Raw genomic sequence first — 57,671 nt, 5'->3', positions numbered from 1 at the left:
AATTCTACCTTTTGGAATCCTGGCATAAATGCCCCTTTATAATTTTTACGCTCTACAAGCGTATGAATTGTATCACCATACGTACCAATAACTGCTTTTTTCAATGTACCGTCCTCATCTGTTAATTCCTGTGGTGGAGCAATTGCGACGGCACCACGTTTCACTGCTTCTGAGTATGCTTTATCAACATCATCAACAAGTAGTGCCACATCCTTCACGCCATCACCATGAGTCTTTACAAACTCTGCAATACGATTTTCACTACTTAAAGCTCCAGACACAACGAAACGCATATTTTTTTGCACAAGAACATAAGATACCTTTTCACGGTTTCCAGTTTCTAATCCAGAGTAAGCCACAATTTTGAATCCGAACGCTCTCGCAAGATAATAACTCGATTGCTTTGCATTCCCTACGTAAAATTCCAAATGATCTACATCACGTACTGGAAAAAAGTCCTCCATTTGTGCAGCTAGCGTATCCATAGATTTTTGTTTCATAATATCTTCATCCCCCTGTAAATAGATTAAATGGTCCATACTTAAAACCAACCGAAAACGCTTCCAACATTAATTAATAGAAATTAGTTAGCAAGCTAACAAATTCTGACCTTTAAAATTTTCTATCTTTTCTGTCAAATTCCTCTTTTTTTCTTACATATAAAATTCGACTTTTTTCTCTTTGAAATAAAGCGGGATTTTATTCAGTAGATTTTTGATTATTCGTTGAATCAAGTTTCAACCGCAGCGTTTAATTAGCATTGAATGCTGGATAATGAGGTAACTTTAATACTTGAGGGTATATAAGAAGAATATAAAAAAGACTCCAACATATTAACTACTTACTAATACGTTAGAGTCTTTATTTTTTTTGAATGATTGTATTTATATATCTCATACTAATACATTCGCAAGGAATAGAATAAATGATGTTAATATTACCGCTCCACCTAAGGATCCTAATAAATCTGTTTTTGTTACTTGAAACACTTGTTCACTGTTCATATCCCTCATTCTCCTTCCTTTTTTGTTTAATTTAAAACTTCTATTATACTAATACACTTGATAAAAATACGATTAATGCTGTTAATACTACCGCTCCACTTGCTGATCCTACGAAGTCACCTTTTGTTACTTGTAATACTTGCTCTTTCATATCATTTATCCTCCTTTTTTTCTTTTGTTACAAAGCTTCTATTATACTAATACGCTTGATAGAAATACGATTAACGCTGTTAATACTACCGCTCCACTTGCTGATCCTACGAAGTCACCTTTTGTTACTTGTAATACTTGCTCTTTCATATCTTTCATTCTCCTCTCTTTTTCTTTTATTACAAAACTTCTATTATACTAATACGCTTGATAAAAATACGATTAATGCTGTTAATACTACCGCTCCACTTGCTGATCCTACGAAGTCACCTTTTGTTACTTGTAATACTTGCTCTTTCATATCATTTATCCTCCCTTTTTATAAGTTATCTATATGTAATTTTTAAGAAATGTTTATTTCATAGTTTTTATGTTAACGTTACATTAAATTTGATAACGTAACGTTTGTAACATTAATGTAACATAACTATTATTACGTTGCAATATAATTACGTAAAATTTATTACACTTTTTTTACGTTTTTTTATAACAACCCTCAAAAACCTTTATTTAATGCGTTTTTCACTAAGTTCACGTTTGTAACACTCGTGTAACATTACAGTCATAAAGTGAAATGTAGTCATATTCCTCTCTATTTTTGTTACAAATTGTTTATTTAGTGCCACTAAACCTATCTAATCTTTACTTACTTTTAATATGAGATAAAATACCGTCTTTCCAAGATAAGTTTATATGTTTCCTCTATATAACTATGTATAATAAAAACAAAGAGGTGGTCATTTTGAAATTAATCGCATTAGATATGGATGGTACACTACTATCATCTAATCTTGAAATCTCCAAAGAAAACCTACAAGCAATCCAAACTGCACAAGAAGCCGGTCATATTGTAATGATCTGTTCTGGTCGTGCGAAAGAGGATGCTTTAAAGCTATTGGAAGAATATAAATTATCTCTTCCAGTCGGAGCAAGCAATGGGGCTATTGTTTATGTGGATGGAAAAGTAATTAACTCGCGTTGTATACAAAACGACAAAGTGTACAAACTTGCAAAATTACTAGAATCTGAAGGTTTCCCATATAAGCTATATACAAATAAAGGAGTTTATTCTCCATATACATGGCAAGATCAAGTGATGCAAGCATTCGAAGAAAATAAGCATGCGCTTGATGTTACATTAGAGGAACTTGAACGAATTACAGAAAAGCAAAAGAAATCGAACCTAATTACTGATTTCAAAAAAATAGAAGATGTTGTAAATAACCAAGAACTAGAAATATCTAAATTCTTCATTTTAACGTTTAATGCAGCGCATCGCGCACAGCTATTAAGTATATTACAAGAAGATGCTGATATTATGGTTACAGCATCGGCTCCTACTAACTTAGAAATTATGGATAAGAATGGACATAAAGGAAACGGGATACAGCAGATGGCAGCTCATTTTAATATCCCTATTGAAGATACAGTTGCTATTGGTGATAATTTTAATGATGTACCAATGTTAGAAGTAGCAGGCTTATCTGTTGCAATGGGCAACGCTGAAGAAGATGTAAAAAAGCTATGTGATGTTGTAACACTAACAAACAATGAACATGGTGTTGCTCACGCAATCGAGCAATTTGTATTGAAACAAACTTCATCTAGTAAATAAAAAAAGGACTCTTTCAATTTGAAAGAGTCCTTTTTTATACGTGATGACAAGCAACAAAATGCTCTACACCAACATTACGGAATTCTGGTACTGTTTTTTTACAAACATCCGTTGCAAATGGGCAACGTGTATGAAAACGACAGCCCGAAGGTGGATTTGCTGGACTTGGAATATCCCCTTCTAGTATAATTCGTTCTCGCTTCACTGTTGGATCTGGTATTGGAACAGCTGATAACAATGCTTTCGTATAAGGATGTAGCGGATTGGTAAATAACTTATCACGCGGTGCTGTCTCCACAATCGTACCTAAATACATAATTCCGATTTTCGTACATAAGTGTTCTACTACACTTAAATCATGCGAAATGAATAAATAAGATAATCCCTTTTTCTCCTGTAACTCACTAAATAAATTAATAATTTGTGCTTGGATAGATACATCTAGTGCCGCTACAGGTTCATCAGCTACAATGAATTCTGGATTTAATACCATAGCTCTTGCGATTACGATACGCTGACGTTGTCCACCAGAAAACTCATGGGGATACCGGTCAATATGATAAGGAGCTAATCCACATAACTCCAATACTTCAATTACCTTTTCACGCACATTTTCTTTCGTTGCTAATCCGTGGGCCAACATTGGCTCTCCAAGCGCTTCTCCAATTCTCATTCTCGGATTTAATGAGCTAAATGGATCTTGGAAAACGAGCTGCATATTAGGGCGATGTTTTCTTAATTCATCCTTGGATAAAGAATGAACATCTTTTCCTTTAAACTTCACTTCTCCCTCCGTTTTTTGAACGAGGCGTAAAATTGTTTTTCCTATTGTTGTTTTCCCGCTCCCTGATTCACCAACGAGACCAAACACTTCACCTTTATTAATAGTAAAACTTACTCCATCAACTGCTTTTACATGCCCAATTGTTCTACTAAATACGCCACCCTTAATTGGAAAATATGCCTTTAGGTTTTTCACCTCTAATAATGGTTCACTCATTGTTCCGCACGCTCCTCATATAACCAGCAAGCTACTTTATGATTTTCATCATTTACATTTAGATTTGGGGCTTCTTTTTCACATATTTCCATACAATGCTCACAACGCCCACTAAAGTAACAAAATTCACCTAAACCAACTAAATTCGGAACTTGCCCTGGAATAGAATATAGTTTATCTATTCGTTTTCCCATTACTGGTTTTGATTTCAATAATCCTTTCGTATAAGGATGTTTTGGATTTTGGAATATCTCTAGTACTGGGGCTTCTTCAATAACTTTCCCGCCATACATAACGACAACATAATCAGCCATTTCCGCTACGACACCTAAGTCATGTGTAATTAATAAAATCGACGTTTTAAATTCTTCTTTCACTTGTCTTAGTAGATCCAATATTTGAGCCTGAATGGTAACATCAAGAGCTGTTGTTGGTTCATCTGCAATTAATAACTTAGGATTACAACTAAGCGCAACAGCAATCATAATACGTTGTAACATCCCACCGCTCAGTTCATGCGGATAAGAATGGACGATTTCATCAGCGCGGGCTATGCCAACTTTACGAATTAACTCAATTGCCTTCTTATATGCTTCATTTTTACTAAGTAATTCATGCTCTCTTAACGTTTCTACAATTTGCTCCCCTACAGTGAAGACGGGGTTTAGCGATGTCATCGGTTCTTGGAAAATCATTGCAATATCATTGCCTCGTAAACTACGAAGTTCTTTCTCTTTCATTCCTAAGAGACTTTTTCCTTCATATAAAATGTCTCCACCCACTACACTACCAGATTCAGCAATAAGCCCCATAATAGATAAAGCTGTTACACTCTTTCCGCAACCTGATTCTCCTACTACACAAACTGTTTCCCCTTCTCGAACCGCAAAGCTAACATGGTTCACAGCCTTTACTGTCCCCTCGTCAGTTTGAAAATGTGTTTGTAAGTCTTTCAGCTCTACTACCGCTTTACTCATATCTTCTCACCTACCGTCTCATCTTTGGATCTAACGCATCACGAAGTGCATCACCAAGTAAATTAATTGATACAACTGTTATAAAGATTGCAAAACCGGGCGGAATCCATAACCATGGACGCTTTTGGAAATCGATTAATGAGTTAGCTGCGCTAATCATGTTCCCCCATGATGGTGTAGGTGGAACGACTCCGAGGCCTAAGTAACTTAGTGCGGACTCACTTAAAATAGATCCAGCCACACCCAAAGTTGCTACAACAATAAGTAACGGAAAAACGTTAGGAATTAGATGATGAATGATTTTTCGAGAATCTTTTAATCCTAATACATCTGCCGCTTGCATAAAGGCTTGCTCCCGCAATGTTAAAATTTGTCCTCTCACAAGACGGGCAAGTCCTGGCCATCCTACTAAACTTAAAATAATCATTACAACATATAAACGGTACTCCGATGGTAATTTCCATTCTGATAAAATTGCTCCCATTATAATAAGTAGTGGTAATCCTGGAATGGACATTAACACATCTGCAACACGCATAATTAAATGATCTACAACTCCTCGATAAAAACCAGCAATTGCTCCTAATAGAGCTCCTAGTATAACGGATAGTAGCATCGACGCTAAACCGATTGTTAATGAAATACGCCCTGCTTGCATAAGTCTAGTTAAAATATCCCGTCCCAACTGGTCTGTCCCAAGCCAATGTGACAGGCTGGGTGGTTTATTAATTTGTGTTACTTGTACTTTCCCATCAGCATACGGTGAAAAGATTGGACCGATAAAACTAAATAAAAACATAAATATTAAAACGTATAAGCCACACAGTGCCATCTTATTTTTCTTGATTTTTTTATACGCTTGGCGCCATGGTGATGATTCATTTCTTTTTTTCCGTTCTTTCTTTTTCTCTATTATGGGTGTAATAGTCTCCATATCTTTCCCCCCTTACTTCAATCGAATTCTTGGATCAACAAACGCATATACAATATCAGCTAAGAAATTAGCCATAATTGTTAAACAAGAAAGAAACATTGTAAAGGCCATTAATACCGTATAGTCACGGAAGTTTAATGCTTCTAATTGAATACTCCCAATCCCTGGCCAATTAAAAATCTGTTCAATAATAATAGCTCCTGAAAATAAACCCGGTAATTCAAAAGCAAGTAATGTAATTGCTGGCAAAATTGCATTTTTCAATGCATGTTTATAAATAACGGTCCTTTCTTTTAAACCTTTTGCACGAGCAGTACGAATATAATCTTGCCTAATAACATCCAACATGCCAGTTCTAAAATAGCGTGTTAACGATCCTACACCAAGAAGCGTTAAAATAAATACAGGTAGAATCATATGACGTAATACTTCTAATATGTATGCTATCCCTGTTGAGTTACTCCCAATATCAATCATGCCACCAATAGGTAATGACTTTAAATCAACTGCTAATAATTTAATTAAAAATAGTCCGATAAAAAATGATGGAAATGACATTGCTGCAAAGACACCGATTGTTACCAATCTATCAAACCAAGAGTGCTGCTTTGTTGCAGAAATAACCCCAATAATAAGAGCAATAATCCAAGTGAAAAATAAAGCTGCAGCAGCAACAATAAATGTATTCCAAATGAATTTATTAAGTAATGAAGTTACCGGTTCTTGATACTGTAAAGAAAATCCAAAATCACCATGCAAAGCATTCACTAACCAATGAAAATACCTTTCAATAATCGGTTTATTTAAACCGTACAACTCTCTTAATTCTTGAGCTCTCTCTGGTGTTAATTTTGGATTTGAATCGATATAATCACCCGGTAAGAGTGCAAATAAGAAAAAGATAATAATAGACGTACCAAACAATGTAGGAATCATTTGTAGAAACCTACGAATGATATATGTTTTCACCTTTTGTCTCCCCAATCCTATTTACTTAAAAATAGAAGAACATTTTTTCAAAACAGCTACCATTCCATTGCTGTGTGAAAAAACGTCTTCTATTATTTAGGTCAACCCTTATTGTTCAATAGATAACACTGGTAAGTTGGAACTGATGCTATCGTACTTTTCTGGATCAATTCCTTTTATACGTGCATTATGAGCATAAAGTAGTTTACGATAGTTTAATAAAATAACTGGTGGATCATCACTTAACTCTTTATACAGCTCTTTATAAATCGCTTTACGTTTTTCAATATCTGTCGTTCCTATACCTTTTACAATCAAATCATCTACTTTCGGATTATTATAACCCGTATCACTTTTTGGATTAGTTGATAAGTACTCACTTACAACTTCACTTGGATCACTAATTCCTGGTGTTGAAACTGCCGCTAAATCGTAGTCACCTTTTCCTACTTTTGAAAGCATCGTATTAAAGTCCATCAACTCTGGATTTAATTCAACACCAATTTCTTTGTAACTTTCTTTTGCAATCGGAATAAAGATATCATTTGTTTTACCTGTATTTGATGCGTAGTATGTTAATTTTAATTTTTGACCATCTTTTTCACGAACCCCGTCAGAACCTACTTTCCAACCAGCCTCATCCAATAATTTTTTAGCCTTTTCTACGTCATGCGGATATTTATTAATACCTTCTTCTGTATATGCCCATGAAACTGGAGCAATTGGTACGTTAGCGACAGAGCCATAGCCTTGTAAAGCTGTATCCACATACTTCTTACGGTCTAATCCATAAGTAAGTGCTTGGCGTACCTTTTTATCTTTCAAATACGACTTCTTATTATTTACATAGATATAAGCAATATCACTTGATGATTCAAGATTAATATTTGCAAACTCTAATCCTTTTAATTGGTCTATATTTTCAGGGTTCGCTCTAAACCCACTATAGTCCAGTTCACCTGTTTGGAATAATTGGAATCCAGTATCACCTGATGTGATTTTGTAAATAAAGTTTTTAATTTTTGGTTTACCTGCATAATAATTTTCGTTAGCAACAAAGCGGACTTCTTGACCTGGAACATATTTTTCAAATTTATATGGACCCGCTGCAATTGGTTGCCCATATAATGCTTTTAAATAGTCTAAACTTGTATTTTGTTTATAATCTTTTCCATAATAAGCTTTTGATAGCACTGGGCCACCTAAATTCGTTAGCGCCTGTGAATTAACTTTTTCAGTTGTAATTTTAATTGTCTGTGGATCAACAACTTGGATTCCTTCAATAGAAGTTGCTTTTCCTTCTTTATATTCTTTCCCACCTTTAACAGCATACTGAGCAATATCCAATCCACCTTCATACGCTTTATCATGAAGTAGTGTTAATGTAAATGCTACGTCATCCGCTGTTAGAGGCGACCCATCACTAAATTTTAAATTTTTACGTAAATGGAATGTATATGTTAACTGGTCAGCAGAAATATCCCATTTTTCCGCAAGATCCGGAATAGGTTTACTTTGTTTGTCTGTTGTTACTAATGAAGCAAAAATAACCGACGTTACATTTCCATCCCAACCATTATCTTGGAAATACGGAAGGAAAACTCCCCCTGGCTTAGAAATGGCTGTAATGAAAGTATCTTTTCGTTGATTTGCTTTCTCTGGACTTTTCTTTTTATCTGTAGCTGGAATTGATTCAATCTTAGAGTCTTTTAAATCCTGCTTTTTTACTGGTTCTGTAGAAGCCGTATCCTCCTGTCCCCCACAAGCAGATAACACAAGCGAACTACTCAGTAATACTGAAAATACACCAGCCCATTTTTTTGTCTTTTTCTTCATTGTCCCCACCCTAACTGTTTAATAGTTATACCCTTTGAACTTATTAGCTTATGTATGCCTCCCACAGCACATTTATAGCCAATCGGAAAAGTCGGTTTTAATCAGAAAAAAATAGATGTTTTTGAGGGGTAACAATCTTATTCCGACCTTTCCGGTAGACTTTATGGTTATTAGCTTATATCGTTCATTATGTTTTGTCAATTCTTTCTAAATAAATATTTTTAGAATTTTCCCAAAATTATTACTCTACATTTATACTTTAAGAAAACTCAGCTATAATTCGTATTAAAACTTAAAAATCTACTTCTATTCCTTCAGCATGAAACATAGAATACTAATAACCAATTACCAAAAAGGGGGCGAAAATATGGACAACCTATTCCAATACGTCCTGCACTACGTATTATTAACAATTATGATAGTCGGAGCGCTATTACTATTCCCGTTCTTCCCAAAGTTCGTCCTCTTTTTAGCTTTTTTTATCATGCTCGGGATTGCTATTATAATTTCAACGAGAGAAGATGCCACGCAAAAAGAGAGCAGAGTTCAGCGCATAAAGCTGTAACTTTGCTCTCTTTTTGTTTTCATTCACTAGTCTCTGTTACACATATTTATCCCGCTATTTGCCGTGCAGTAAGACCCCCACCTCAAAATTCAGCGAAAGCAAAAGAAGTTAGGTCAGGGTCGGGGTGCCCGTAAAAGCCCTCACTTTATCTCTCGGGAAATAATTAGCCTTTGTTTTTGTAATTACTCCTATCGAAAAACCACTAATGACATTTATTTTTCACCTTATCATTTTCATATGTTTCACAAACTATGCAAATTGAGGAAAATGGATTTATCTAAGTTACTGTTTCACGTGAAACACATCGCTTCATTTAACCTTTAAAGCAAAATATCATTATGAAAAAAGCCACTTCCTCCAGCAAAACTGAAAGGAAGTGGCTTTCTACTCATTACTCCACCATATTCTCTAATTCATTATATAAATCTGCTCGTAACAACTCTTTCTTCGTTTTTTCCTCATATAATTTTTCAAGTTTTTCAACATCAGCTACATATTCCATTTCACTTTCTAATGCATATATATCTTCTTCTATATGCATTAACTCGTTTTCAATCTCCGCAAAACTTCTAGAATCTTTCTTTTTTATAGAGATTGCTTCAACACTTTTTCTTCCATGGTGCTTATGCTTTATTACTTCCTCCTCAAGCTTTTCTTCCCACTTTTGACGAGCCCATGCATAGTTTCCTGCAAACTCAAATAATTTGCATCTATCAATCCAGTACGTCTTTTCAAATAACTTATTTAAAAAATATCGATCGTGTGAAACAGCTAAAATCGTCCCGTTATATTGCTCAAGGGCTTCCTCTAAAACTTCCCTTGATTCAATATCAAGATGGTTTGTCGGCTCATCTAAAATTAGAAAATTGATGTCTTGATACATAAGTTGCGCAAGTCTTAATCTCATTTTTTCTCCACCACTAAGTTGCGTTACTTTCTTAAATACTGCTGGACCATAAAACAAAAACTTAGCTAATATATGTCTTGCTTCTCCTTCTGTTACAGCCACATTCTCTCTGAATGCTTCCAATACATTACTCTTCATATTTTCATATACATGTTGTGATAAATAACCAATTTTGACACTACTACCAATTCGAATTTCACCAACGTCTGGATTTATTTCTTCTAATAGTAGTTTTAATAATGTAGTCTTCCCTGTACCATTACGACCAACGATAGCAGCACGCTCTTGAAAACGAACATGTAAATTCGCTTGTTCAAATAAAGATCGGCCAGCAAAACCTTTACTCACTTCTTTCATTACAACAACATCTTTTCCGCTTCTCTCTTGCCCTTCAAACTGAAGACCCATCTGTTTTCTTTCTAAAATTGGCCTCTTTAATTTCTCTATACGCTCTAACGCACGTTCCATATTCCTCGCTCTTTTATGCAATCCTTCATTCGGAGGATTCGCTTGATTTGCCCATTCACGTAGGCGCTTAATTGCTTCTTTCATTTTCTTTATTTTCTTTTGCTGCTCTTGATAAGCTTGAAACTCTTGAAGTAACCTTTCTTCCTTCTCCTCAACGAACTGAGAATAATTCGTATGGTACACGTGAATCTCTCCATCTTCCAAATCCAAAATTTTCGTTACAACTTCATCAAGGAAATAGCGATCGTGTGAAATAACCATAACTGTTCCAGTATATTCTTTTAAAAATTTCTCTAACCATTCAACTGCAAACAAATCTAAATGATTTGTTGGTTCATCTAATAGAAGTAAATCTGGTTTCTGCAATAGCATATATGCAAGGCTTATTTTCGTCTGTTCTCCTCCACTTAATTCCGTAAATACTCTTGGAAATAAGTTTGTGACTTGTAAGCCATTTGCTACCTTCATTATATTTGCCTCTATTTCATAACCACCGAGAAATGCAAATTTTTCTTGAATTACTCCGTACCTCTCCATTAGCTTTTGCAAAGCAGATTGTTCCTGCTCCTCCGCCATATTTTTTTCTAGAGCATGCATTTCTTTTTCTAATTCCTTTTCTACTTTAAAAGCGGAACTCAATACATCATATACAGTCATGGCCTCATCAAACTTCGGAATTTGTGCGACATGACCAATACGTGTACCTTTCTTCATATGAATGGCTCCTGCATCCAAACTCTCCATTCCCGTTAGAAGCCCAAAGATTGTTGTCTTCCCACTACCGTTACGACCAACTAATCCAACACGTTCACCATTCTTTATTTCAAGCGATATATTTTCAAATATGATGTTTCCACCAAAAGATTTCGTTACATTATTTACACTACAAATAGTCATTTTCCGTACTCCTTTCAATATAAAAAACCATGAGAAAGAAACATTCCCCATGGTTTTCGGCATAGAAAAAGGAAGCCAAATAGCTCCCTTTTCACACGTTTATTAAAAATGGGTGAAGAGATTTCTATCGTTCAATAGTCACTATGCAATTGTTAAAAAAGGGCATACGTATCCCGTTAACAACTACATCATGAAAAATCGCACGACAAAAATAGATAAAATCTAAAAATTTGGCACGCGCAGCTAAAGAACGTTTCATCTCATTCACCCCTTTCGTACGGAATTTAATACTTACTTCTTTATTATACTTTCCAATTTCATGTTTGAATAGTCATTTTTCTGAAAATAATGAAGATAGACTAAACATTTCAATAAGTGACATCAAATCTTACAAAACTGTTATGTTCACGTAATGGAAAGCGATAGTACGAAAAGATGCCTCCCTATACAATAAAGATGTAAAACAAGAGTGACAAACACAAGGAGGAAACAAACATGATGAAAGAAATCGTAAAAGCAATCTTTGAGGTATTAGTGAACGGACAAGCAGTTGTAAAAGAACTAAATGAACTATAAAAAGGAGTGAAGAAATATGATGAACATGGTGAAAATGATTTTACACGCTTTAGTCGATGCAAAAGCAGTTAGCCAAGAATTAAACCAACAATAAAAAGGGGTATATGAATATGAAGAAAGCCATTATTATAATTGCAAGCACAGCAATCACTTTATACACAATAAAAAATAGAAAAAAGAAAAATAATGAAAATGTTCTATATTATCCATACACACTATTAGAGAAAAAATAAAAGACAAGGTACCCTATCGTAATGAGGATATCTTGTCTTTTATTTTTTCCATATTGTCTTTAGAGGATTTCCTTCTCCTTTTCCCGAATGTATTAAGCGGGATTTTTACACATATTTTAAAGGGGCATATATACAAATGGATACACAACAACTATATTTTTTAAACGATATCGGTAAACAAAAACCAGAAAGTATTCGGAATAGAAGCGCTGCATGTCCATTTTGCGATAAAGAACATTTAACGGATATTTTAGCAACTGATGGTTCTATTATTTGGTTAAAAAATAAATTTCCTACATTACAAGATACATTTCAAACGGTGCTGATTGAAACGGATAATTGCGAAGATCATATCGCAACATATACAGAAGAACATATGCGAAAATTAATGCAATTTTCTATTCAACATTGGTTACACTTACAGAAGAACGAAGAATTTGCATCTGTAATTTTATACAAAAATCACGGTCCATTTTCAGGTGGAAGTTTGCATCATGCACACATGCAAATTATCGGAATGAAATATGTAAATTATCTTGAAAATATTGAAGAAGAAAATTTCCAAGGAGTAATTGTTCAAAAAAATGAACGCATTGAGCTTAATATTTCAGAGCATCCCATTATTGGCTTCACTGAATTCAATATAATCATTGATAATATTTCATATATAGATGAAATGGCAAATTACATTCAGCAAACTGTACGTTACATACTGATAGATTTCCATAAAGGATGCAGTAGTTATAACTTATTCTTCTATTACTTAAATGGAAAAATCATTTGTAAAGTTGTACCTAGATTTGTCGTTTCACCATTGTATGTAGGATATAAAATACCGCAAGTTTCTACAAAACTAGAAGAGGTGAAAATACAACTCACGCAGTATTTCACGAAAGAAAAGGATGAAATTATTCATAAAAAAACAGAGTAGGTATAGAAAACCTACTCTTTTACCCCGCATTAACGAGCAGTAAAACTTCCACCTCAAAATCCGGAAAACGCTAGAAGTTAGGCGGAAGATTAACTGCTCGTAAAAGCCCGATTGGTGAAGACTAATAATCAGCGGGGGATGAACAGACTCCCCCACTGATTAAAGTTTCACTTTATTACACCTTTATTTCGATAGTACACATCTTCTAATCCGATGTTATACTTCATGTTATTATCCGTCCACTCTGGCCCTAAATTCCCTGGCCATCCAGATGTATTCGCTATATATTTCAGTAATGCAAAATCAGTCAAACCTTTTTGCACCCCACGCTTATATCCTTTCATTAAATGCGGCATTGCAATTTGCGCATTTGTACGTGGATCTTTCAGCTCATCATCAGTTAAATGTTCTGGTGCAAGCCCGCCGCCGCGGTGTAGTTGAAACAATCCAAATGAAGTTCCATTATCTCCAACACTTCTTGGATTTAATCGACTTTCATGCTCGGCAATTGCAAGAGGTATCCATTCCGGAAGATTTACTTTCTTCGCTTCCTCTATAATGATTTGTTTCATCTGTTTTGCTTCTTCTGAATCAACATAGCTTGTTCCATTCACTAGCTTATCCATTCCTTCAGACTTTCCTTGGAAATATAAATATACTCCAAGAACAACTAAAAATCCTACAAAGAATTTCTTCACTACCTCTACCTCTTTCTCCGCTGAAATTTGTCCCCTTTCAGCCTTCCCTTTACAATTACCTACATTCTATTACTCTTTTATCATAGCAAATAACTATACGTATTATCATCATGCTTTAGACCGATTTTGTGAAAAAACAGCTGGTAAATACGTGCAAAAATGTAACTTTCATAGACTATAACGCATTTTTTGTATATAATTGTAAACTGAACTCTATATATAGAATAGGAGCGTACAAAATGAAAAAATGCCTAACACTCTTGTTCAGCATTTTACTACTCATCCCTACCTACACCTCTGCACAAACATCATCAAAACCAAAAGTACTTGTTTTGTATAGTACACAAGACGATAAAGTTTCAAATAATGTCCAAATCCTTAATACTCAATTAGGACATTTTACAAATGATATAACCGTAAAAAACTTAAAAGAAGCAACTTCAATTAATAACGTATCCTCCTATACACATATTGTTTATATCGGTGAAACAAAAGAAGCGTTTTCTGATGAAACGAAACAATTTCTAGAAAACTTCTCCGGCCCTGTATTAGTATTAGGACAAAATGTTGAACAATTATCTAAGCGTTTTTCTTTCATTACATTGAAGAGTGACGATATACGAGTTAATAAAATTGAATATCCAGAAAAGAAGCTAAAAAATACCTTAGAAGAGGAACGATTAATTCAATCATTTGATACGAATGGAACTGTGCTTGCTAACGCTTTAAGCTCAAATAACACTAACCCACTAATCGTTCAGCATGAAATATCTTATTATGTTGCAACACCTAACCTCTTTGACTGGATGTCTCATTACGTCGGTGAAATGTTATTTTCTTATTTCAGCCAAAAACCAACGAAAAATAAAGTTGAAGCTTATTTACGTCTTGAGGATGTTCACCCAGCAGCAGATATAAATCAATTGAAAGAAATTGCTGAATTACTAAAAGAGAAAAAGATGCCTTACATGATTACTGTTATTCCGGTATATAAAGATCCAGATACAGGAAAGATAATACATTTAAAAGATAAACCAGAACTAGTTGATCTTTTACGCTCTATGCAAGATGATGGTGCAGCAATTATTATGCATGGTTATACTCACCAATTTTATGACAGTGAAACAGGTGAGGGCTTTGAATTTTGGGATGTCAAAACAGATCAACCAATTCGCCAACCGAAGCATGAAAAACCGAAGACAAAAGATGACTTTCCAAATATAGAGGCATATAACCAATATGTAAAAAAAGGGGAAGAATTCGAGGAAAAATATACGAAAAATCATATTGAAAAAGGAATTCAAGAACTTGTAGATGCTAAACTATATCCTGTTGCCTTTGAAGCACCTCATTACACGATGTCTCAAAAAGGATATGAAATATTATCAAGGTACTTTTCAACTTATGTAGGACAACTACAGTTAAATGATACAACTTGGAAATCCATGCACTCACCATATTATACAAGTACTCCGTCATTTTTACATGGAATGAAACTATTGCCTGAAACAGTCGGATTTATTGAAGAAGATACGCCACAAACTATTGCTAAAATGAAAGAACGTGCTCTATCTGTTTCTAAATTATCCGATGGAATTATTGGTGCATTCTATCATCCTTACTTAGGTGTGAAACCATTAAAAGAAGTGTTAAAAGATCTAGAAAGTATTCCAAATATAGAATGGATTGATTTACAAAAGGAAAAGAATGAAGTAAAAATGAAAGATATTCATATTACGACGAATAAAGACGGCATTCACGTTGAAAAACCAACCAATGCGAATGACATAATTGATTATATAAAGCAATATGGCTTCTTCCTTATACTGGGGTTCGTTATCATTGTCTTTCTTTTATTATTAAAACGTGCGAGAAAATTAGAATCCTAATACAAAACCACCGAGCGGAACGCTTGGTGGTTTTTTGTCATATATCAAACCGTGGCATTTTATTAAATACATTCAATTTTCACTTTTTCCGTTATATGATTAAAACTATAATTCTCCTATCCTTTCAAATAAAATCGACTTGTATTTTCATATATTGTTTTTGCGACCTTATCAATGGATATGTTTTGTATAGAACTAATTTCCTTTAATACATCTCGAATCATTCTCGGGTGCGTCATAACATCGTCTTGAAATTCCCACGGTCCATCTGTTTCTACCATCATATATTCAAGCGGATAATACGAAACAATTTTTCTAATCTTCTCCTTATGTAAAACATCCGGTGTAATCGAAATATAATAACCATTCTTCATCATCCGTTTCATTGTTTCATCACTTCCTTTAAACCAATGGAAATGTGCACGTGAAACTTTATATTTCTCTAGCAAATCACATACAGTGTCAGCATCTTCATAAACTGCGTGTAATATAATCGGCAAATTATACTTACTAGCTAGTTCTATAAATTTTTTCAATACAGCTATGTATGGATCTACAGCAATGCTTTCATCTTCTTTCCTCAAATAATAGGGCAAACCTACTTCACCAATCGCAACAATTTCCTCTGCGTTCTGTTCAATAAGTTTATAAATCTGTTCACACTCTTCTTTATGAATCTGTTGCTCTGGATGAAACCCTATCGCTGGATATATAAAGGGATACTTCTTCGCTAAAGATAACGTTTCCTTACAAGATTGATAATTCATAGATACAGCAATAAGCCCCTTTATTTCATTACTATTTTCCACCTCTTTCAGTAATCTGTTCTTCTCTTCATCCTTATATTGATCAACATGTATATGACTATCAATCCATTTCATCTTTATGCCCCCATAAAAAAAACAAGAAAGGACTTCCTTTCTTGTTTTAGCATCTATATTATTTAACAATTAAGTTTGTTATGATATCAAATAATCCAATACACACTACGGCAACAGTAAAGTAGCTACAGAAATCTTTAATTGGTAACTTCACTACTTCTTCTTTACGCATCCCATTTTTCTCCCTTCTTACTAGATCCCTAATTATTTTTCTATCTGTATCTATTATGCAAAAAATATGACAAATTTACTATCGAATTAACTTACGTAAACCTTACAATGTTGTAAGGTTTAAAAAAGGATCCTCATCTTTATTCAGATGAGGATTATTAAAAATTAGTTGGTTTTTCATTCTTCATTACAAACAGAAAGTAATACATTAAGACTTTCTAGTTACACTATATGAAAATTACTATCTTTTAACTATCGAATTACATTACAGAAGACTTACATGTTTGTAAGTTATGTGTAATGTAATTCGATAGTTTCCCTTACTTATATTTCGTACAATAAAGTTAGAAAGTAAGCCAAATAAGAAGAACACTCAAATAACCAAATTGCATTGCTAGTAGCTACTCTTCTTATACCTTTCAACCATGCTACTACAATGTACCCCCTTCCCCTTTATATAATAAAAAAACCTTAGTCTATATGGACTAAGGCTTTTTTATTAACTCCTAAAATACCCTTACCTGGTATTTTTATTTTCGACAAAAAATAGCTGGGGGTATATTTTACTATCTCATCGTTAAAAGTTTACTCTTCGCATTTATAGGAATATTTGCAACCTCAATCTCTTCAATCGATTCACCGTAACGTCCTTTTGCAAAAACCTTTAATGCTTCATCTCTCTTTAACATATGCTTAACCGTTTTCTTTATTTTCTGCTCTCTACCACGTTCATCGAATGCAATAAATTCATATTCATACCACTCATCACCAATATGCTGACCAATTGTATTCACAACCGTATAGTATTCTTTCGTCTTATAAAATGGATTATATTTATCGATAACCGGTCCAAGTTTCGTAGGCAGTAACATTACTACTATCACTATCATCGCTATTATAGTAGTGATCATTTTTTTCTTCATAATAAACATTCCTCCTCTGCAGGATATATATACATCCATTTTAAAAAGGGGGAATAAAATCTACTATTGAATCTCATTACATTACACTTACATTTTTGTAAGAATTAAAAAAGGCGAACGAATTTACTCGTTCACCTTTTAGCTTGCTTTAAAGCCACCGCCAAGTACATCACGTACATCATGTATAACAACGAAAGCATCTTCATCTACCCGGCTAATAACTTGTTTTAACTTAACAAGCTCTTGTTTATTAATAACAACATATAAAACTTCTTTATTTTTACCAGTATATCCGCCGCGCCCTTCTAATACAGTAACACCGCGTGTCATATTTTTCGTAATAGCTTCACGAATTAAATCTGGTTGATTCGAAATAATCGTAACAGCCGTTTTTGTATCCATTCCTTCTACAATGAAATCAATCACCTTCGCTCCGATGAACACAGCTACAAGTGTATACATTGCCTTTTCTTGCCCTATTATAAATACAGAACCAGCAATTACAACAATATCAATAATTAGTACGCCTTTACCTACGCTCCAACCTAAATATTGATTTGCTAACCGAGCTAAGATTGCTGACCCTCCCGATGTACCTCCGGCTTTGAACATACAGCCTAATCCAATACCCACAAATAAACCAGCAAATAAAGCTGCTAATAATGTATCACTATTTACATGATACTCAATATGTTCTGTAACGTATAAAAACAAAGATGTTTCTACAATCCCTAAAATTGTATAAATCATTGTTTTCTTATCAAAAAATTTATAACCAATAGCTAGTAAAATTGCATTTATAGCAAAATTCACAATCCCTGGTGACCAATCAAATAAGTAGTACGTAACAACCGTTAAACCAATAATTCCACCTTCCGATAAACGGTTTGGAATTGCAAAGTAATTAATACCAATTGCGAATAATAATGAACCAATTGTAATTAGTGTTATTTCCTTTATACGTTGATTAACCATAGTTCATACCCTCCCCCCATTTGACATTGTATCACTATCTCCTAGAGGTTTAGAAGTGGTTTTTATTCCGCATTTTCCCTCTTAAAAATTGAAATATTATGTTTAAACAGAGGGTTGATTAATTATTCATATTTGCTCTAACTGCACGGACAAATTGCTCCACATTCCCTTTCTGAATATACTTAGCGCGAATGGTTTCATGATTACAAGTAAACTCAAAGTACGGATGAAAATCTATGCTATCTATATGCAAATATGAGTACTCTTTAAATGTTGAAGGATAGTAAGGAAATTTCCCGTAAAACAGGAGGCGTCTAGTAGTGGCAACAAAAATTCCATGTTGATAACATAACATGAAATTATCCTTCTCAAAGATCCCTACCACAAAAACCAAAATCTTTTCATCATCATCTACATACTTTTTCATACTCGATAAAAGTTCATTCATGCATATTCCTCCAAATTCTATTCACTGCTTTAACACTTGAAAAGAATCCATGGATATTACAGACCGGTTTAACTCCTTTATAAAGTATGAAACGCGTTTCCTGTCAAAGATATTTCAAAAAAATAATCCGTTATGCGATTATACACATAACGGATTAAGATTAAACTGTAGAGCGTTCCACAAGTTCGTATGGAATTTCCAGCTTTTCTTGTTTAGAACTCTCGTCATTCACTTTTCTATGCAACATTTCAAAAGCAGTTTTCCCTATCTCCTTTAAATTTTGATCAATAGTTGTCAATTGTAACACTTGCGAGATAGGTTGATTATCAAAGCCAATAATCGCTAAATCCTCAGGAACTTGAATCCCTAATTTTTCAACCTCTGTCATAACCCCAATCGCAACTTCATCACCTGCTACTATTAATGCTCCAGGAAGATCCTGCATCTCTTTTAACTTATGAGCCACTTTTACACCATCTTCTAGTGTAAAACATTCTGTAAAAATCCATTCTTCGTTAACCTCTTCATCTATAGATTGCAATTGCTGTTTATAAACATCAAAACGCTTTTGACTACTCGGCCCTAATTTTCTTCCCGTACAATAGCCAATTTTTTTATAACCTTTCTCAATCAAATAATCCATTCCTAATTGAAAGGCCGCTGAATGATTCGTATATACACTTGAGATGTTTGAAATATCATTGTCTTCACAAGCAATTATTGCGCCGTAAGAAGCATACGGTTCTATCGTTTCCCAATCATTTGCACGTGAACAAATAATAAGACCATCCAATTGTTTTGTTTTTAACATATGTAAACTTTTCATTTCTTCTTTTTTATTATAATTCGTTTGGCAAAGTAGCACCCTGTAATTATGCGCTAACGCAGTCTCCATCATTCCGCTCACCATCGCATCAAAACACGGATGATTAATATACGGTAAAATCACACCAACAATATTCGTTTTTCCTTTTGATAAATGAACAGCATTTGCATTTTGCGAGTAATTCAATTTCTCAACTATCTCTATAACCGCTTTCCTTTTTTCTTCACTTACATATGGGTGATCATTCAACACTCTCGAAACAGTCGTAACTGAAACTCCCGCCATCTTTGCAATATCTTTAATATTAGCCATACACTCACCTCTACCTTTAAGTTAATGAATCTCATGAACATATGTCAAATCTTCTTATCATTACACCTTCATTCGTTTCTCTTACAAAAGTGTAATTTTTCTGTAAGCTAATTCGATAGTGAATTTCCGCAACATTTCATACAATTAAGTCAGAGACAAGGTAACAACTATTCGAAAAGGAGCGGATTAATATGATGAACAAAATGAAAACGAACAATTTCTTACATACAATGGGCATGGTATTTTCCGCCCTTATCGACGCAAAAGCTGTTGCTTCTACATTAAACAAGTAAGGAGAATATATTATGAATAACATCACTTTTAACAAATTAGATTTTTTAGGACTAGCTAGTGGCTCGCTTCTTCTTACTGCTTTTATTTACACCGCTACGCTTGTATAACTTTGTGTCCCCTTTCCCCTTTATTATAAATAGTAATAGAAAAGACGACCGTCTATGCCCGGTCGTCTTTTCTTATTTTTGATTTGATTGCAAAGCTTCTTTTAACTCCTCAAACTTCTCATTTAATTGATCTGTCATCATTTTCATAGCGGTTTTTCGATCTATTTGTTCTCCACCCTCAATTTGAATTGGATCTCCAAAAATCAATTGTGCCTTTTTCCCCTTTATTAATTCTTTTACACTTGATGGACCAACATAAGCTGCTGGTACTAACGGAACATTAGAACGCATCGCAATTGTCACAGCACCCGCTTTTAATGAAACATCTTCCGCTGATCTCGTTCCACTTGGAAAAATCCCTACTACCTTTCCTTCTTTTAATAAACGTGATGGAATTTTAAGTGTACTCGGTCCCGGATTCGCGCGATCTACAGGGAATGCATTTACATTTTTAAAGAACCAATTTTTGAATTTCCCTTCAAATAATTCTTTTTTTGCCATGTAATGAATTTGAGTTGGGTACATCCCTGTAGCTAACATTAATACATCCATAAAACTTGTATGTGTACACGCAACAACATACGGACCACCTTCTGGTAGCTTTTCTCTTCCTTGCACTTCTACTTTCCCAGCTGTTTTAAATATATATTTCAACAAAAATGTAATTGGTTTATACATTTATTTCGTTCCTTTCTAAACATCCGAAGTATAATCATATTCTCACAACAATTATAACACTAAGTTTTAGGAGTTGGTAATAAAAATAAGTATGAATTGTTAAATTTCAATTCTTACAAAAGTGTAATTTTCTTTTAAGCTAATTCGATAGTTACTTCTCACTATATTTCATACAATTAAGTCAGAAACAGGGCAACAACTATTCGAAAAGGAGTCGATTGATATGATGAACAAAATGAAAACGAACAATTCCTTACATACAATGGGCATGGTATTATCGGCTCTTTTCGATGCAAAAGCTGTTGCTTCTGCATTAAACAAGTAAGGAGAATGTATTATGAATAACATTACTTTTAACAAATTAGATTTTTTAGGATTAGCTAGCGGCTCTCTTCTTCTTACTGCTTTCATTTACGCTGCTACGCTTGTATAACTTTGTGTCCCCTTTCCCCTTTATATAGAAAAAGACGACCGTCTATGCCCGGTCGTCTTTTTAATTTTTTCTTTCTTTCAATTCTTTTAAAAGCTGTATCAGCTCAGCTTGTTGTTTTATCTTTTTACGACCATTTCGATTAATTGCTGCAAGCTCACAAGCAACTCCGACGGCGAAGAAAAACAATAAACTTTCTAACATGTGAAATCCTCCATTTGCCTATTAAACAGCTTGACGTAATTGTTCTTCTTGTAAAACTCTCTTATTTATATTTTCTTCTTTTCTCTGGCAAACGTTATTGCGAATAAGCGCTGCAATAACAAGTACAGTCCCTATAATATCAAACATTGTGATCTGATACCCTTGCATCATCATAATAACTAAAGTCGTAATTGGTACAAAATTAATAAATAAAATCCCATTAATGGATGATAAAATTTTCACACCATAGTTCCAAGCAAGTAGCGCTACAATACCTGGCAATGTCATCATAAATAACAAATCATACTTCACAATAGAAATCGTTCCCATACTAGGAACTGAAACATATCCAAGCGACGTAATAATTACCGTTATAATTCCTGTAACAGTCGTACCGAATACACACGTCAACGTAGAATAACGTAATGTGGACCAATCACTACACGTTTGACCACCCATCGTATAAATAACCCAGCCTACAACACCAATAAATATAAATGCTAATGAGAACATATTATCTTTCAATGTTACAAAGAAACTCATGTCACCTTTTGTAATAACAAACACAGCTCCTACAAAAGCAATAACCATACTCGTTATCATATACTTCTTCGGTTTTATATGCTTATATCCCCATAAAATACAAATAGAAATCATCGGCATAAGTGATTCCATAATGGAAGCTACCATTACACCCGACTTACCCATCAACATTTGCCCTAAAAATATGAGGACATTATATACTGTAAATGCCATCGTTCCAAAAAAGACGAGTAACTTTCCTCTTCCCTCTAAACGAAATGCCTGTTTTCCTTCTTTCATTAACAACAATACAATCAGCATTATCGCCACTGCTCCATAGCGAATAAGCGAAAAATAAAATGGATCTATGTATTCTAGCGCATGATCAGCAACTGGAAACATCGCTCCCCATGACATACTCGCAATTAAACACGCTAAAGCCCCTATTATCATTTGACCTCTTCTCACCGCAATCCCCCGTTTCTTTCTATTTGCACAAAGAGAATTGTAAAAGAAAAAATATATCACGTAAAATGATTCAAAATGATGTTAACTATCATTTATAATGATAGTTAACATCAAGGGGGATTACAAAATGGAATTACGAGACTTACAAATCTTTAAAAGCGTTGCCGATCAGGGTAGTGTAAGTAGCGCAGCAAAGGAATTAAATTATGTACAATCAAATGTAACTGCACGTATTAAACAACTAGAAAACGAATTAAAAACCCCACTCTTTTACCGCCATAAACGAGGAATGACTTTAACAGCTGAAGGAAGAAAAATGCTCGTTTATGTTAGTAAAATTTTGCAAGATGTCGACGAACTAAAACAAGTATTTTTAGATAGCGAAACACCCTCCGGTATATTAAAAATCGGTACAGTCGAAACAGTAAGTACACTGCCTACCATTTTATCTTCTTACTATAAAAGCTATCCGAATGTCGATTTATCATTACAAGCGGGTCTAACAGAAGAATTAATTAGAGAAGTACTAGATCATCAATTGGATGGCGCCTTTATATCAGGTCCTATTAAACATCCACTAATCGAACAATACGATGTTAGTACAGAGAAATTAATGCTTATAACACAAAATAAAGCCTTTCATATAGAAGAATTTACAACAACTCCTCTACTCGTTTTTAACCAAGGATGTGGATACCGCTCCAAACTAGAACGTTGGCTTAAAGATGAAGGTTTGCTACCAAAAAGAATTATGGAATTCAATATATTAGAGACAATATTAAACAGCGTTGCACTCGGCCTCGGAATTACACTCGTACCACAGTCTGCTGTCCATCATCTTTCTAAAGCAGGTAAGGTACATTGTCATGCAATCCCTGAAAAATACGGCAGTATTTCAACGGTTTTCATACGCCGTAAAGATAGCTATATGACGAATTCAATGCGTAGTTTTTTAAAAACAATTGAAGACCATCATCATATCAATATGCTGTGAAAGACATTCTTACATGAATGTCTTTTTTTCTTACAAAAGTGTAAGTCTTTCGTAAGCTAATTCGATAGTTGCAAGTAGCCATATTTCCTATAATTAAGACATAAGCAGGGCAACAACAATTCGAAAAGGAGCGGATACGCATGATGAACAATATGAAATCAAATAAATTTTTAAATACAATGAGCATGGTGCTATCCGCACTTGTCGATGCAAAAGCTGTTGCAACTACATTAAACAAATAAGGAGAGTTTATAATGAACAACATTACTTTCAACAAATCAGACTTTATCGGACTTGCAAGTGGAGCTACTCTTCTTACGGCTTTCATTTATACACTTGCTCAAGGTCTTGTTTAACACTTTGTTTCCCCAACCCCCTTTATATATAGAAAAAGCTGCTCGTCTTATAGACAAGCAGCTTTTTAGTTTGTTTCACATACAATTTGACCTGTTTTCGTAATATCATATCCGCCAATCGCATTTAATTCATTATGAAATTCTTCCGATTGCAGAATGTCTTTTACAACTTCAATCAACTCTTCATTTTCTTTATTCTTCAAAATTACTAAATCATACTGTTCTTTCATGATTGGAATAAAGTCCACATTTACAATTTGCGAAAACTTTTCTGAACCTACTCCTACATCAGCTTTTCCATTTGCAACTTGCGTGGCAACACCAAGATGATTCGATTCTTCCCATTCATATCCACTAATACGTTCTTTATTTAACTTTTGAATGCGCAATTGTTCATCGACTAACACCCTAATACCAGAACCTTTTTCTCGATTTACAAATCGTATAGATGATTGAGATAAATCGGCCCATGTTTTTATATTTTTAGGATTTCCCTTTTGCACATAAAACCCAACGTTCCTTGCTAATAAATTAATCATAGTACATGGTTGTCCAACTAAAATACGTTTTACGTAAGGAACATTATATGTACCCGTTTCTCCATCAAACAAATGAAGACTAACGATACTTCCTTCTCCTTGATACATTTTTATTAAACTCGTTAAACTACCTTGATATGCCCTTAATATATTTGAACTTGGCAGGCGATTTTCTATACGTTTTGCCAACATATCTAACGTTAGTTCTTGTCCGCTAATAATACATGTATCCAAGCCTCTACTATCTTCGCTCTTTACAGGAGTACCTTGTATTTTCCCTGTTTTCATTTGCTTTATATATTGTTCTAAATCTGCTGCATCAATGCGCATCTGTCTACCAACTCTATAAGAAGGAAGTTCTCCTTTTTTAATTAAGTCGTATACAGTTAATTTTGATACTTTTAATCGCTTTGCTACTTCTTCCGTTGTGTAGGAATGATGATCCATAGACGATTCCTCACTTTCTCCTTTCATTGTAACAAAGAAAAGAATATTTCTCCTATTTTTTAAAAATAGATATATGTTCAAATTACATTCAATTATAACTAGTTATATTTAGATATAATTAGTTATAATTAGATATAATTAGTTATAATTAGATATAATTAGTTATAATTAGATGTATCAAAACGAAAGGGGATTTTTTTATGAATAAATTTACATTACGTTCCATCGGGGCACTTATACTTTCTTTCCTTCTTATATTTAGTGCTGCTTGTACAAGTGGGGAAAAGCATACAAAGTCAGCTGCTAAAGAGGATAAAACAGTTGAACTGACTATCTCAGCTGCTGCAAGCTTACAAGATGCATTAAAAGAAATCGAAAAACAATATAAAGAAAAAGAGCCAAATATCAAACTTTCTTTTAACTTCGGTGCTTCTGGAGCACTTCAACAACAAATTGAACAAGGTGCACCTGCTGATTTATTCTTCTCTGCAGCAGAAGATAAATTCCAAACCCTTGTAAAAAAAGGATTCATTAGTGAAAAAGAAGGGAAAAATCTTCTTGGAAATGAACTAGTTCTAGTCATCCCTAAAGATAGTTCACTTACAAAATTTCAAGATTTAAAAGATGAGAAAATCAAAAAAATTGCACTTGGTACACCTGAATCTGTACCTGCTGGCAAATATGCAAAGGCTTCTCTAACACACGAAAACCTTTGGAATGATGTTCAAAATAAAGTCGTATTTACAAAAGATGTTCGCCAAGTGTTAACATATGTAGAAACAGGGAATGTCGATGCTGGCATCGTATACAAAACAGATGCTCTCATTTCGGATAAAGTAAAGATTGGTGAGACAGCAGCAGCTACTTCTCATGAGCCAATCCACTATCCTTTAGGTGTTATAAAGGAATCTAAACATAAGAAAGAGGCGACTTCATTTTATGAGTATTTGCAGTCAAAAGATGCACAATCTATCTTTAAGAAATATGGATTTACAGTTCTGTCGTAATCACTATGAGCATTGATGCTATTTTATCGCCTGTCTTTCTATCTTTAAGAGTAGCTGCGTGCGCCACTATTCTCGTTACAATTTTAGGGACAATTGTCGGGCGAGCACTAGCTCGCTCCTCATGGCGATATAAAGTACTATTAGAAACCATATTTTTATTACCAATGGTACTTCCACCAACTGTTATCGGCTTCTTTCTCATTATCATCTTTGGAAACAACAGCCCGATCGGAAAGTGGGTTGAATCATTATTTCAGCAGTCTATTATGTTCACATCTACTGCTGCGATTATCGCTTCTACAGTTGTTGCATTTCCGCTTATGTACCAATCAGCGAAAACGGGATTTTCTATCGCAAATGTACAAATTGAAGAAAGTGCTCGTGACCTTGGCGCAAGTGAATATCAAGTTTTTCTGCACGTTACACTTCCACTCGCATTTCCTGCCTTACTAAGCGGGATGATTTTGAGCTTTGTCCGCGCGCTCGGTGAGTTTGGTGCTACACTCATGTTTGCCGGGAACATTCCTGGTAAAACACAGACAATCCCAACTGCAATTTACATGGCTATTGATGCAAGTAATATGCAACTCGCCTGGACACTTGTAGTTATTACTATCGGTATGTCACTCGTATTTCTACTATGTATTCAACTTATTAATAAAAGAATTACTAACTCTTAAAGCAGCTTTTGTCGAAGCTGCTTCTTTATTTCTTAGGAAATAAAATATACCAATGGGAAATAACTGAATTTTACCTCTTATTTAAATATACATTTTATTTGAATTCACTTTCTAAAATAGGCAATTTCCTGTTATTATATGGAGGTGTTTCAAAAAATGAAGAAATGAAAACGCATTTATATTGTGAATTCTTCATCCTGTTTTAGCGATCGGTAATCTTCTACTCTATTAGTGGGGCATTACCGATCGTTAGAACGATATGTAACTATATTGGTATAGCAAACCGAAGGGAGTCTTGTAATGGACATTTTATTAGCGCTTCTTCCTGCAATTGCATGGGGAAACATCTTATTAGTAAGCGTAAAAATGGGCGGTGGTGCATATAGCCAAACGGTAGGTATGACAATCGGTGCTCTATTCTTCGCAACAATTATGTATGTATTTACTCAACCAGCTTTAACAATGACAATCTTAATTGTTGGTTTTATTTCAGGTTTATTCTGGGCTTTAGGACAAGTAAACCAATTAAAAACAGTTGAAAAACTAGGTGTTTCAACTACTGTAACGATTTCTACTGGTATGCAACTTGTTGCAACTTCTATCTTTGGGGTTATCGCTTTCCGTGAGTGGACTACTACTACAACGATCATTCTGGGAACGATTGCAATCCTATTAATTGTAGTTGGTGTTGTATTCACATCATTAGATGATAAAGAAAATGCTCAGCCACCTGGACAATTGAAAAAAGGACTTCTTACTTTAATTGTTTCTACTTTCGGCTATCTTGTATATGTAATTATTATTCGTTGGTATAATATTGATGGTTGGTCTGCTATTTTACCACAAGCAGTTGGTATGTTTGTTGGTGCGGTTGTACTGACGTCTAAACATAAACCGTTTAACAAATATGCAATCCGTAATGCTTTGTCTGGTTTACTATGGGGAACTGGAAACTTATTCTTACTTCTTTCATTACCACGTGTTGGAGTAGCAACAAGCTTCCCATTATCTCAAACTGGAATCGTTATCTCAACATTCGGTGCGATTGTATTCTTAGGTGAAAAGAAAACAAAACGTCAATTGATTTTTATTGCACTAGGTAGTGTTTTAATTATCGGCGGCGCTGTATTACTTGGTATGACAAAAGCATAATCTTATATTCTATTAGTAAACCCCTGAAGCATATATGCTTCAGGGGTTTTTCAATTCTAATTATTTTCTAGATATAATTATTTGTATGTTCTTGCCCCCTATAATTGCTCTTCCACTCTAGCAAACCAGCTACACATATAAAGAGATTAATAACAGTTAATATTAGCATGAATTTCCGCCTTCTCATTATCCATTCCATCTACGGTAAGTCTTTTCTTTTTACAACATTCTCTTAAAGATGATATCGTTTTTATAACATATCTCTACTAGAAAGGAATAAAGAATATGCTAACTAAACATCGAATTTTATTTATTGGTGCCGGTCGTATGGCAGAAGCTATATTTTCCGGATTACTTAAAACAAGCAAAGAGTACATCGAAGAAATTATCGTCTCTAATCGAAGCAACGTAGAAAAGCTAAAACAGTTACAACATCGATATAATGTGTCTACTGCAACAGATTGGAAACAGCATGTTACATCTGTTGATACGGTTGTTTTAGCAATGCCACCTTCTGCTCATGAAGAGTTATTAGCTGAGCTATCTCCGTTAATATCAAATCAACTAGTCGTAACAGTCGCAGCTGGCATTGGACCATCTTATTTAGAAGCTAGACTCCCAAAGGGCACGCCTGTTGCTTGGATTATGCCTAATACAGCTGCTGAAATTGGAAAATCTATCTCCTTATATACAATGGGACAATCAGTAAATGAGATGCATCAAGAAACCCTGCAACTGCTTTTAAAAGGTATTGGTACTTCGCAACTTTGTACTGAGGAAGAAGTTCATCAGCTTACTGCAGTTACTGGAAGTGCACCAGCCTTCCTTTATTACTTTGCTGAAAGCTTAATTGAAACAACAAAAAGTTATGGAGTCGATGAAGAAACCGCAAAACATCTTGTCATTCAAATGATTTCTGGCTCTGCTTCTATGCTCGAACAAACGCAAAATCCAGCTAACCTCCGCGAACAAGTAACAACGCCAGGTGGTTCCACAGCTGAGGGTCTCAAAACTTTATACGAATATAATTTTTCAGAGGCAATTCAAAAAGCAGTAGAAGCAACAAACAAAAAAGCTAGGGGGAAATAATATGATTTTAACAAGTTTAAAAGACTATACAACATTACATAACGGTGTAAAAATGCCTTGGTTTGGTTTAGGTGTTTTTAAAGTAGAAGATGGTTCAGAAGTAATTGATTCTGTAAAAGCAGCAATTAAAAATGGCTACCGCAGCATCGATACTGCAGCAATCTATCAAAATGAAGAAGGCGTTGGACAAGCGATTCGTGAATCCGGTGTTTCACGCGAAGAATTATTTATTACCTCAAAAGTATGGAATAGCGATCAAGGATATGAAACAACACTTCAAGCATTTGAAACTACATTAGAGAAATTAGGTCTAGAATATTTAGATTTATATTTAGTACATTGGCCTGTAAAAGGGAAATATACCGAATCATGGAAAGCATTAGAAAAACTTTATAAAGATGGCCGTGTTCGCGCTATCGGTGTGAGTAATTTCCACATTCACCACTTACAAGACGTATTTGAAATTGCTGAAATTAAGCCAATGGTCAACCAAGTGGAATACCACCCACGTTTAGCACAAGAAGAGTTACATGCATTCTGTAAAGAACATAATATTCAGCTTGAAGCTTGGTCACCATTAATGCAAGGACAACTACTAGATAATCCAACGTTACAAGAAATTGCGACAAAATATAATAAATCAACTGCGCAAATTATTTTACGCTGGGATTTACAAAACGAAGTTGTAACAATTCCCAAATCAATTAAAGAACATCGCATTATTGAAAATGCAAACATCTTCGACTTTGAATTAAGTGCTGATGATATGAAAGCAATTCAAGCTTTAAATGAAGATCGTCGCGTTGGTCCAGATCCAGATAACTTTAACTTCTAGTAGAAAAACCACTGCCCTATGCAGTGATTTTTCCATTTAATAAAACTGAAAATTTAAACTACATTTCATTTAGTTGACACTTCATTATTCAAGGTGTAAGATTTTGAATTATCAAAGAAACACAAAAATTAATAAAATTTATTCGTTTACTCATTGTATCAAGAGAGGTGGAGGGACTGGCCCTTTGAAACCTCGGCAACAGGTTCATTTTGAATACTGTGCCACTTCCTGCAAGCTTTATGCTTGAAAGATAGAATGAGGGACTTCGTTTATATACGGGTGCATAACTTGTACGTAAAAATCCCTCTTTCTCAATATGAAAAGAGGGATTTTTTATTTTTCATTTCCCTCATCATCATCCAAACTTAATTATTTAGGAGGAAAATCAAATGAAAAAGAAGTTTGTACCCGGTATTGCATCAGTTGTAGGAGTAAGTATTTTATTAACTGGTTGCGGTAGTTATAAAAACGAAGCAAGCGGAGCAAATGCAAAAGACGAGGCACCTAGTAAACAGGTTTTAAACTTATCTTCACCTACTGAAATACGAACAATGGATACGGCTCGTGCTACAGATACTGATTCTGGTCAAGTAATGAGAAACGTATTTGAAGGTTTGTATAATCTTGGTGAAGGTAACAAACCTGTTCCTGGTGTTGCAAAATCTCATGAAGTAAGTGGCGATAAAACGAAATACACATTCCATTTGCGAGATTCAAAATGGTCAAACGGCACTCCTGTTACAGCTAAAGATTTTGTGTTCGCTTGGCAAAGAGCCGTAGATCCAGCAACAGCCTGTGAATATGCATTTCTATTCTTTGATATTAAAAACGCAACAAAAATTAACAACAAAGAACTTCCAGCCGACCAACTTGGTGTAAAAGCAGTTGATGACCATACGTTTGAGGTAGAATTGGAGCGTCCTGTTCCGTATTTTATTAGCTTAACAGCGTTCCCAACATTTCTACCAATTAACGAGGAATTCTTTAAAGCACAAGGTGATAAGTACGCTTTAGAAGATAATACAATCTTGTACAACGGAGCTTTTACACTAAGCGATTGGAAGCACGAACAAAGCTTTAAATTCAAGAAAAACCCTACCTATTGGGATAAAGATACTGTCAAACTAGAAGAAATCAATTTTAACATCGTAAAAGAAAAATCAACAGAAGTAAATTTATTCGAGTCAAAACAATTAGATCGTATAAAACTAACATCTGACTTCGTCGATAAATATAAAAAGGATGCTAACTTTAAGGAACGTCCAAACGTAGGCGTACAATTTTTACGTATGAATCAACAAAACAAAGTGCTTCAAAACGTTTCTGCACGCCAAGCAATTGATCAAACAATTGATAGAAAATCCTTTGTAAATACGTTATTAAATGATGGATCTACACCAACATTTGGTCTCGTTCCAAAAAACTTTGCAAAAGGACCTGAAGGAAAAGACTTCCGTACTGCAAATGGCGATTTAACAAAAGTTGATACAAAATCTGCACAAGAGTTATGGAAAAAAGCTAAACAAGAGCTTGGTTCTGAAAAGATAACATTAGAATTATTAACGAGTGATGCTGACCTTGATAAGAAAACTGGTGAATTCTTAAAAGGACAACTAGAAAAGAATCTAGATGGATTAACAGTAAATATAAAACCGCAACCGCGTAAGCAACAAGTTTCGCTTTTATTAAAAGGTGACTACGAAATCGGAATTGATGGCTGGAGCCCTGACTTTGCGGATCCAATTACATTCCTTGAGCTATTTACAACGAATAACCCTTATAACTTAGATCATTACTCTAATAAGGAATTCGATGAAACAATAGCAAAAGTGAAAGCAACTTTAGCTGGTGATGAAAAAGCTCGCTGGGAAGCATTACTAGCATCCGAGAAAATATTATTTAAAGACTCTGTTATCGCTCCTCTTTACCAAAAAGGCGAATCTTATTTAGAACGTTCTTATGTGAAAGGAATTGTGCAAGTAGACTTTGCAGGGCAATTAAACTTCAAGTGGGCAAAAATTGAAAAATAAAGTGAAACTTTAATAAGTGGGGGTTTCTTCATCCCCACTTATTATTAGCCCACACCAATTGTTTTTTTAGCAAAATATATTAAAAATAGGTTCTCTCACACATGAGAATCCGCTTTTTCAATATATTATTCTAAGAAATTAACAATCTATTTTTATTATTGACATATAGTTCTTTTCAGTGTTAATATTCTAAATAATCAAAGAAACGAAATATTTCACCATCAAAATATAATGTCTACTACGTTGAAACATATAACGATAGATTATAGATCAACATGTATATACATATAGAACACCTGATTACCTATAAACAAATATTTATAATAGGTTTTATCTCCTTCTATAGCTACTTCAAGACATGGACATTATGACGTTACGAACAACACATTTAGGGAGGAACGAACAATGAAGAAAAAAGTTATACCTGTTGTTGCATCTGTTTTAGGGGCAAGTCTATTACTAACTGCTTGCGGGGGAAATAAGGATAATGCAAGCGGAGCGAAAGCAAACGATAAAGCACCTGATAAACAGGCAATTAACTTATCATTCGCTTCAGAAATTCCAACAATGGATGTTGCAAAAGCAACGGATGGGGAATCCATGAACGTAATGCGCAATGTTTTTGAAGGGTTATATGCAATGGGAGAAGATAATAAACCGGTTCCTGGTGTCGCTGAGTCGGTTGACATTAGTCCCGATAAAACAAAATATACATTCCATCTGCGTGATTCAAAATGGTCAAACGGTACTCCTGTTACAGCAAAGGACTTTGCCTTCGCTTGGCAACGTGCCGTAAATCCTGATACAGCAGCTGAATACGCATTCTTATTCTTCGATATAAAGAATGCGAAACAAATAAACCAAAAACAATTGCCAATTGATCAACTAGGGGTCAAAGCTGTTGATGACAAAACGTTAGAAGTGCAACTAGACCGTCCTGTTCCCTACTTCTTAAGCTTAACGACATTCTCAACATTCTTACCAATTAATGAAGAGTACTTAAAATCTCAAGGTGATAAATATGGTTTGGAAACAAATCATTTAATTTACAACGGTGCTTTCACATTAGAGAACTGGAAACATGAACAAAGCTTCCAATTGAAGAAAAACCCTAACTATTGGGATGCTAAAACGGTAAAATTAGAAGAAATCAACTTCAATGTCGTTAAAGATAAGTCTACAGAAGTGAACTTATATGATTCAGGACAAATTGATCGTGTTGCTTTAACTGCAGAGTTTGTTGATAAATATAAGAGCGATCCAAACTTCAAGGAACGCGCTGAAGTCGGCATTCAATTCTTACGATTAAATCAAAAAAATGAAACATTAAAAAATCAACATGCACGCCTTGCTATTAACGGCGCAATGAATAAAAAAGCTTACGTAGAAACAATTTTAAATAACGGCGCTGTTCCAGCTGAAGGAATGGTTCCTGCGAAATTCGCAAAGAGCCCAGAAGGCAACGACTTCCGTAAAGAAAATGGAAATCTAGTCAAGGATGATGTGAAAACAGCGAAAGAAAACTGGAAAAAAGCAAAACAAGAACTTGGTACTGACAAAGTAACAATCGAACTATTAACAAGTGACAATGCTTTAGCTAAAAAGACTGGTGAATATTTAAAAGGTGAATTAGAAAAGAACTTAGACGGATTAACAGTGAATTTAAAACCACAACCACGTAAACAACAGCTAAAACTACTATTAAGTGGTGACTATGAAATTGGTATTGACGGCTGGGGCCCTGACTTCGCTGATCCAATTACATTCTTAGATCTATTTACAACAGATAGTGCTTATAACTTCGATAAATACTCTAACAAAGAGTACGATGAGCTAATTCATAAAGTGAAAACAGATTTAGCTGGCGATGAAAAAGCACGCTTTGAAGCAATGAAGCAAGCTGAAAAAATTCTATTACAAGACGGCGCTGTCGCTCCTTTATACCAACAAGGTCGTTCTTACTTACAACGCTCTTTCATTAAAGGACTTGTAACAACTGACTTCGGTGGTGAGTTTAACTACAAGTGGACAGAAGTTGCAAAGTAACAAAAGTAAAAGGTATCCCATGAAGGATACCTTTTTACTTTTATACAACTTTAACTACAGAGCTTCCTCTTCCCTTTGCCATTCCTTTTATAGCTAAAATCATACCTGCTACTAATTGTATAACCAATACAATAACTAATAATGAAATAATATTTCTTTCTAAACTAACTCCTCCAAATATTATTGTATAATAGCCATTTCCTGCATATATTGCAGGAAATAATTCACTGATTGTTTGGTATGTTTTAGAAAGCATTTCATGTGGTACAATTACACCCAAACTTACAAGTTGTAACGATAGTGAGATGATATTGAAAATCATACCTGCATCTCCAAAAACAGTTACAACCATTTGTGTTAATGAAAGAAAGGCGAAGAAGACTATTGTCAATAATCCTCTTTTCCTTCTTTTTGCATTGAACCAAAACTCATCATACATATAAACACAAACATCAAATATGTTCTCCACGTCAAAGAAGGTATATGCCCTGACCAAAGATAGCTAACTAAATAATTAACTCCCATAATACAAGACGATATTACTAAACTAATACTTATTAGTTTTACATATTTGAACATATCTTTTCTCCTTGTTTTTTATTTTTCTACTTCTTCAAATTGTAGATTCACCGGCTCTTCTAAAAGTGTTTCATAAAAGTTCTCTGCCAAATCTGTTGAAGGAATTTTTTCATCTACTTCATCAAATCGAATACTATCTAGCCACACACAACCTTCTCCTGATAATAAAACACCAAATGCAATACCAAGTGCTTCTTCTTTTATATCTAATACAACCGAGTACGATTGCCAGTTATTCGTATTTTTAATGGGGCGATTTTGCATATTATCCATAGCGAGCGGTTCTGTATCTTTTCCATCTACTCGCATCCACAATCCTGCCCAATCTCTTACATTTTCACTCTTAATAAATGCTGTAAAACGTAATCTCTTTCCTACATATTTATCCGCTCGGAACATTTGCATTAATGTTGAAAATCCTCCGTGCGTAACATTCTCTTTTGCTTTTATGTATGCAGATACTTTCCCCTGATGGACAACTTCATAATCTAAACCCATCTCATATTCAGCAGGATGACTTCCACTTAAGATCCATCCTTTCGGTATACCTTTTTGCATTGAAACACCCTCTCTTTCTATATAAAATGACTGAAAGTACTTTCGATATTTCTTTGGTGGCAATTGAAACATGCTTTTAAAAGCTCTCGTAAATGCCTCTTGTGAGGAAAAACCGTATTGCACTGCAATATCAATAACAGCTCTCTCCGTTGACACTAAAACTTGCGAAACATGAGTTAACCTTCTCTTTCGAATATAATCTGTTACACTCATCCCAACATATCTTTGAAAGATGCGATGAAAATGGTACATCGATACTGCACTGTGAGATGCCACTCTTTCTGTTGTAAGCTCCTCATGTAAGTGATTCTCTATATATTCAATTGATTTTTTTATTATCTCTTTATATTCTTCATGCATTTTAGCCCCTCCTCACAACTTCAATTTACCATATACATACAAATCTTTTTTGATTTAAATTGCGGATTAGCCCTTGCAACTACAGAATAATAATTTATTTTCAACACATACATAATTACATGTTTTTGGGAAAAACTTGTATAGAACGAATTTACATAAGGAGGAATTTATAATGAGAATTCTACTATCAGTTTTATTAGCTCTTATGCTAGTACCTGCATTAACAGGATGTAAAGCTCCTGCAAAAGAAGACACAACTTCTAATAAAAAGACGACTGAAGAAGCAAAAAATGAGGCTCCTGCAGATTTAAAACTAAACTTCAATGAATTCGATTTAAAGGCAGACTACCAAGATACAAAGAAAGACTACGAAGCAGACTATAAAAATGTAGCAGCTGATAAGAAAATGGAAGCAAAAATTGAAGATCATAAAGCAGATGTAAAATTAACAGGAGACGAGGCTATCACAAAATTAAGCCCACTCTTACAAGAATTAAAATTTGATAAAAATACTGCTGACCAAGAAGTAATCGATCAAGTAGTGAACGTGTTCAAACTTGATAAAGACTATCAAAAATTTGATTTAGAAGTTGTCTTCTCTGATGGAACGAAAAAAGAATACAAAAGAGAAATAAAATAAAGAAGTAGGCGGTTGCCTACTTCTTTATTTTTTAATTTTTGCGTATCTTAATTCTGGACTAGAACCAATAATGAATTGGACACCAGATACTGATGATTTTTGTAAATATGAGGCACTTGGGAAAATAATTGGGATTAATGGTGAATCTGTAAACATAATATCTTCCGCTTTATGTAATAATTCAAAGCGCTTATCCTCGTTTTGTTCAACTTTTGCTTCTTTTATTAAAGCGTCAAATTCTTTATTATGCCACTTTGCATAGTTATTCGGACCATCACCTGCATATAAATCTAGTTTAGTAATTGGATCTAATAAAGAGCCGCCCCATCCCATATAAGCTAATTGGAAATCACTTTGCTTGTATGTGTCGATGTAACTCTTCCACTCTTTATTTTCTAATTTAATATCTACGCCAAGATTTTTCTTAAACATTTCTTGCATTGCTTCTGCTACTTTTTTATGTTGTGTATCTGTAGTGAATTTTAATGTTACTTCAGGTAATGTAGACCAGCCTTGTTCTTTCATGCCTTCTTCTAATAACTTTTTCGCTTCTGCTGGATCAAATTTAACGTAATCACCTTTTTCTTTACGGAAATCACGGCCACTTTGTGTTTTTGCTCCTTCTGGAACGAATGCATATGCTTCTTGCGCATTATTTTTATACAATTTTTCAACGATAAATTTACGATCAACCGCTAATGAAAATGCTTTACGTACCTTCGCATTTGTAAACGGCTCTTTTTCTACGTTAAACGAATAAATATACGAAGAGAAACCTGCAACACGCTTATATTCTTTATTTCCTTTTTCTTTTTCGATCATCTCTTGTGGTAAACCACTTAGTAAATCTAATTCTTTGGATTTAAATAATTGATACGCTGTTTTAGAGTCTGGAATAATACGAAACTCAATTTCTTTTAGAGTTACCTTTTTATTATAGAATTCTTTATTTTTTTGTACTGTAATAGCCTGGTTATGCTTCCACTCTTTTAACGTGAATGGCCCATTCGTAATTAACTCTTTTGGATCTGTTTTTAATTTATTATTATCATCAATCGACTTTTTAGCTAATGGAATAAATAGTGAGCTTGCTAGTTTTTGTTTAATAGAAGCAACTGGGTGTTCAAGGGTTACCTTTAATGTTTGAGGATCAACAACTTGAATACCAACTTGCCCCTCTTCACCTTTCCCAGTATTATACGCCTCTGCCCCTTTAATAAAATACATTTCTGTCGCATTCATAGAACCCGTTTTTGGATTTAATAATCGCTTCCATGCAAATTCAAAATCATTTGCTGTAATAGGCGAACCATCTGACCATTTAATATCTTTCTTCAAATGAATTGTATATTCAGTTCCATCAGCATTTACTTCTTCTTTCTCCGCTAATTCATTTTGATATTTCCCATCACTATCTTGCGTATATAAACTTGAAAACAACTGCCCAATTATATAACCTGACGTGCTATCTGTTGCAATAGCAGAATCAAGTGTATATGGATCACTACTAATATTCGTTACTAATCGATCGCCTTCTCCCTTACCAGCACTCGCCTTTGGCGTTTCTTTCTTACCGCAAGCAACAGAAGTAATTGCTAAAACAGTCATAATGACAAACAGTAAAAACTTCTTCATCCTACATTCTCCTTTAACCTGAAATTTTTGGTGTTGATGCTAATAATGTTTTTGTATAAGAATGTTGTGGATTACGGAATACTTCGTCCGTATTTCCAAATTCAACAAGTTCTCCTTTGTATAAGACAGCTACTTTTTCACATAAATAGTGAACCATCGGTAAATCGTGAGCGATGAATAAATATGTATAACCTTGTTCTTTTTGGATTTTTTGCAGCAGATGTACAATTTGAATTTGCAATGAAACGTCTAATGCTGAAATTGGTTCATCAAGAATCAATACTTCTGGCTCACACAATAACGCTCTTGCAATAGCGATACGTTGACGTTGTCCTCCGCTAAATTCATGCGGATATCGATCAATATATCTTCTATCTAATCCAACACGCTCCAGGGCATCACCCGCTACTTTATCCTTCAATCCTTTATCACCTAAACCGAATGAAATATAACCCTCCGTTACGCTATCGCGTATTTTCCAGCGCGGATTTAATGCAGCTGTAGAATCTTGAAAAATGAACTGTACTTTCTGTAAAAAATCTCGCTTATGAGCTGACTTCAGCATGTGAACAACTTGACCGTTATAATCAATTTCACCAAACGTTGGACTCTCAATCCCTGCTATGAGCTTTCCAAGTGTTGTTTTTCCTGAACCACTTTCACCAATAATGCCAAGTGTTGTTCCTTTCGGGATAGAAAGTGATATATCTTTTAACGCTGTGATTTCTTTACTTTTACTTCCATATGTTTTCGTTACTTGCTTTACAGTAATTAAATCTGTCGTCATGAGGCATTCACCTTCTCTTTTGATTTCGCTTTATTATGCTCCAGAACATGCTGCCAGCAATGTGAACTATGCTCCTTAGAATACGTTGTTCTCTCTGGGAAACGATGAATACATTCTTTTATGGCTACTGGACAACGATTTACAAAAGGACAACCAAAGCTATTTAATGTTTCAATGGAAGGTGTCGTTCCTTCTATAGCACGTAATACCTTTTCGGAAACATCCATATTCGGAATTGCTTGTAATAAGCTTTTCGTATATGGATGTTTAGGAGAACCTATTACCTCCTGTATCGTTCCTTTTTCAACAACACGTCCCCCGTACATAACAACTACTCGATCAGCTACCTCACGTACAAGTGCCAAATCATGTGTAATTAATAAAATACTCGTATTTTGTTTTTCTTTTCTTTCTTTTAATAGCCACATAATTTGTTTCTGAATCGTTACATCTAACGCTGTTGTCGGCTCGTCTGCAATTACAAGCTTTGGATGACAAGCAAACGCAATTGCTAAACAAATACGCTGCCTCATCCCCCCGCTTAATTGATGTGGGTACTGTTCAAAGCGTTTCTCTGCTTCATGTATCCCTAAATCTGTTAACAAGTTAATCGCAATTCCCTTTGCCTCTCTTTTCGACTTTTTCCCATGTTGCAAAATTACTTCTGTAATTTGTTTGCCTACCTTCATCGTTGGGTTTAAAGATGAAAGCGGATCTTGAAATATAAAGGAAATATCTTTTCCGCGAATTTGATTCCATTCTGATTCTTGTAAATTCGTTAATTCCTTTGATTGGAAAGATACATTTCCATCATCGATATGAATTAATTCTTGATTCAAGCCGATAATGGATTGTGCTGTAACACTTTTTCCTGAACCACTTTCTCCTACAAGTGCAACTATTTCACCTTCGTTAATAGAAAAGGAAACATGTTTCACAATTGCTTGCTTACTATTCTCTTTTTCAACGGCTAACGTTACGTTTTCTAAAGATAAGAGCTGTTCCATGTTTTTTCTCCTTTCGATTCCGTTTGACGATTTTTGGATCAATTGCATCTTGCAAACCATCACCAATTGCATTAAATGCGAACATAATGAGTGCAATCATGATTGCTGGGAAAAATAGCTGCCACCATTCGCCGCTCAATAATGTCCCGAGTGCATCATTCGTCATCGTCCCCCAACTTGCCGCTGGTGATTGTACCCCAAGTCCTATAAAGCTTAAAAATGATTCTGAAAAAATAGCTGCTGGAATTGTAAATGATAAATTGACGATAATAATCCCTGTTAAATTCGGAATTAAATGCCCATATATAATTTTCATATGTGATGTACCTAATCGCTCTGCTGCAATAACAAACTCTCGTTGTTTTAAAGACAATACTTGTGCTCGAATGAGACGAGCCATTCCAATCCATCCCGTTAATGCAAGGGCGATAATAATGGTGAAAAGACCTGGTTTCATAACAATTAATAGTAAAATAACAATTAATAAATATGGGATGCCGTATAATACTTCAATTCCTCTTATAATCCACTCATCAATTAACGTTCCAAGGCGATTACGCCCTCTCACATATCCACTAAATCCACCAATCAGTACACCGAGCCCTATATCGAGGGCAGCTGCTACTAATCCAACTGTTAGTGAAATCTTCCCACCAGCCCAAGTACGTGCCCAAATATCTCTCCCTAGATCATCTGTTCCAAACCAATGTTCACTACTCGGCGGTAAATTTGTTGCCTCTTTTACTTGTTCACTCGCAGTAAATGAAGTTAAACTTTCGCCAATAAGCGAGAAAACAATAATTAGCAATAACGTCACTGTTCCTAAAACTGCGATTGGATTCGATATAAACTTACGAAACACTTCTTTCTTTCTGCTAATCGTTTGCTGATTTTTATTTATCGTTAATTCTTTTTTCTCTTCATTTGTTAATAACTGGTCATTAATTTCATAAGCCCCCATCTAAACATCCCCCTCCTTACGTAATAGAACGAATACGTGGATCAACAATACGGTGAATAATATCTGTAATGAAAATACAAGTAATTAATAATGCACTATAGAAAATTGTTGTTCCCATAATCACCGGATAGTCTCGGTTAAAAATACTATCTACAAAATATTTTCCTAGGCCAGGAATTGAAAAGATTTTTTCAATAACGAAAGTCCCCGTTAAGAGTCCAGCCATTAACGGTCCAACAAATGTAAGTACTGGAACAATCGCATTTCGAAGAGCGTGTCTTATAATAATCTTCTTAATTGGTATGCCTTTTGCTCTTGCTAACTTAATATAATCACTCTGCAGTACTTCGATCATATTAGAACGAACAAACCTTGTAATCACTGCGATTGGCCCTAACGCTAACGCAAAGGATGGCAATACTGTATGTTCAAATGTTCCCCAAGAGGCTACTGGTAAAAGCTCGAATTGAATAGCGAATACTTGTATAAATAGTGGTGCTAAAATAAAACTTGGAATAGAAATACCTAGAATTGCGAGCAAACTCACACTATAGTCAATTACTTTCCCATGATATAGAGCAGCAAATGTACCTGCAGCAATTCCGACTAACAACGAAATAACAAGTGCTTGTAGACCAATAATTGCTGATGGACCAAAGCCAGTTGTTATAATTTCTGATACACCTTGCCCGGTTGATTGAACAGATTCACCAAAATCAAAATGAACTACACCGTCTAAATAAGCCACATATTGATTCCACAACGGTTCATCAAGGTGATACTTCGCTCTCATGTTTTGGATCACTTCTTCAGGAAAGATTTTTGCCTCTGATGAAAATGGATCCCCCGGAATAATATGCATAATTAGAAATGTCACCGTCGTAATAACCCATAGCGTGAACACCATAACTGATAATTTTTTAATTACATACACTTCAATAACCCCCTAAACACATATATTTACTTAGTTTTATGAACGTACTTTTTCCATTACTCCCTTTTCTCTTTTTAGAATACAAAAAGCCTTGATCTTAAAAAATAAGATCAAGGCTTAATAAACAAAGGCCCATCACTTATCTTTCAAGACTTGCTTGCTGGAATTAGCACGGTGTTCCTACTACAGAACCCGCTGCTGAGGTGTCATAGGGCCAGTCCCTCTACCTCTCTGGATAAGTAAATTGCTATATTATTATTTGGTTCAAATTGTATATTTCGAATTATAATTCTGAAAAAATGAAAAGTCAATCAAATTGGGTATATTTAGAAAAATCAGTTTTTAATCCATTTATCGAAATTACATTTTTCAGCTTATAATAAAAAGAAATGATGTTAAAGGAGTTATAAGATGGACCCCTTACTTCTTGCTACTATAGGATTACCCTTAACAATCGTTATACTTGTCATCATCGGCTTCTATAAACTCTTTATTAAAAAGAAACGTATTACTTTTTTTTATACTCCTTTCGATAATATTACCAGGCAAACTATTTCCGAATTTCACGAAGAGCAGAAGGTATTAGTATCCGAGGATGAAGATGAAGACGGAGATGGTAATAAGAAAAAATAACCTTGCACAGGCAAGGTTATTTTTTCGTTTCTGCTTGAAAACGTTTATAGTATGTCGATGCTGTTGCAAAATTAATTTCTATATCACGAATCAACGATGAATCTTCTTCTTTAGCTAACTTCTGTAATTTTTTCATCGCTTGTTCCGATTCATTCAAGAAACCAACATATACTTCATGTTCTTGCTCTTTCGACTTCGGCACACGAATTTCTTTACGTATATGATCAATATCTTCTAACATGCTCGTTGTTACCTTTTGCACATCTTCTTTATATGTAGCAGTCGTTATTTCCTTACCGCCCTTTTCTTTTGCTACTTCAAATAACTGCAGTGCTTTATTAATTTCTTTATTCATTTTCATATCGTATTTTTCATGTACTGCACGGTATTCTTTCATCTCTTCTGTTTGTTCTCTAGATTGCTCTACCTTTTCTTTCGGTTCTTTCGTATCTTTATTTCCATTACATCCTGCTAGAAGGAGCATTCCTCCCATTACGGCAATACCCAAAACCTTCTTCATCTCTTCTTCTCCTTTTATCTACAACTATTACTCATTATAGTTTCTTTATCTCCACTTGTTATTATACCGAGAACATCCTACTTTTTACACTTAAGACGACACCGTAATATATATACCAACATGTTTGTCACAGTATCGTCACTTTATACAAATAACTTTTGCAATGCTTTACTACATCACCTTACAAAACTGTATGAGGTATTTCAAAGAAATGAAAAAAGAACTGATTCAAACATTCCCTTTGAATCAGTTCTTTTTTGTTAAGCCTCTAGATTTTGTTTTTGTTGCAGTTCAAACTGTTTCTCACTTCTTCTGGCCATAAATAGATAACATAACACTGCTCCTACTTCACAAAGCGCAATAACAATACCCATCGGTAATGCTGTATTACTTCCACCGATACCTACTAGCGGAGCAACAAGAGCTCCTGAAATAAACTGTAATAAACCTAATAAAGCTGATGCTGTTCCTGCAGCTTGTTTCTGATTTCTCATTGCTAATGAGAACCCAGTTGTTGATACAACCCCGACACTTGATACAACAAGGAATAACGAACATAAAACACCAATTAAACCTATTCCTAGTACGATTGTCAGTAGTAAAGATAGGCCACCAACAGCTGCGATAATAATACCCGCAACAAATAATGTCTTCTCATTCACTTTCCCCGCTAAACGACCCGTTACCTGACTAGCAATAATAATACCGATGCCGTTAATCGCAAAGAATAAACTAAATTGCTGTGGTGATGCTCCGTATATGTTCTGCAACACAAATGGTGAGCCCGAAATGTATGCAAACATTGCCGCTGTTACTAATCCTTGTGACAATGCATATCCCATAAACAGACGGTCCTTTAACAATTTTCCGTACGTCGCCAAAGTCCCTGACAAACCACCCGTTTCTCTTTCTTCAGGAGGTAATGTTTCGCGCAATACAAAAGTAGCTGAGATTAACATGAATACGCTAATTGCTCCAAGAACGATGAAAACACCGCGCCACGTTGTAAACTGTAACAATTGACCCCCAATAATCGGTGCCAAAATAGGTGCTGCTCCGTTTACTAACATAAGCAGTGAGAAAAACTTCGTCATTTCAGAACCTGAGTACATATCTCTTACCATCGCACGTGATATAACAATCCCGGCTGATCCTGAAGCTCCTTGTAGGAAGCGCAATAATACTAATGTCCAAATAGATGGCGCAACAGCACAAAGTAAAGAAGAAGCAACATAAATAATAAGAGCAATAATAAGTGGTTTGCGTCTTCCGTAAATATCACTAATTGAGCCAACAAATAATTGCCCTACTGACAACCCAAGCAAACAAGCTGTTAATGTAAGCTGCGCTAGGGATGCACCTGTTTGCAAGTCATCCGTTAACTTCGGTAATGAAGGCAAATACATATCAATAGATAATGGCCCAATCGCCGTAAGTGTCCCTAATACAAGAATCATCCACAACCTGTTTGCCTTTACAGGTTTATATATTTCGTGATTAACTTCATTCACTTTTTCAATTCACCCTTTCCTATACACACTGAATCGTAACAATTATAGTTACATCATAAACATACGTCAAGTACAGCGCATTTTCCTCTTTCATAATGTAAAAAAAGCGATAGAAATTCTATCGCTTTACTTTTTCACATTGCTATTCGTAAATTTAGATACTGAGGCCATCGTCTCTCCCGTATCTAAATATGTAATTTGAATTGGATCTCCTACTTCTGTAAACATAGCATATGGGAATTTCTTCACTGGTATCATAAATACCTTTTGTTCATTCTCTAAAAGTACGTACACGATTGTATTTTCACCTGATTTTTCTTTATATACACGTTGTACAATACCTTCTTTTTGCGCTTCTTTTCCTGTTGAGGTTGGTCTAAATGTATCACCATTACCGCTCATTACGTTTTTATAATTCTCAAGCGCTTCTTTCTGCGAAGAACCTGTCGCAAATATTTTTGCATTAGCAGCATATACAACTGTATGCGCACGTACTAGGCCTCCGTCATCAACAACCGGAATAATCCAAGCTGGTTTACCGTATACGTTATAAATGACAGGCATTGTCCCATGCCATTTCTCTCTCTTAAAGGAATTATCTACTACTTCTGTAGCTGCTGAACCATCCATAATCCCCTTTACTTCTTTTCCATTATAGTAATATAGCTTGCCTGTGCGTGCATCTACTAATGAATAGCCTAGAGCTGAATCTACTCCTTCTTTTGGAGAAGTAAAGTCTGTAAAATAATACAGTGTTCCATCTTTACCAAAGATCGGGGTCACGCCTTCTTTCGTTCCCCACTCAGTCGGAATTTTCATATCTGTTTGCGAGAATTTCGTATTCCAAAATCCGTGAATATATTTGCCAAAGTACGTATTTAACGTAGATGCAGTCTCATGATTTAATACACCATCAACAAATTTAGGTGCCTTTCCTTTATCATATCTTTTCACTTCACCTGTTTGTGCATCTACTACGACAACACCTTCTACCTCAAATCCAGATCTTCCTGAAATAAATTCACCGTACGTCATTGTATAATATGGTTTTCCTTTATCATCAACCTCAAATTTAGGTTTTCCTTTAAAGATTAAATTTGGTTCTGCTTGCCTTACCACACGCTCTAAATTATTACCAAAAAACATGCTTGGCACATATTTCATTTTATAACCGAGGTGCAGTTTCGCTTCCGCATCAGGATTCGTACCTGACATCGTTACATACCCTGGAATTGTCTCAGCTTTACGTGCTTTAAAAAACCCTGAAACTTCAATCGGCGCTACATATAAAGCTTCGCCGTTTACCATTTGTGGCGTTAATTCTCCTAGCTCAAAATAAGCTACTTTTGGAATATCACCAAATACTTTTTTCATCTTATTCTCCGCTGTCTTTGGCGGCACTGTAAACGGCTGGTCATTTTCAGTAAATGGCTCTGAAATATCTTTCTCTACCTTAACAACAGAATCATATTTCTTTTGCGAGATTACTATATCGTGCAAATAACCAAAGTAGCCGTAACTTGCGAGTAAAATAAACATTAGAAGTCCTTTTAATGTACCTTCTAATTTCCCTATTTGATCTTGTGAAAATAAAACAAGCCCAATTAAAATTGCTACTGCAACAGAATAATGAGTAAGAATCGAATCTACTCGATCATCAATTAGCCAAAAGTATTCATAGATTGCAATACCTATCCAAAATAAAATAGGAATAACTAAAATAGATGATTTCTTACCCTTTACAACCTTCTTATCTCCCTTCTTATCCACTGCTCGAAGCTTACTACTACTTCTTGTCCATGGAATCAAAAACAAAGTAAGAATAGCTAAAACTACAAATTTCATCAAAGGCACTGTCCCCTTTTCTTTTGTATTCCCTTTTAGTATAACAAATAAAGGGTATTAAGGTGAAAATAGGAATAGTTATATTTTTTTACTACTTAATACAATCCCGCTCACTACATATAGAATAGATGCAATATAAAAAATTGTACCAATCGTAAAGAAATCTACTAAATATCCCGTGGCAATAACCGCTACTGCTCCGCCAATGGATGTCCACACATGGTATTTTCCAATCTCATAACCAGCCTTTTCCTGCGCAACCTTTCGTGCTAACGAAGTCTTCTCAGTATTACGCTGCACAGCACCTAAAACGCCCATTACAATTTGAAGAATATACACATGCCAAACTTCCGTGGCAATTGGAAAGCAAAGCATTAAGATTGCCATGGACCAAGCGTATATGATTAATAATTTTTTATCCCCTACTTGATCAGATACCTTTCCCACTAGTGGATATACAAGTGCTGATGTTAAAGCAAATAAGCCATACGCCCAGCCAAATTGCGAGAAGCTATTTCCAACGTTTCGAAGCAATAATATATAAAAAGGAAATACCATACTTCCTGCCATCATGATGATACTTTGCGAAGCCACAAATCTTCTATATGTCATTTCGTATACTCCCTATAAAATAAATTCACAAATCTCTCTTCTGAATCTATTTCCTTCTTTTTCTTGAGAAATTCTTCAATGCGAGGATATGCCCTCTTTAACTGCTCTTTCGTTGGATAAGAATAATACGGCAAATAGTAACTACCATTATGCTTTAAAGTAATATCAATCATCTTTCGAATGACATCCTCTGTTTTCTTTATCTCACTCTCTGAGCGTCCCTGGTTAATTAAAAGAACCAGCGCAAACATATCATCTTTCGCATAGGACAAAACTGCATCTTCATTCTTTTCCACGTAACGAATCGTAATGTTGAGTAAATTAAACTCTTCTTCATTTAATACGTTACGTAAATCATCTATATACTCTGTGAAAGCATCTATAGGCACAAAGTATTCTTGTAACACTTCAGTCCTATTTGGATTTTCATATTCCATAAAAGCACTATCTGATCTCATAACATTATTACGCGTCTCATACTTTCCATCTGTACGTTCAAAATAACCTCTTTGTATATCCCAAAATGTATTCTTTCCCCAATCACTATAACGTGATAACCCAAGCAAAAATTTCGGTGCAGCTATAATATTTTCTTCCTTTAATTCACTGTACTCTTCTCTCATATTTTGATTTTGTGCCAAAGTATAATCTGTCACATACATCTCTTTTAAAAATGAATTTGGAGCAACAGAAATACGCGCTAAGTGCATACGAACATTCTCATCTCTTTTCACTTTCTCTTTGAAATAAGATGCGTATTCTTTATAATCTATCATTCTCGTGTGCATTTCATATAATTCATCATCTGTTAACTTCAGCGTCACATCTAAAATAACTCCAAATAAACCGTAACCCCCAATGACATATGGAAATAACTCTGCATTTTCTTCTCTACTTACATTACGTACCGTGCCATCTGCCATTAACAATCTAAATGAATCTACTGTATCAATCAGTGCCTCATGACGAATATCACGCCCGTGTACATTTACACTTAATGAACCGCCAACAGTAAAAATATTTTGAGACTGCATGACCTGTACCGCGAGGCCATAAGGATTTATTTTCTTCTGAATATCATTCCAGGTGACACCACTTTGAACTGTAATCCGCTTCTTCTCTGGATCAAATTCTAATATTTTATTATATCCTTTCATATCGAGCATCGTGCCATTCGGATAATATGTCTGTCCTCCTTGGCTATGTTGCATGCCTGCAATGGAAATTTTCTCTCCTGAAACTTTTGCATCTCGCACTAATTTTATTAACGAGTGCTCTTCCGTAGCACTTTCAACACGTTTTATTTTTGTCGGAAGCAATTTACCTACATCACTCATAATAGGATGATCAATTTGTTTTTTATACGTATGTACAGACGTTGCAAGCAAAACCGTATATGCGACAATGACCACTGCTATCTTTCTTTTTTTCAAAGGACACTCTCCTTATTAGCAACAAAAAGAGATACCCGTTCTTTCAGGTACCTCTCTTGACAGTGATTACTTTGCTGCTGGCAATTGTATTGGATCAAATTTATCATACGATGTAAACTTTGCATCCGTAATAATGTGCGCTTTATCCTCACCATTGCTACTCATAACCATATCTATCTTTGCTGATTCATATTTAAAATCTTTTGTAATAATATATTCTCCATCTATTTCTTCTATCTTTGCATTTTGGCCTTGTAGCATTTGTTTCTGCTTTTCATCCATACTAGCTAACATACTCTCTGTCTCTTGCCCTTTTAATGCAAACTTCAGCTTATAATTATCTCCACTTTTCTCCATCTTCACTTTATTTAAAATTTCCGATGGAATCTTTAAATTATCTACCATTCCTTGAGTCGCGTTCATTCCGTTAGCATTCAATTGTTCCTCTGGTACAGACATAATTTCACCCGTATTAGGATTTTTTAACTGACCAGCAATTTTGCCACCCACATCATAAACAACAACCTCTGTACCAGAAACATTCATTTCAGAACGAGAATTTTTTTTCTTCGGCTCTAGTTGCATTTTAGCCTTTATTACATTCATCTCTGTTCCTTCAGCCTTTATTCCCACATCATATGTCATCGTTACATTTTCTTCGTTTTTAAAAGCTTCATTCGCTTTATTAAAAACATCCTTCGCTGTTAATTCCTTTTCTTTCTGCACAGCTTCTTTTTTCGGTTCGTCAGTCTTTTTTGTTTTCTCATTACTACACCCTACTCCTAGACCGACTGCAAGTACTAAACTTGAAATTAAAATAAGTTTTTTCATAACGTCCCCTCCTTCCCAAAAATAATATCATCTCTTTTCCTATGAAATCTATATAATTCGTAATATTTATCTTTAAATTTATTTCCTATATAACAACATGTTTGAGAAAAAGTTTAAATATGATGTAAATAATAACAACTCATTTCAGGAGGTCATTATGAAAGCGATTATTTGTACAAAGTACGGACCACCTAATGTTCTCCAGCTTCAAAATGTAGAAAAGCCTAAACCTAAAAAAAATGAAGTATTAGTTAAAATTCACGCAACAAGTGTATCGACTGGAGATTGTAGAATACGTGGCTTTAATAGCCCCCTCTTATTTTGGATTCCTATGCGGATCATATTAGGTTTCAGAAAACCGAGAAAACCTATACTTGGCGTAGAGTTATCCGGTGAAATCGAAGACATTGGAACAGATGTAACACAATTTAAAAAAGGAGATCAAGTTTTTGCATTAACAGAACTAAACCTTGGTGGTTATGCGGAATATACATGCGTGCATGAAAGTGGATTAATAGCATTAAAACCTACCAATGTGACATATGAAGAAGCTGCCGTTATTCCTTTCGGCGGAACTTCAGCATTGCACTTCCTTAGAAAAGGACAGATAAAAAAAGGGCAACGAGTACTTATATACGGCGCCTCTGGGTCAGTAGGGACAGCTGCCATACAACTTGCTAAATACTTCGGGGCGACTGTCACAGCCATTTGTAGTAGTTCGAATTTCGAATTAGTAACAGCTTTAGGGGCAGACAACGTAATTGATTATATGAAAGAAGATTTTACTAAGCAGGGCGAGCACTACGATATTATATTTGATGCAGTTGGAAAATATAAAAAGTCTCTTTGTACAGATGCATTAATGCCTAATGGAAAATATGTATCTGTGAACGGAATGATGGCAAAGGTCAGTAAAGAAGATATGAACCTACTAAAACAACTAGCTGAAACAGGAAAGCTAAAACCTGTTATTGATAGAACTTACCGATTAGAAGAAATTGCTGAAGCTCATATATATGTAGAAAAAGGACATAAAAAGGGGAACGTTTCGATTATCTTAAAATAAAATATATTCAGAAAATATCATTGACAATTCTTTTTGTACGATTTACTATTAGTACCATATTCAAAACTACATACACATACTCTTATCAAGAGTGGCGGAGGGACTGGCCCGATGATGCCCGGCAACCGAGCTTATGACGTATAAGCTAAGGTGCTAATTCCTGCAAAACGAGTTTTCGTTTTGGAAGATAAGAGAGGAATCTATTTCGTCTATTCGGCACCTCTCTTATTTTTGGGAGGTGCTTTTTATTTTGGAACGTATATGAAGGGGGATTTATAGATGAAAAAGGTATTATTAAGCATTGTAAGCGGAGCAGTATTATTATTAGGCGCATGTAGCGTGAGTTCAGATAAAGAGGTAAAAGCATTAGACGAGAAAAAGATTACTGTCGGTGTAACAGGTGGACCACATGAACAAATTTTTGAAAAGGTAAAAGAAGTTGTAGCAAAAGATGGTCTCGAAATTGATATAAAAGTATTTAATGATTATGTAGCGCCAAACGTATCATTAGATGAAAAAAGCCTTGATGTAAATAGTTACCAAACGAAATCGTATTTAGATGTATTTAAAGCTGAACGCAATATGAAATTAGCTGAAGTATTTTCAACAGTAACATTCCCTATGGGCGTATATTCTAAAGATATAAAAGATGTAAAAGACTTAAAAGAGGGCGACGCAATTGCTGTACCAAATGACCCAACGAATGAACTTCGAGCTTTAAAATTATTTGAAAAAGCAGGGGTTTTAAAAGTTGATCCAAAGGCTACAGAAAAAGCAACTGCAAAAGATGTAATTGAAAATCCAAAAAAATTAAAGATTGTCGAATTAGAGGCATCTCAATTACCAACACAACTAAGTGAAGTGAAAGCAGCTGCAATTAACACAAACTTTGCATTAGGTGCAAAATTAAGTCCAGCGAAAGATTCTATCTTCCACGAAGGAAAAGATTCACCATATGTGAACTGGGTCGTTGTTCGTACTGAAAATAAAGATGATGCCGTTGTAAACAAATTAAAGAAAGCTTATCAATCTAAAGAAGTAAAAGAGTTTATCGAGAAAAAATTTGATGGTTCAGTTTTACCATCTTGGTAGGAGCTGACGATAATGATTGAATTAAAAAACATATCCAAAGTATTTACAACAAAAAAAGGGAATGTTGAGGCTCTTAAGTCTACTTCCCTTAAAGTAGAAAAAGGCGAGGTATTTGGAATCATTGGGTATAGTGGCGCTGGTAAAAGTACATTGATTCGATGTGTAAATTTATTAGAAAAACCAACGACAGGAAATATCATTGTAAACGAACAAGACTTAACAACGTTATCGACAAAAGAACTAGCAAAATCGAGACAAAAAATCGGAATGATCTTCCAAGGATTCAATTTACTTAAAACTGTTACCGTTTATGAAAATATCGCATTACCGTTACGGCTTGCTGGCATTCCAAAAGCAGAAATTGAAAAAAGAGTAGAAAAGTATTTACGCATTGTCGATCTTTTTAATAGAAAAGATGCGTATCCAAGCGAACTTTCTGGTGGTCAAAAACAGCGTGTTGCAATTGCTCGTGCGCTATCACATGAACCTGAAGTGTTATTAAGTGATGAAGCCACGAGCGCATTAGATCCCGAAACAACCGATTCTATCCTTGATTTGTTATTAAAGATTAACGAAGAAATCGGAATTACGATTTTACTCATTACACATGAAATGAATGTCATCCAGCGTATATGTGACCGCGTTGCTGTTATGGAACATGGATCTGTAGTCGAAAGTGGGACTGTAAAAGATATTTTCACAAACCCACAACATGTAACCACGAAGAAATTTGTAAATAGCGCATTTGCAGCGAAAATTCCAAAAGAGGTACAGAAAGAACTACAAAGTACTGGAGAAATTGTAACACTTTCATTTATTGGCACTACTTCAGGGGAACCTGCCTTAGCCGTTGCCACAAAACGTTTCCAAGTGTATCCGAATATTTTATCCGGTAATATTACGCAGTTAAAACATGAAGCATATGGGAAACTAGTCGTTCATATGCAAGGGGAACAAAATGAAATCCACCGTGCTTTATCATTTTTACAAGAGCAAGGAATCATCGTAGAAGGAGGTAGAACAGATTATGGGAAACAAGTCCTTTTTGGATGAATGGGGTAAAGTCATATGGGAAGCCACAATCCAAACCTTTCAAATGACATCTATCTCATTACTCATCTCGATCCTTATTGCATTACCACTTGGCGTCACACTTGTTTTAACGAGACCTGGTGGGCAGCGTGAAAATAAAATCATCTATCCTATTCTTAATACAATTATTAATATCATTCGCTCTCTTCCATTTATCATTCTATTATTCTTTATTTTACCTTTTACAAAATTTCTAATGGGAACGTCCATTGGCGTGCAAGGTGTTATCGTACCGCTTGTCGTCTTCACAGCCCCTTATATCGCACGTTTAATGGAGACAGCTTTACTAGAAGTCGATCGCGGTGTCATTGAAGCCTACCAAGCGATGGGAGTCTCTACTATAAAAATCATTTGGCACGTCATGGTGAAAGAAGCTCGTCCCTCCCTTGTACTCGGATTAACAATCGCAACGATCGGCTTAATCGGCGCAACAGCAATGGCTGGCCTTGTAGGTGCTGGCGGGCTAGGGGATTTAGCATACCGCTTCGGACATTTACGCTACGAGCCTGAAGTAATGTATGCAACCGTCTTTATTTTAATTATCCTCGTTCAAGGATTACAGTCTTTAGGGAATGGTGTTGCACGAAGATTGAAGAAAGATTAAAAAAGAAGGCATCTCACCCTCGTGAGATGCCTTCTTTTTTATCTTTTAAATCCACCTTCTGAATGAATAACTTGCCCAGTAATCCACTCGGCCTCTTCACTTACTAAAAATTTAATGAGTCTAGCTGCATCCCTTGGCTCACCAATTCTGCCAAAAGGAAACATCGGCTTTAACCCTTGTTTTATCTCTTCAGTCATCCATCCTGTATCGGTTGGTCCTGGATTAATTGCATTCACTGTTATTCCTAAATGAGCTACCTCTGCTGACAACGTACTAGTAAGAGCATCAATAGCTCCCTTCGTTGTCGCATAAGCTAGTTCTCCTGCCATAGGACCTTGAAATTGCCCCGAAGTAATATTAACAATTCTACCACCAGATTTCTTATCAAATCCCCGGGAAAATTGACTACTGAGCAATGTAGTCGCACGAACATTTACCATATAATGCTTATCTAATTCTTCAGCAGTCAACGTAGAGAAATCATTATTCGTAGAATATGCTGCATTATTAATTAACATATGAGGGTACCCTAATTGTTCAGTAACTTTATTTATAAGCTCTTTTGGTGCACCATTCTGAGTTAAATCTAACTCCATACTTGATACTTTAACACCGTTTTTTAGTAACTCTTCTTTTAATTGTATTTGTTCATTTTTATCAACGCCCCAAGGCATCTCTTTATCGTAAGCTGTCCAATACGTAAAAAATATATCGTATCCTGATTCTGCTAATTCTTTACAAATCGCTGCCCCTATACCATCTAGACGACTTACCCCTGTAATAACTGCTACTTTATTTTTTAATTGGTTCATCATATACTCCTCCAAGTTTAAAGGACGCATATTTTATATAAGAGATATAAACTTTCCCACAAAAAAGACAGATACATAAAATAGGCACCTATCCTTATAAAAGGGATGTACAAGCCAAATATGCATTCCTTGAATGATTTACAGATAACTAAACAAACCCTCGCTTATGAGAGCAAAATTTATCTATCTAGTAGTTTCTAATCATTACAAGTTCATCCACATATTGAGTCTTTGTCTCCTTTACATATATCTCTATTCTTAGTTTATCAAAGCAGATAAAATGTTACAAAAAATAAAACAATTATTCACAACCTATCCTTGTTCACATTCTCTCCATTGTGAATCTTTTCACATTGGATATATAATAAACGTGTAAATACAATATTGGAGGGATTTCAATGGTTATCAATTTTTTAAGAACTGATAAACGTGCTACTTTCATATTATTACTTTTACGGCTTTACATAGGATATACATGGTTCGCTGCTGGGATAGGCAAAGTCTTCGGACAATCTTTTGACGCAAGTGGCTTTCTAAAGGGTGCTATTGCTCAAGCATCAGGGGACCACCCTGCAGTACAAAGTTGGTGGGCAGATTTCCTTCAACATTTTGTCCTTCCAAACGCAGACCTATTTAGCTTTTTAGTTCAATGGGGAGAAATTTTAGTAGGTCTAGGTTTGATTTTAGGCGGATTAACAAAAACAGCTGCATTTTTCGGAATCATAATGAATCTTTCATTTTTATTAAGCGGAACTGTTAGTGTAAACCCAAACCTGCTTATTTTGACTATGTTCATTTTAGTTGCAGGGCAGAACGCTGGACGTATTGGATTAGATGGCTATGTTTTCCCTAAACTTTTCCGTAAAAACAACCACAGAACATATAAATTAAGTAAAACTGCGTAGTAACAATTTACTTTTAAAATATAAATAAGAAAAAGAGCCTGAATATAGGCTCTTTTTCTTATTTATCCTAATTTAAACTTTTAATGAACCACGAAAACCTCTGGCAGCATAGTAAGAGTCTGCTCCATTGTGGTACACGAAAACATGTCCAAAGCGATAATCGCAAAATAGAGCACCACCAAGCTCTCTAATATCTGAAGGTGTTTGTACCCAACTCGATGATTTCATATCAAAATCTCCAAGTTGTTGTAACTCTCGATATTGTTCTTCCGTTAATAACTCAATACCCATAGCGGCCGCCACATCAATAGCGTTATTTTCTGGTTTATGCTTTTTTCTTGATTCCAACGCTTCAAGATCATAACAAAGACTTCTGCGGCCTTTAGGACTCTCCTTTGAACAATCATAGAAAGTATATTCGTCCTTTTCTTCATCATAACCAATAACATCCGGCTCACCACCAGTTACTTCCATTTCGTTAAGTGACCACAATTTTTCATTATTAGTAGTCAGCTTCGCTTCAACTTTAGCCCATTCAAGACCTTCATGGCGGTTCATGTTTTTCTCAAAACGAGCTTGTAATACTTTCAATAGCTCTTCACTTTTTTCTACTAGTAAGTCATTTTTATTTCCTGTCATATTAGACCTCCCTGATGTGTGTACTGATAGTAGTTTCAGTATATATTTTATAATAAATCATCTCAATATGAAGAGCATTTCAACCTTATGCCTTGTACAAAAATCCATTATAAAGTCCTAAAACCCTCCATGCTCTCTCCAAGAATATAGTGTGAAAACCACATCAAGTTCTGCTTCATAATAGCCACACGAACTCCTGGTTGGTCAGAACTATATGCCATTCCTTTAAATATAATTAATTCTGTATCAACTTCCATATCCATTAATCCTTGATATAGATCATATGCATTTGTAATTGGAATTCTTGCATCCTTTTCCCCATGTTGAATTAAGGTAGGCGTACAAGCTGATTTAATATACGTCATAGGTGATGTCTTCGTATATATATCTGGATCATTCCATGGAGTATTTCCTAAATACATTCTAATAAAGTAAGGTATATCTGTATTTACATAATGGGTACTCCAGTTAGTTATTCCACCGCCAACTGAAATAGCTTTAAACCTGCTACTAAATGTAGAACAAAAAGCTGATACATATCCACCGTTGCTCCATCCCATAACTCCTACTCTATCTTTATCTACTATCCCTTGATCAACTAGTTTATCAACTCCTGATATAACATCGTCGTAGTCAGCAATCCCCTGTTTTCTATAGTTAGCTTTTAAAAATTCATTACCATAACCTGAACTTCCTCTGTAATTTGGCTCTAAAACGATAAAGCCTTTTTCAACAAACTGTTCAATCGGATATTTCTCATTGAAGCAGTCTGAAAATATCGGAAAAGATGCCCAAGCCGGACCACCGTGAATTACTACTAATAAAGGATATTTTTTATTAGTGTCAAACTCTACTGGCGTTGATAAAACACCTTCTATTTCAAGACCATCACTACTTTTCAATGAGATGATTTCCCTGTTACTTTTAAGTTTCCCTTTGAAAAAGCTATTTTCATCCGTTATTTTTTTATCGTCTAAATAGATTTCAAAGGTTTCATTTGTTATAGCCTTATTATAGGTTATATGATTTCCATCCTTTGTTATAGAGGCATCCATTATAAAGCCATCTATCTTGTCGCTTAATGCTTCCACAGTGCCATCTTCAGCTAGTAATCCAATACGATAATTCGTTTTATCCTGCCATCTAATTAAAATTCCTTTAGCTGTCCACTGTAATGGCATAACTGTACTATCAAAGTTTGTTAGAGGCTGAATTACCTCTCCAGTATTCATATCATATATCTCTAACGTACTATCTTGTATATGGTTTCTATAGTAATCCTTCTCTCTTATGCTTGCTGTGTAACATATTTTACTGCCGTCAGGAGAAAAGCAAACACTCCCTCCCAACAACTTATCCACATTCAGCTTTTGTAGCTCTCCAGCTTTAATATGGAGTATGTATAGATCTCCATTTATATAATCTGCCATATTTGAGCTTGGTGTCGTTATAAATACAACCTTTTTACCATCATTTGAAATATCAAATTCATGGATATGAAAGTCCTTACCATCCGTTAATTGATAAACAACTCTGTTCTCGTGTTCATCTGTATCACTTTGTATCACCTTTTCTATTTCAATGTAATATAAACAATTATTCTGGTGTTCCTTACCTATATGTTGAAAATCTCCATATAGGTCCTTACGTTTCTTTATCTCTTCACATTCTTTTGACTGCGTAACATAATAAAGACCCTTGCCAGTAGGACCCCATTTGAATGTACTGACTCCTTCTTTCTCATCAGTAATTTGAACCTCTCTATAATCATCTAGTGACTTAACAAATATTTGATTTTCCCCATCACCAACTGGACTAAGATATGCGATACACCTAGCATCTGGAGACCATAATGGGTGTGTACTATCTATATCACCATTTGATAATGGGTAACTCTGCTTCTTATCTTTTTCATATATCCATACATGATTCCTATATATATTGTCTTTCCAATCAGCCATCTTCTTAACAAATGCTACGTTTTTACCATCATCACTTATGTTTGTACTTGATACGGTTGGTAATGAAATAATCTCTTCTATACTTAAATATGTTTTTGCTTTCACTTTCATATAATAAGCCCCCTTGTAATGTCCATGAATCTACCGTCTCTTCTTGTCGTAATAAAGGAAATTGTTCACGGATACTTAAAATAGTAACGGAAAATTCAGATAAATAAAAGTGAATCCGATAAAGTAAAACTTTAATCTATAGAGTTCTATCCACTTACCAATTCTAGATGTTCTTTTTCGACACAAAAACACCCCTTTTAGATACAAATTTGTAAATTTATTTTAAAGCTATAACTATATGTTGGTTTGGAATAAAATTTGATAAAAATGAAGTCACAAATCTTTATTTAACAACAAAAAAATTCATTTTGAAAAAACGATTGATCAAAATAGAATTACTCTTTTTAACTAAGTATGAGATTTTTATAAAAAAATTTTAATCAAAACTCACTTAGAATCTTTACTTGGAGAATAAAGCTTCGCATCTTTTTTGTGAACATCGTTAAACTAAGATAAATTTTGACCGAATCTGTAATTAAT

Annotated in this window: 62 protein-coding genes and 3 riboswitches (1 of these 65 running past the window's edge); of the genes, 23 read left to right on the top strand and 39 right to left on the bottom strand. The window is 34.9% G+C overall.

Going from position 1 to position 57,671, the window contains the following annotated elements; genetic code table 11:
• The 5 genes from hppD to GBN78_RS08875 form a co-directional block, all read right to left on the bottom strand.
• On the bottom strand, positions 1-500 hold the start of the coding sequence (hppD, locus tag GBN78_RS08895) for a 4-hydroxyphenylpyruvate dioxygenase (protein WP_000810922.1). It extends 619 nt beyond the left edge of the window; the window shows 500 of its 1,119 coding nt (coding positions 1-500); its start codon is at positions 498-500; the stop codon falls past the left edge of the window.
• Positions 501-893: 393 nt separating this feature from the next.
• Positions 894-1,004, bottom strand: a complete 111-nt coding sequence (locus GBN78_RS08890) for a DUF3948 family protein (protein ID WP_001083690.1) — start codon at positions 1,002-1,004, stop codon at positions 894-896.
• A 43-nt stretch (positions 1,005-1,047) separates the two neighbouring features.
• A complete protein-coding gene (locus GBN78_RS08885; protein ID WP_000664237.1) occupies positions 1,048-1,155 on the bottom strand; it encodes a DUF3948 family protein in 108 nt (35 codons plus the stop codon).
• A 41-nt stretch (positions 1,156-1,196) separates the two neighbouring features.
• The gene (locus GBN78_RS08880; protein ID WP_000654250.1) at positions 1,197-1,313 is read right to left on the bottom strand and encodes a DUF3948 family protein; all 117 of its coding nucleotides are present in this window, start codon (positions 1,311-1,313) and stop codon (positions 1,197-1,199) included.
• Between the two features lie 34 nt (positions 1,314-1,347).
• Positions 1,348-1,455, bottom strand: a complete 108-nt coding sequence (locus GBN78_RS08875; protein ID WP_000664237.1) for a DUF3948 family protein — start codon at positions 1,453-1,455, stop codon at positions 1,348-1,350.
• A 441-nt stretch (positions 1,456-1,896) separates the two neighbouring features.
• Between GBN78_RS08875 and GBN78_RS08870 the strand changes: the two genes are divergently transcribed.
• Positions 1,897-2,769: a Cof-type HAD-IIB family hydrolase gene (locus GBN78_RS08870; protein ID WP_000766421.1), complete on the top strand. Its 873-nt coding sequence runs from the start codon at positions 1,897-1,899 to the stop codon at positions 2,767-2,769.
• A 34-nt stretch (positions 2,770-2,803) separates the two neighbouring features.
• Here the strand turns inward: GBN78_RS08870 and GBN78_RS08865 are convergent, their stop codons facing one another.
• From GBN78_RS08865 to GBN78_RS08845, 5 genes are all read right to left on the bottom strand, one after another.
• On the bottom strand, positions 2,804-3,769 hold the full coding sequence (locus GBN78_RS08865) for an ABC transporter ATP-binding protein (RefSeq protein ID WP_152127280.1): 966 nt from the start codon (positions 3,767-3,769) through the stop codon (positions 2,804-2,806).
• Entirely contained in the window at positions 3,766-4,746 is a 981-nt protein-coding gene (locus GBN78_RS08860) for an ABC transporter ATP-binding protein (RefSeq protein ID WP_000030767.1), read from the bottom strand. Before GBN78_RS08860 ends, GBN78_RS08865 begins: the two co-directional genes overlap by 4 nt.
• Positions 4,747-4,756: 10 nt before the next feature.
• Positions 4,757-5,680: an oligopeptide ABC transporter permease gene (gene opp4C, locus GBN78_RS08855; protein WP_000447957.1), complete on the bottom strand. Its 924-nt coding sequence runs from the start codon at positions 5,678-5,680 to the stop codon at positions 4,757-4,759.
• Positions 5,681-5,692: 12 nt separating this feature from the next.
• A complete protein-coding gene (locus tag GBN78_RS08850; protein ID WP_152127278.1) occupies positions 5,693-6,649 on the bottom strand; it encodes an ABC transporter permease in 957 nt (318 codons plus the stop codon).
• 108 nt (positions 6,650-6,757) lie between these two features.
• Positions 6,758-8,485 carry an ABC transporter substrate-binding protein gene (locus tag GBN78_RS08845; RefSeq protein WP_000730674.1) on the bottom strand — a complete coding sequence of 576 codons (1,728 nt, stop codon included), beginning with the start codon at positions 8,483-8,485 and terminating at the stop codon, positions 6,758-6,760.
• A 367-nt stretch (positions 8,486-8,852) separates the two neighbouring features.
• Here GBN78_RS08845 and GBN78_RS08840 point away from each other — a divergent pair, with 367 nt between their 5' ends.
• On the top strand, positions 8,853-9,050 hold the full coding sequence (locus GBN78_RS08840) for a hypothetical protein (RefSeq protein ID WP_000369253.1): 198 nt from the start codon (positions 8,853-8,855) through the stop codon (positions 9,048-9,050).
• Between the two features lie 391 nt (positions 9,051-9,441).
• Here GBN78_RS08840 and abc-f read toward each other — a convergent pair whose 3' ends face one another.
• Entirely contained in the window at positions 9,442-11,322 is a 1,881-nt protein-coding gene (gene abc-f, locus GBN78_RS08830; protein ID WP_070183504.1) for a ribosomal protection-like ABC-F family protein, read from the bottom strand.
• Between the two features lie 124 nt (positions 11,323-11,446).
• Positions 11,447-11,581, bottom strand: coding sequence for an RAxF-45 family protein (locus GBN78_RS30610; RefSeq protein ID WP_000830643.1), 135 nt, complete (start codon positions 11,579-11,581; stop codon positions 11,447-11,449).
• Between the two features lie 421 nt (positions 11,582-12,002).
• Between GBN78_RS30610 and GBN78_RS08825 the strand changes: the two genes are divergently transcribed.
• Positions 12,003-12,131 carry a hypothetical protein gene (locus GBN78_RS08825; protein WP_001998915.1) on the top strand — a complete coding sequence of 43 codons (129 nt, stop codon included), beginning with the start codon at positions 12,003-12,005 and terminating at the stop codon, positions 12,129-12,131.
• A 136-nt stretch (positions 12,132-12,267) separates the two neighbouring features.
• Positions 12,268-13,062 (top strand): DUF4931 domain-containing protein, encoded by a 795-nt coding sequence (locus tag GBN78_RS08820; protein WP_016119007.1) that lies wholly within the window; start codon positions 12,268-12,270, stop codon positions 13,060-13,062.
• A 167-nt stretch (positions 13,063-13,229) separates the two neighbouring features.
• On the opposite strand, the gene GBN78_RS08815 is transcribed toward GBN78_RS08820, so the two are convergent.
• On the bottom strand, positions 13,230-13,760 hold the full coding sequence (locus tag GBN78_RS08815; protein ID WP_000713248.1) for a transglycosylase SLT domain-containing protein: 531 nt from the start codon (positions 13,758-13,760) through the stop codon (positions 13,230-13,232).
• 239 nt (positions 13,761-13,999) lie between these two features.
• On the opposite strand from GBN78_RS08815, the gene GBN78_RS08810 reads away from it, so the two are divergent.
• Positions 14,000-15,649 (top strand): DUF2334 domain-containing protein, encoded by a 1,650-nt coding sequence (locus GBN78_RS08810; protein ID WP_152127276.1) that lies wholly within the window; start codon positions 14,000-14,002, stop codon positions 15,647-15,649.
• Between the two features lie 116 nt (positions 15,650-15,765).
• On the opposite strand, the gene GBN78_RS08805 is transcribed toward GBN78_RS08810, so the two are convergent.
• From GBN78_RS08805 to GBN78_RS08785, 5 genes are all read right to left on the bottom strand, one after another.
• On the bottom strand, positions 15,766-16,530 hold the full coding sequence (locus GBN78_RS08805) for a TatD family hydrolase (RefSeq protein WP_000871063.1): 765 nt from the start codon (positions 16,528-16,530) through the stop codon (positions 15,766-15,768).
• 737 nt (positions 16,531-17,267) lie between these two features.
• Positions 17,268-17,624 (bottom strand): YxeA family protein, encoded by a 357-nt coding sequence (locus GBN78_RS08800; RefSeq protein WP_000728422.1) that lies wholly within the window; start codon positions 17,622-17,624, stop codon positions 17,268-17,270.
• A gap of 138 nt (positions 17,625-17,762) precedes the next feature.
• Positions 17,763-18,599 (bottom strand): YitT family protein, encoded by an 837-nt coding sequence (locus GBN78_RS08795; protein ID WP_000248040.1) that lies wholly within the window; start codon positions 18,597-18,599, stop codon positions 17,763-17,765.
• Between the two features lie 118 nt (positions 18,600-18,717).
• Positions 18,718-19,047: a PH domain-containing protein gene (locus GBN78_RS08790; RefSeq protein ID WP_001004250.1), complete on the bottom strand. Its 330-nt coding sequence runs from the start codon at positions 19,045-19,047 to the stop codon at positions 18,718-18,720.
• 160 nt (positions 19,048-19,207) lie between these two features.
• Entirely contained in the window at positions 19,208-20,185 is a 978-nt protein-coding gene (locus tag GBN78_RS08785; protein WP_001273906.1) for a LacI family DNA-binding transcriptional regulator, read from the bottom strand.
• Between the two features lie 305 nt (positions 20,186-20,490).
• Here GBN78_RS08785 and GBN78_RS08780 point away from each other — a divergent pair, with 305 nt between their 5' ends.
• Positions 20,491-20,586, top strand: a complete 96-nt coding sequence (locus GBN78_RS08780; protein WP_001060008.1) for a DUF3948 family protein — start codon at positions 20,491-20,493, stop codon at positions 20,584-20,586.
• Positions 20,587-20,658: 72 nt separating this feature from the next.
• On the opposite strand, the gene GBN78_RS08775 is transcribed toward GBN78_RS08780, so the two are convergent.
• Positions 20,659-21,264, bottom strand: a complete 606-nt coding sequence (locus GBN78_RS08775) for a lysophospholipid acyltransferase family protein (RefSeq protein ID WP_000277779.1) — start codon at positions 21,262-21,264, stop codon at positions 20,659-20,661.
• Between the two features lie 337 nt (positions 21,265-21,601).
• Between GBN78_RS08775 and GBN78_RS08770 the strand changes: the two genes are divergently transcribed.
• The gene (locus GBN78_RS08770) at positions 21,602-21,697 is read left to right on the top strand and encodes a DUF3948 family protein (RefSeq protein ID WP_001060007.1); all 96 of its coding nucleotides are present in this window, start codon (positions 21,602-21,604) and stop codon (positions 21,695-21,697) included.
• A 60-nt stretch (positions 21,698-21,757) separates the two neighbouring features.
• Here GBN78_RS08770 and GBN78_RS08765 read toward each other — a convergent pair whose 3' ends face one another.
• Both GBN78_RS08765 and GBN78_RS08760 read right to left on the bottom strand, forming a co-directional pair.
• Entirely contained in the window at positions 21,758-21,898 is a 141-nt protein-coding gene (locus GBN78_RS08765; RefSeq protein WP_000894065.1) for a YrzO family protein, read from the bottom strand.
• A gap of 21 nt (positions 21,899-21,919) precedes the next feature.
• The gene (locus tag GBN78_RS08760) at positions 21,920-22,888 is read right to left on the bottom strand and encodes a DMT family transporter (protein ID WP_002004285.1); all 969 of its coding nucleotides are present in this window, start codon (positions 22,886-22,888) and stop codon (positions 21,920-21,922) included.
• Between the two features lie 127 nt (positions 22,889-23,015).
• On the opposite strand from GBN78_RS08760, the gene GBN78_RS08755 reads away from it, so the two are divergent.
• Complete coding sequence (locus GBN78_RS08755; protein ID WP_000423031.1) at positions 23,016-23,882, top strand: LysR family transcriptional regulator; 867 nt, start codon at positions 23,016-23,018, stop codon at positions 23,880-23,882.
• A 254-nt stretch (positions 23,883-24,136) separates the two neighbouring features.
• Positions 24,137-24,238: a DUF3948 family protein gene (locus GBN78_RS08750; RefSeq protein WP_001060018.1), complete on the top strand. Its 102-nt coding sequence runs from the start codon at positions 24,137-24,139 to the stop codon at positions 24,236-24,238.
• Positions 24,239-24,303: 65 nt separating this feature from the next.
• Here GBN78_RS08750 and GBN78_RS08745 read toward each other — a convergent pair whose 3' ends face one another.
• Positions 24,304-25,251: a substrate-binding domain-containing protein gene (locus GBN78_RS08745; protein ID WP_000675609.1), complete on the bottom strand. Its 948-nt coding sequence runs from the start codon at positions 25,249-25,251 to the stop codon at positions 24,304-24,306.
• Between the two features lie 173 nt (positions 25,252-25,424).
• On the opposite strand from GBN78_RS08745, the gene modA reads away from it, so the two are divergent.
• The 7 genes from modA to GBN78_RS08705 all read left to right on the top strand — a co-directional run bounded on the left by modA (position 25,425) and on the right by GBN78_RS08705 (position 34,063).
• On the top strand, positions 25,425-26,231 hold the full coding sequence (gene modA, locus GBN78_RS08740) for a molybdate ABC transporter substrate-binding protein (RefSeq protein WP_001032229.1): 807 nt from the start codon (positions 25,425-25,427) through the stop codon (positions 26,229-26,231).
• Positions 26,232-26,236: 5 nt separating this feature from the next.
• Positions 26,237-26,911 (top strand): molybdate ABC transporter permease subunit, encoded by a 675-nt coding sequence (modB, locus tag GBN78_RS08735; RefSeq protein WP_000020526.1) that lies wholly within the window; start codon positions 26,237-26,239, stop codon positions 26,909-26,911.
• Between the two features lie 300 nt (positions 26,912-27,211).
• The gene (locus GBN78_RS08725; protein WP_000353544.1) at positions 27,212-28,063 is read left to right on the top strand and encodes a GRP family sugar transporter; all 852 of its coding nucleotides are present in this window, start codon (positions 27,212-27,214) and stop codon (positions 28,061-28,063) included.
• A gap of 285 nt (positions 28,064-28,348) precedes the next feature.
• A complete protein-coding gene (gene proC / locus GBN78_RS08720) occupies positions 28,349-29,152 on the top strand; it encodes a pyrroline-5-carboxylate reductase (RefSeq protein ID WP_000956278.1) in 804 nt (267 codons plus the stop codon).
• Between the two features lies 1 nt (position 29,153).
• On the top strand, positions 29,154-29,987 hold the full coding sequence (locus tag GBN78_RS08715) for an aldo/keto reductase (RefSeq protein WP_000604196.1): 834 nt from the start codon (positions 29,154-29,156) through the stop codon (positions 29,985-29,987).
• Positions 29,988-30,139: 152 nt separating this feature from the next.
• Positions 30,140-30,244, top strand: a riboswitch (SAM riboswitch).
• 132 nt (positions 30,245-30,376) lie between these two features.
• Positions 30,377-32,017: a peptide ABC transporter substrate-binding protein gene (locus GBN78_RS08710; RefSeq protein WP_152127273.1), complete on the top strand. Its 1,641-nt coding sequence runs from the start codon at positions 30,377-30,379 to the stop codon at positions 32,015-32,017.
• A gap of 405 nt (positions 32,018-32,422) precedes the next feature.
• Entirely contained in the window at positions 32,423-34,063 is a 1,641-nt protein-coding gene (locus tag GBN78_RS08705) for a peptide ABC transporter substrate-binding protein (protein WP_000730942.1), read from the top strand.
• 40 nt (positions 34,064-34,103) lie between these two features.
• Here GBN78_RS08705 and GBN78_RS08700 read toward each other — a convergent pair whose 3' ends face one another.
• From GBN78_RS08700 to GBN78_RS08690, 3 genes are read right to left on the bottom strand one after another with little or no spacing between them, the layout of a single operon-like run.
• Positions 34,104-34,454 (bottom strand): ABC-2 transporter permease, encoded by a 351-nt coding sequence (locus GBN78_RS08700; protein ID WP_000156942.1) that lies wholly within the window; start codon positions 34,452-34,454, stop codon positions 34,104-34,106.
• Positions 34,451-34,642, bottom strand: a complete 192-nt coding sequence (locus GBN78_RS08695; RefSeq protein ID WP_000477652.1) for a hypothetical protein — start codon at positions 34,640-34,642, stop codon at positions 34,451-34,453. The genes GBN78_RS08700 and GBN78_RS08695 overlap by 4 nt, the downstream gene beginning before the upstream one ends.
• A gap of 18 nt (positions 34,643-34,660) precedes the next feature.
• Positions 34,661-35,560 carry a helix-turn-helix transcriptional regulator gene (locus GBN78_RS08690; protein WP_152127271.1) on the bottom strand — a complete coding sequence of 300 codons (900 nt, stop codon included), beginning with the start codon at positions 35,558-35,560 and terminating at the stop codon, positions 34,661-34,663.
• Between the two features lie 172 nt (positions 35,561-35,732).
• Between GBN78_RS08690 and GBN78_RS08685 the strand changes: the two genes are divergently transcribed.
• Positions 35,733-36,200: a YusW family protein gene (locus tag GBN78_RS08685; protein WP_001221553.1), complete on the top strand. Its 468-nt coding sequence runs from the start codon at positions 35,733-35,735 to the stop codon at positions 36,198-36,200.
• A 24-nt stretch (positions 36,201-36,224) separates the two neighbouring features.
• Here GBN78_RS08685 and GBN78_RS08680 read toward each other — a convergent pair whose 3' ends face one another.
• From GBN78_RS08680 to GBN78_RS08660, 5 genes are read right to left on the bottom strand one after another with little or no spacing between them, the layout of a single operon-like run.
• Complete coding sequence (locus tag GBN78_RS08680) at positions 36,225-37,835, bottom strand: peptide ABC transporter substrate-binding protein (RefSeq protein WP_070183499.1); 1,611 nt, start codon at positions 37,833-37,835, stop codon at positions 36,225-36,227.
• Between the two features lie 13 nt (positions 37,836-37,848).
• The gene (locus GBN78_RS08675) at positions 37,849-38,622 is read right to left on the bottom strand and encodes an ABC transporter ATP-binding protein (RefSeq protein ID WP_000205679.1); all 774 of its coding nucleotides are present in this window, start codon (positions 38,620-38,622) and stop codon (positions 37,849-37,851) included.
• Positions 38,619-39,629 (bottom strand): ABC transporter ATP-binding protein, encoded by a 1,011-nt coding sequence (locus GBN78_RS08670; RefSeq protein WP_152127269.1) that lies wholly within the window; start codon positions 39,627-39,629, stop codon positions 38,619-38,621. The genes GBN78_RS08675 and GBN78_RS08670 overlap by 4 nt, the downstream gene beginning before the upstream one ends.
• Positions 39,586-40,590: an ABC transporter permease gene (locus tag GBN78_RS08665; protein ID WP_000501528.1), complete on the bottom strand. Its 1,005-nt coding sequence runs from the start codon at positions 40,588-40,590 to the stop codon at positions 39,586-39,588. Before GBN78_RS08665 ends, GBN78_RS08670 begins: the two co-directional genes overlap by 44 nt.
• A 16-nt stretch (positions 40,591-40,606) precedes the next feature.
• Positions 40,607-41,524 carry an ABC transporter permease gene (locus tag GBN78_RS08660; RefSeq protein ID WP_070183497.1) on the bottom strand — a complete coding sequence of 306 codons (918 nt, stop codon included), beginning with the start codon at positions 41,522-41,524 and terminating at the stop codon, positions 40,607-40,609.
• A 136-nt stretch (positions 41,525-41,660) separates the two neighbouring features.
• Positions 41,661-41,766, bottom strand: a riboswitch (SAM riboswitch).
• Between the two features lie 169 nt (positions 41,767-41,935).
• Here GBN78_RS08660 and GBN78_RS08655 point away from each other — a divergent pair.
• Positions 41,936-42,157 (top strand): DUF3951 domain-containing protein, encoded by a 222-nt coding sequence (locus tag GBN78_RS08655; protein WP_070183496.1) that lies wholly within the window; start codon positions 41,936-41,938, stop codon positions 42,155-42,157.
• A 16-nt stretch (positions 42,158-42,173) separates the two neighbouring features.
• On the opposite strand, the gene GBN78_RS08650 is transcribed toward GBN78_RS08655, so the two are convergent.
• From GBN78_RS08650 to GBN78_RS08625, 6 genes are all read right to left on the bottom strand, one after another.
• Positions 42,174-42,677: a hypothetical protein gene (locus tag GBN78_RS08650; protein ID WP_070183495.1), complete on the bottom strand. Its 504-nt coding sequence runs from the start codon at positions 42,675-42,677 to the stop codon at positions 42,174-42,176.
• 260 nt (positions 42,678-42,937) lie between these two features.
• Entirely contained in the window at positions 42,938-44,197 is a 1,260-nt protein-coding gene (locus tag GBN78_RS08645; protein ID WP_223153447.1) for a multidrug effflux MFS transporter, read from the bottom strand.
• A gap of 117 nt (positions 44,198-44,314) precedes the next feature.
• A complete protein-coding gene (locus GBN78_RS08640; RefSeq protein ID WP_070183494.1) occupies positions 44,315-46,033 on the bottom strand; it encodes a DUF3981 domain-containing protein in 1,719 nt (572 codons plus the stop codon).
• 78 nt (positions 46,034-46,111) lie between these two features.
• Entirely contained in the window at positions 46,112-46,645 is a 534-nt protein-coding gene (locus GBN78_RS08635) for an MFS transporter (protein ID WP_000222367.1), read from the bottom strand.
• The gene (locus GBN78_RS08630; protein WP_070183493.1) at positions 46,642-48,078 is read right to left on the bottom strand and encodes an FAD-binding oxidoreductase; all 1,437 of its coding nucleotides are present in this window, start codon (positions 48,076-48,078) and stop codon (positions 46,642-46,644) included. Before GBN78_RS08630 ends, GBN78_RS08635 begins: the two co-directional genes overlap by 4 nt.
• Before the next feature lie 66 nt (positions 48,079-48,144).
• Entirely contained in the window at positions 48,145-48,909 is a 765-nt protein-coding gene (locus GBN78_RS08625; protein WP_152127267.1) for a DUF6612 family protein, read from the bottom strand.
• 157 nt (positions 48,910-49,066) lie between these two features.
• On the opposite strand from GBN78_RS08625, the gene GBN78_RS08620 reads away from it, so the two are divergent.
• The 4 genes from GBN78_RS08620 (at position 49,067) to GBN78_RS08605 (ending at position 52,763) form a co-directional block, all read left to right on the top strand.
• Positions 49,067-49,975: an NAD(P)-dependent alcohol dehydrogenase gene (locus GBN78_RS08620; protein ID WP_000643865.1), complete on the top strand. Its 909-nt coding sequence runs from the start codon at positions 49,067-49,069 to the stop codon at positions 49,973-49,975.
• Between the two features lie 79 nt (positions 49,976-50,054).
• Positions 50,055-50,169, top strand: a riboswitch (SAM riboswitch).
• A gap of 85 nt (positions 50,170-50,254) precedes the next feature.
• Positions 50,255-51,067, top strand: a complete 813-nt coding sequence (locus GBN78_RS08615; protein ID WP_076775300.1) for a MetQ/NlpA family ABC transporter substrate-binding protein — start codon at positions 50,255-50,257, stop codon at positions 51,065-51,067.
• Positions 51,068-51,079: 12 nt separating this feature from the next.
• Complete coding sequence (locus GBN78_RS08610; RefSeq protein WP_000571318.1) at positions 51,080-52,120, top strand: methionine ABC transporter ATP-binding protein; 1,041 nt, start codon at positions 51,080-51,082, stop codon at positions 52,118-52,120.
• The gene (locus GBN78_RS08605; protein WP_000527151.1) at positions 52,095-52,763 is read left to right on the top strand and encodes a methionine ABC transporter permease; all 669 of its coding nucleotides are present in this window, start codon (positions 52,095-52,097) and stop codon (positions 52,761-52,763) included. Before GBN78_RS08610 ends, GBN78_RS08605 begins: the two co-directional genes overlap by 26 nt.
• A gap of 38 nt (positions 52,764-52,801) precedes the next feature.
• On the opposite strand, the gene GBN78_RS08600 is transcribed toward GBN78_RS08605, so the two are convergent.
• The gene (locus tag GBN78_RS08600; protein WP_152127265.1) at positions 52,802-53,578 is read right to left on the bottom strand and encodes an SDR family oxidoreductase; all 777 of its coding nucleotides are present in this window, start codon (positions 53,576-53,578) and stop codon (positions 52,802-52,804) included.
• A 395-nt stretch (positions 53,579-53,973) separates the two neighbouring features.
• Here GBN78_RS08600 and GBN78_RS08595 point away from each other — a divergent pair, with 395 nt between their 5' ends.
• Positions 53,974-54,480, top strand: coding sequence for a DoxX family membrane protein (locus GBN78_RS08595; protein ID WP_000236359.1), 507 nt, complete (start codon positions 53,974-53,976; stop codon positions 54,478-54,480).
• A gap of 72 nt (positions 54,481-54,552) precedes the next feature.
• Here GBN78_RS08595 and GBN78_RS08590 read toward each other — a convergent pair whose 3' ends face one another.
• Positions 54,553-55,119 (bottom strand): DUF4256 domain-containing protein, encoded by a 567-nt coding sequence (locus GBN78_RS08590; RefSeq protein ID WP_070183489.1) that lies wholly within the window; start codon positions 55,117-55,119, stop codon positions 54,553-54,555.
• A gap of 107 nt (positions 55,120-55,226) precedes the next feature.
• Positions 55,227-57,191, bottom strand: a complete 1,965-nt coding sequence (locus tag GBN78_RS08585; protein WP_152127263.1) for a S9 family peptidase — start codon at positions 57,189-57,191, stop codon at positions 55,227-55,229.
• Positions 57,192-57,671: the final 480 nt, after the last annotated feature.

Origin of the sequence: Bacillus sp. B2-WWTP-C-10-Post-4, from assembly GCF_009183805.1 — a bacterium.
Taxonomy (GTDB): domain Bacteria; phylum Bacillota; class Bacilli; order Bacillales; family Bacillaceae_G; genus Bacillus_A; species Bacillus_A cereus.
The sequence above is the reverse complement of the archived record's forward strand: the minus strand, read 5'-3'. Positions and strand labels throughout refer to the sequence as shown.

Bases quoted from the DNA above. Each gene is read 5' to 3' on its own strand.
- GBN78_RS08890 (WP_001083690.1), bottom strand. From the start codon at position 1,004: ATGAACAGTGAACAAGTGTTTCAAGTAACAAAAACAGATTTATTAGGA.
- GBN78_RS08885 (WP_000664237.1), bottom strand. From the start codon at position 1,155: ATGAAAGAGCAAGTATTACAAGTAACAAAAGGTGACTTCGTAGGATCA.
- GBN78_RS08880 (WP_000654250.1), bottom strand. From the start codon at position 1,313: ATGAAAGATATGAAAGAGCAAGTATTACAAGTAACAAAAGGTGACTTC.
- GBN78_RS08875 (WP_000664237.1), bottom strand. From the start codon at position 1,455: ATGAAAGAGCAAGTATTACAAGTAACAAAAGGTGACTTCGTAGGATCA.
- GBN78_RS08865 (WP_152127280.1), bottom strand. From the start codon at position 3,769: ATGAGTGAACCATTATTAGAGGTGAAAAACCTAAAGGCATATTTTCCA.
- GBN78_RS08860 (WP_000030767.1), bottom strand. From the start codon at position 4,746: ATGAGTAAAGCGGTAGTAGAGCTGAAAGACTTACAAACACATTTTCAA.
- opp4C (WP_000447957.1), bottom strand. From the start codon at position 5,680: ATGGAGACTATTACACCCATAATAGAGAAAAAGAAAGAACGGAAAAAA.
- GBN78_RS08845 (WP_000730674.1), bottom strand. From the start codon at position 8,485: ATGAAGAAAAAGACAAAAAAATGGGCTGGTGTATTTTCAGTATTACTG.
- GBN78_RS08840 (WP_000369253.1), top strand. From the start codon at position 8,853: ATGGACAACCTATTCCAATACGTCCTGCACTACGTATTATTAACAATT.
- abc-f (WP_070183504.1), bottom strand. From the start codon at position 11,322: ATGACTATTTGTAGTGTAAATAATGTAACGAAATCTTTTGGTGGAAAC.
- GBN78_RS30610 (WP_000830643.1), bottom strand. From the start codon at position 11,581: ATGAAACGTTCTTTAGCTGCGCGTGCCAAATTTTTAGATTTTATCTAT.
- GBN78_RS08825 (WP_001998915.1), top strand. From the start codon at position 12,003: ATGAATATGAAGAAAGCCATTATTATAATTGCAAGCACAGCAATCACT.
- GBN78_RS08820 (WP_016119007.1), top strand. From the start codon at position 12,268: ATGGATACACAACAACTATATTTTTTAAACGATATCGGTAAACAAAAA.
- GBN78_RS08810 (WP_152127276.1), top strand. From the start codon at position 14,000: ATGAAAAAATGCCTAACACTCTTGTTCAGCATTTTACTACTCATCCCT.
- GBN78_RS08805 (WP_000871063.1), bottom strand. From the start codon at position 16,530: ATGAAATGGATTGATAGTCATATACATGTTGATCAATATAAGGATGAA.
- GBN78_RS08800 (WP_000728422.1), bottom strand. From the start codon at position 17,624: ATGAAGAAAAAAATGATCACTACTATAATAGCGATGATAGTGATAGTA.
- GBN78_RS08795 (WP_000248040.1), bottom strand. From the start codon at position 18,599: ATGGTTAATCAACGTATAAAGGAAATAACACTAATTACAATTGGTTCA.
- GBN78_RS08790 (WP_001004250.1), bottom strand. From the start codon at position 19,047: ATGAATGAACTTTTATCGAGTATGAAAAAGTATGTAGATGATGATGAA.
- GBN78_RS08785 (WP_001273906.1), bottom strand. From the start codon at position 20,185: ATGGCTAATATTAAAGATATTGCAAAGATGGCGGGAGTTTCAGTTACG.
- GBN78_RS08780 (WP_001060008.1), top strand. From the start codon at position 20,491: ATGAATAACATCACTTTTAACAAATTAGATTTTTTAGGACTAGCTAGT.
- GBN78_RS08775 (WP_000277779.1), bottom strand. From the start codon at position 21,264: ATGTATAAACCAATTACATTTTTGTTGAAATATATATTTAAAACAGCT.
- GBN78_RS08770 (WP_001060007.1), top strand. From the start codon at position 21,602: ATGAATAACATTACTTTTAACAAATTAGATTTTTTAGGATTAGCTAGC.
- GBN78_RS08765 (WP_000894065.1), bottom strand. From the start codon at position 21,898: ATGTTAGAAAGTTTATTGTTTTTCTTCGCCGTCGGAGTTGCTTGTGAG.
- GBN78_RS08755 (WP_000423031.1), top strand. From the start codon at position 23,016: ATGGAATTACGAGACTTACAAATCTTTAAAAGCGTTGCCGATCAGGGT.
- GBN78_RS08750 (WP_001060018.1), top strand. From the start codon at position 24,137: ATGAACAACATTACTTTCAACAAATCAGACTTTATCGGACTTGCAAGT.
- GBN78_RS08745 (WP_000675609.1), bottom strand. From the start codon at position 25,251: ATGAAAGGAGAAAGTGAGGAATCGTCTATGGATCATCATTCCTACACA.
- modA (WP_001032229.1), top strand. From the start codon at position 25,425: ATGAATAAATTTACATTACGTTCCATCGGGGCACTTATACTTTCTTTC.
- modB (WP_000020526.1), top strand. From the start codon at position 26,237: ATGAGCATTGATGCTATTTTATCGCCTGTCTTTCTATCTTTAAGAGTA.
- GBN78_RS08725 (WP_000353544.1), top strand. From the start codon at position 27,212: ATGGACATTTTATTAGCGCTTCTTCCTGCAATTGCATGGGGAAACATC.
- proC (WP_000956278.1), top strand. From the start codon at position 28,349: ATGCTAACTAAACATCGAATTTTATTTATTGGTGCCGGTCGTATGGCA.
- GBN78_RS08715 (WP_000604196.1), top strand. From the start codon at position 29,154: ATGATTTTAACAAGTTTAAAAGACTATACAACATTACATAACGGTGTA.
- GBN78_RS08710 (WP_152127273.1), top strand. From the start codon at position 30,377: ATGAAAAAGAAGTTTGTACCCGGTATTGCATCAGTTGTAGGAGTAAGT.
- GBN78_RS08705 (WP_000730942.1), top strand. From the start codon at position 32,423: ATGAAGAAAAAAGTTATACCTGTTGTTGCATCTGTTTTAGGGGCAAGT.
- GBN78_RS08695 (WP_000477652.1), bottom strand. From the start codon at position 34,642: ATGTTCAAATATGTAAAACTAATAAGTATTAGTTTAGTAATATCGTCT.
- GBN78_RS08690 (WP_152127271.1), bottom strand. From the start codon at position 35,560: ATGCATGAAGAATATAAAGAGATAATAAAAAAATCAATTGAATATATA.
- GBN78_RS08685 (WP_001221553.1), top strand. From the start codon at position 35,733: ATGAGAATTCTACTATCAGTTTTATTAGCTCTTATGCTAGTACCTGCA.
- GBN78_RS08680 (WP_070183499.1), bottom strand. From the start codon at position 37,835: ATGAAGAAGTTTTTACTGTTTGTCATTATGACTGTTTTAGCAATTACT.
- GBN78_RS08675 (WP_000205679.1), bottom strand. From the start codon at position 38,622: ATGACGACAGATTTAATTACTGTAAAGCAAGTAACGAAAACATATGGA.
- GBN78_RS08670 (WP_152127269.1), bottom strand. From the start codon at position 39,629: ATGGAACAGCTCTTATCTTTAGAAAACGTAACGTTAGCCGTTGAAAAA.
- GBN78_RS08665 (WP_000501528.1), bottom strand. From the start codon at position 40,590: ATGGGGGCTTATGAAATTAATGACCAGTTATTAACAAATGAAGAGAAA.
- GBN78_RS08655 (WP_070183496.1), top strand. From the start codon at position 41,936: ATGGACCCCTTACTTCTTGCTACTATAGGATTACCCTTAACAATCGTT.
- GBN78_RS08650 (WP_070183495.1), bottom strand. From the start codon at position 42,677: ATGAAGAAGGTTTTGGGTATTGCCGTAATGGGAGGAATGCTCCTTCTA.
- GBN78_RS08640 (WP_070183494.1), bottom strand. From the start codon at position 46,033: ATGAAATTTGTAGTTTTAGCTATTCTTACTTTGTTTTTGATTCCATGG.
- GBN78_RS08635 (WP_000222367.1), bottom strand. From the start codon at position 46,645: ATGACATATAGAAGATTTGTGGCTTCGCAAAGTATCATCATGATGGCA.
- GBN78_RS08625 (WP_152127267.1), bottom strand. From the start codon at position 48,909: ATGAAAAAACTTATTTTAATTTCAAGTTTAGTACTTGCAGTCGGTCTA.
- GBN78_RS08620 (WP_000643865.1), top strand. From the start codon at position 49,067: ATGAAAGCGATTATTTGTACAAAGTACGGACCACCTAATGTTCTCCAG.
- GBN78_RS08615 (WP_076775300.1), top strand. From the start codon at position 50,255: ATGAAAAAGGTATTATTAAGCATTGTAAGCGGAGCAGTATTATTATTA.
- GBN78_RS08610 (WP_000571318.1), top strand. From the start codon at position 51,080: ATGATTGAATTAAAAAACATATCCAAAGTATTTACAACAAAAAAAGGG.
- GBN78_RS08605 (WP_000527151.1), top strand. From the start codon at position 52,095: ATGGGAAACAAGTCCTTTTTGGATGAATGGGGTAAAGTCATATGGGAA.
- GBN78_RS08600 (WP_152127265.1), bottom strand. From the start codon at position 53,578: ATGATGAACCAATTAAAAAATAAAGTAGCAGTTATTACAGGGGTAAGT.
- GBN78_RS08595 (WP_000236359.1), top strand. From the start codon at position 53,974: ATGGTTATCAATTTTTTAAGAACTGATAAACGTGCTACTTTCATATTA.
- GBN78_RS08590 (WP_070183489.1), bottom strand. From the start codon at position 55,119: ATGACAGGAAATAAAAATGACTTACTAGTAGAAAAAAGTGAAGAGCTA.
- GBN78_RS08585 (WP_152127263.1), bottom strand. From the start codon at position 57,191: ATGAAAGTGAAAGCAAAAACATATTTAAGTATAGAAGAGATTATTTCA.